Origin of the sequence: Candidatus Methanoperedens sp., from assembly GCA_027460525.1 — an archaeon.
Classification (GTDB): domain Archaea; phylum Halobacteriota; class Methanosarcinia; order Methanosarcinales; family Methanoperedenaceae; genus Methanoperedens.
The window spans coordinates 112729-167758 of record JAPZAS010000015.1 but is presented as its reverse complement, the minus strand read 5'-3'; the positions used below and the strand labels follow the sequence as shown (position 1 = coordinate 167758).

Here is a 55030-nt window from a genome sequence, read left to right as displayed (position 1 = left end):
TGAGGAATCGATAAAGACTATTGAGGGAAAACTTGAGGAAGTCAATAACAGGTATCTGGAAATAATTGAAAAATTTGAAAAAGAAAGGGATAGAGCTTCAAGTCTGGAAAGGGAAATCAGGAAGGAAGAAAGGGTTAATAATGAACTAAAGGAAGAGATTGAAAGAAAAACAGCCTTAATCAGCGAATATGAGGAATCGATACAGACTTTTAAGGGTCAACTCGATGGGATCCATAACAAATATCAGGAGGAAATAGAGAAATTCAAGAATGAGATAAGGGAAATCAGTACCATTCTTGAAAAAGAAAGGAAGAGAGCTTCAAGTCTGGCAAGGGAACTCGGGAAGGAAGAAAGGGTTAATAATGAACTAAAGGAGGAGATTGAAAGAAAAACAGCCTTAATCAGCGAGTACGAGGAATCGATACAGACTTTTAAGGGTCAACTTGAGGAAGTCAATAACAGGTATCAGGAGGAAATAGAGAAATTCAAGAATGAGCTAAGGGAAATCAGTACCATTCTTGAAAAAGAAAGGGATAGAGCTTCAAGTCTGGCAAGGGAACTCAGGAAGGAAGAAAGGATTAATGATGAGCTAAAGGAAGAGATTGAAAGAAAAACATCCTTAATTGATGAGCTAAAGGAAGAGATTGAAAGAAAAACATCCTTAATCAGCCAGTATGAGGAATCGATAAAGACTATTGAGGGAAAACTTGAGGAAGTCAATAACAGGTATCAGGAGGAAATAGACAAATTCAAGAATGAGCTAAGGGAAATCAGTACCATTCTTGAAAAAGAAAGGGATAGAGCTTCAAGTCTGGAGAAGGAAATCAGGCAGGAAGAAAGGGTTAATAATGAGCTAAAGGAGGAGCTTGAAAGAAAAACAGCCTTAATCAGCGAGTACGAGGAATCGATAAAGTCTATCAAGGGAAATCTTGAGGAAGTCAATAACAGGTATCTGGAAGTACTTGAAAAATTTGAAAAAGAAAAGCGAATTGCAATCAATCTTGAAATGCTGATTTTGGACCTGGATAAGGAGCTGGGGTTGATGGATATTGCAAAAAAACTCGAATTGGAAGATGAAACGCCAGAGATTACGATTAAATCTTAGATTGCTTTCATAAATCTCTGTTTAATCTCATTTGCAGAAAAGGGAATCTCACTGCAATTCACATTGAGTGGTTTCACAACAGCGTGAATAAAACTCACTTTGCGAAGCAGCGCCTCTTTCAATTCCTTTTTTGAATGCACTTTTATTGTATTTTTTATTCCGCTAACTTTAGCCAGTAGTTCAAGGTCTATCTGGTTGTACGTGCAAGTTCCCTGATTTCCGGTTGAGCCGTACGCGGCATTGTCCACGGCAATAATACTAAGGTTCTGGGGGTTATATGCTCCTATGCTAATCAACACATTCGGATTCATGAGAAGGCTCCCATCGCCGTCGATCACGTACACACGCTTCTTTTGAACAAGCGCCAGCCCAAGCCCGATAGAGGATGCCAGCCCCATCGAACCCAGCATGTAGAAATTAAGCTCCCTGTCCTTAATCATATATAATTCCTTGGAGGGGAAACCAAGGTTTGAAATTATAATATCGTCACCGCTCAATCCTGCAACTATTCCAATTGCATCGTATCTTGTCATTACAGGTTTTCTTATCTTTGATTTAAAATTCAATTCCGAGATTCGCGGGGTTATCTCCAGAGGTGCGGGGATATCACCGGACGGGTTTTCCCATGCTGCAGGAGAAATCAGGATAATATGCGGGTGGTTATTACTGAAAGAATCCTTGATTGCAAGGTCGATATTATCCAGTTCATCTCTGGACTTGATTATAGTAGTTGCTAAACCAGCCGATTCCAGAATCCCCGGCATTCTCTTTCCAAACTGTATCTGGGCTTCTATTGATTCCTTGTAGATACCCCGCCAGCTTGCCAGTACGGGCAGCGGTATCCCGTAGGTAAGATTAAGGGAAAGAAGAGCATTTATCATATTGCCAAGACCAGTACTCTGGATAACCATAATCGGTCTTCCACCCCCAAGATACGCACCAGCACATATCCCCACGCCGTTTTCCTCGCGGGTGAGGGGAATGGTATTTATGTTCTGGCTTATAAGGGGAAGCAGCACTTTTATCCTGTCGCACGGCAATGTAGCCGCAACATCAATCCTGTTATTTTTAAGAATCTCAACGACCCTGCGCTCCGGACTTTCCATCAAGAAAAACCTTTTTAAATTATTTCAGAAAGTGAGACGGTTGCATTTTCGGCGTGTGCTGCCGGCTCTATCTTATAGAGATGATAATCCTGCTCAAGCCTCTTCACTCCCCCGCCTGTTATATTCAATAAGATATGTTCATCGGCTTCCACTTTCCCGCTCTCCACAGCATGGATTAAGGATGCCACTGCGACTGCAGCAGGCGGGAAGATATCAATTCCTTCTACGCTTTCGAACAATTGCTGTGCGGTTTTAGTTTCGCTGTTGGAAATCCCGTACATGCTACCGTTAGTTGAACATAGCGCATCATACACGCCACCTGTGACGGAATAAGGAGGCTCACGGTTGGACAGGATATCGGCATACATCTCATGTATGAGTTTTTTCGGCTCCGGCATATCGATATCTTTAATGATTTCACGTCTTCCTGCCTTCCAGGCATTGAGCATTGGCGCAAAAGGCAGGTTCTGGGAAAGATGAAGCTCTGGCAATTTCATGCCGAATCTTCCGTCCTCAAGGAGTCGAAGCGAGGCTTCCCATGCTGCAATACCCCCTGTTCCGCTTCCTATAGCCTGGAAATAATGGTCTGGCATTCGTTTCATAAACACCGACGCATCGAGCATTACAGTTCCCATCCCGTCCCTGCGCGCTACATTTCTCGCTCCGCCTTCTGCCCGCATTCCAGACATGGCAGAAAGCCGCTCTGCAAGATGTATGGAATCGGTATAATCGCAATTGGGACCCATCTGTATAATGTTTATGGAATCAGTGGGCTCTTCTGGGAGCCACATCCTCGGAACTCCGCTTGCCGGGATGACAATGTACACTTTTACCCCGGTTAATGCCGATACATGCGCAAATGCACGCGCAGTATTTCCTGCTGAAGCAAGTACGAGCGATGTACCGGAATTTCTGAATTTCTGAAGGGTGGGGAAGGCTTCAAGCTCCTTGAAACTGCATGTTTTAATAAAAGCCCCTCTTTCTGGCCAGTAACCATTAAAACCGATGAACAGATTCTTCAGTCCCAGCTCGGTTGCAAGCTCTGTGCTTTTGTAGGTGACAGGACCGGAATCTGATGTTATTATCTCATGTACGGGCAGCCAGTCATGGAATTTTCCAATTCCGCGGACATTTTTTAAATTGAGCTTTTTATTCCTGTAATTTGTACGCAGCAGCGCATTATCAGAGGGACATTTCAGGCTGTCGTCAAAATAAACGCCTCCGCAGCCTGTGCAGACAAGGGAATATTTTGAATCCGCGGGTATTGAGATAATCGGGTTAAACTGGGAAATGCTTACACTACATGCCGCTTCGCTCTCTGTCATAATTAATGATTTGATTTAGGAGACTATTTATGTCTTTCCATTAAAAGGAGATTTTTTTCCTGATCAGGATACTAAACTTGTATCAAAATACTTTTGTCCACTCGTGCTATCGTGATCTATATTTACTGCAATGTTGTAAAAACTCTTCAAACGAATTCGAGGCTGGATGGGTATGCATGTAGCTTGCCAAGGTATTATGCTCGAGCAGACCATCCTTCCCAGCGATAATCCCTTTTCCTCGCCTCAGTTTATAAACATAATGCGCATCCCTGTCGCTATCTGTTACCGAATAGTGGAACTCATGCCCCCTGATTATTTTGCCTTTCAGTGCAATGGGCGAGTCGGCTGTGGTTTCAGCCTCTGTATAACCGAGCGCAGCAAGCTTATCGGTCATCCTTGAACTTGCCCCAAGAACGCCTGCCATTTTATAACTTCGGTCAGTCTCAAGACTTTCATTCAAATACAGCAGCGCCCCGCATTCTCCGTATATCGGCATTCCGTCATCTGCTGCTTTTTTAATCTGTCGGCGGGCTGGAGAGGCTTCAAGTTCACGCGCATATAGCTCAGGATACCCTCCTCCGAGATAAATGCCGTCCACCTCCGGCAGCTCGTCGCTCATCGGGCTGAAAAAAACAAGCTCTGCTCCCAGACTTTTGAGGGCATCTAACGAATCCTGGTAATAGAAACAAAAGGCGCTGTCCTGGGCAATGCCTATTCTGGCATCGAATCTTTCCTCAGGCTCGTTTAGAGCGACATCTGGCGAGCTGAAGTTGCTTGCTATTGCTTTTACCGATTCCATGTTGATATGCTTTTCAATAAACTCTGACAGCACCACTATATTCTGGCTGCTTTCACCTGCCATGTGAAGACCAAGGTGTCGCGAAGGGATTGATAATTCAGGATTTCTTGGAAGCGCTCCTGTGACGGGAATTTTGATGCCTGCGCTGTGCAGCGAATCCATTATAAGTTTAACATGCCTGCTGCCACCCGTGTTATTGAGGATTATTCCCTGAATATTGACGCTGTCAAATTCGCTAAAACCCTTGACAACAGCGGCAATGCTGCGCGAGACTCCATGTGCATTGACAACCAGCACAACAGGTACATCCAGAATCTTGGCAACATGGGCTGTGCTTGCAACTTCTGTGGAATCAAGCCCGTCAAAAAGACCCATCACCCCTTCTATTATGCAAAAATCAGCGCCCTGCGAGCCTCGTTTGAATATCTCAAGCACTCCACGCTCTCCCATCATGAAGCTGTCGAGATTCCTTGAAGGGCGACCGCATATGCGTGTGTGGTGGGAGGGGTCGATGAAATCGGGTCCGACCTTGAAGGGCTGGACTTTGTACTTTTTGCTGAGCGCTGCCATCAAACCCATTGCGACTGTGGTTTTCCCCACGCCGCTGCCTGTGCCTGCGATGAGGAGTGCGCGAGTTTTGGCGGATGTCATCGCATAGAAATAAGCATGAAGAGATATAAGCTAAACCTTTGAGCAGCCATGAAATTTAACTCTCAAATTTGGCTAATATCATGCTCTCAATCTCGGACAAAACTTCAGCGAGTCCGATCTCTTTTGAAGGTTTGACCCCGGTGCTTACGTGTTTGTGGTGCGGGTAAGTATAGTCTTCCTTATGGTGAGCGGCATTATCGTATCTAAAAATCATATTGCCTTTACCATCAGTGAGATTGAATCTATACTTGAGTCGCTCTTTTCCTGTCTGGATGTACTCCATAAACGTAAGCACGTATCCGCCCAAGAATAATAGCCGCCCTCTTGCCATACCTTCATCGCTGCTGAATTCTTTAAAATCAACTGTTTTATCTACAATGAGCTTGGAGTTGCTCAACAATCGCTCTACTGTTTTAAAATAATCAGCAACTACCAATAAGTGCTCACCGCTTTAGCCTTGTTCAGCCTTTCTTCCAGCGTCTTAAGACCTTTTATCAGTCCCCACCACTCAAAATAATCCTGTGAATCCCCAAGGTCTCCCTTTTCGAACTTCTTCAGGAATTCGGGTGAGGCTAAATGATACTTTTCTTCGAACTGCTTTATTTCATTTTTCACCAAAGTTATCTTAGACTCTAAGAGTAAAATCTCTCTGTGAATCGAGTCCTTTATCACAGGCGCCACATCTTCGGAAATAGCAACATCCATGATTCATTTTATGCCGGCATTCTTATTTAACTTTTGTGACAGGCTTTAAATAGAACGTAAGCCTTCCTGGTGGTGGCGCGCAATCATGCCGAGCGCGACTGTGGTTTTCCCCACGCCGCTGCCTGTGCCTGCGATGAGGAGTGCGCGTGTTTTAGTAACGGGCATCAACCGCGAAGATAGCGACACGAAGATTTCATCGAGAAACAATTCCATTGTATCGATCTTTTAGCCCATATTATCTGCGGTTGTTTCAACATCATGTAATGCATGATGCTTTGCGATAAGTTCCCTGATTTTAGGAACTAATTGAACAGGGATGTCCATCGCAGTCTGGGTTCTGGTCTCATACGCCGCCTCATCCTCTGCTACGGCTTCCTCCTCGGTTTGTTTTTCATAATGAGCTAGAACTTTCCTCACTCTCTCTTCATCCCAACCTTTGGGAAATTTACTTTTCTTCATTTTTTCTTTTGGCTCCTGCGTTTATAAGCCATTAATGGTTTGCCAATTAAATCAAAGGCTGTTATGACAAAAATACTTTTTGGCTCAAGGTCAAGAATGTAGATAACCTTCAGGTACCGTCCAGCGCGGGATTGACCAATGGCAACCCGTGAACTAGCTCTTCCTGAGCGATCTTCCCCAGGCTTTAATAAAACATCCTTTACCTCGTCTTCAGATACATAATGTCTGTAGATATGGGGCAGACCTGTTTCTGAATCGGTATAGTAACGGATGTTCATATAATAACCATTGTCCGCGCTGCGTTACTGAGAGCCCTGTAAAGAATCTGCGTTCATCTGCGGTTAATTATCCCCACCCTTCATCTCCGTAGCAAAGCTCCTTCCGAACTCCACGCACTTCTCAAGCTCATCCATCGTTGGCTGCCACTTGAATTTAATACCTTCCTGCACCACCTTGATCCTGGCTTTCTCAAGGTTCTCCTCTATGAGCTTCACGTTCTCCCCGCTCCAGCCGTATGAACCGAAGGCTGCTCCCACCTTGTTCCTGAACCTCAATCCTTTCAAATCCTCAAGTATGGGCTTAATCGTGGGCAGGAGACCATTGTTCAATGCGGGTGAGCCGATGAGTATTCCCTTAGCTTTGAAAACCTCAGTCAGGACATCATTGCGGTCGCAAACAGCCATGTTGAACAATTTGAACTTCACCCCTTCCTTTTCAAGCCCCTCGGCTATCGCCTGCGCCATTTTTTCCGTGGCGTTCCACATGGTATCGTATATAATGACAGCAGAGCCGTCATTTCCCCCCGATGCCCATTCGTAATATTTATTCACGATCTGCATCGGATTTTTCCTCCACATAATCCCGTGGCTTGGGGCGATGATATCCACAGGAATGTTCAATTTCTTGAACTCGTCTATTTTCTTGATGACAAGCTCGGAAAAAGGCGTAAGTATATTCGCATAGAATTTTATGGCTTCCTGGTACACCTCGATCTCATCTACCTCGTCGTTGAAGCGCCCGGATGATGCGTAGTGCATGCCAAAGGCGTCATTGGGCATCAGGATATTCTTGCCTGTAAGGTATGTGAACATGCTGTCGGGCCAGTGCAGCATGGGAGCCATTACGAATACAAGGCTGTTTTTCCCGAGGCTTATGCTGTCGCCGGTTTTCACAACCTTGAAATTCCAGTGGTGCTGGTAATGTTTGTAGATGCTTTCTTTTCCCTTCTCTGAGACCACGACAGGGGCATCAGGTATCAGTTTCATCAATTCGGGAAGCCCGCCTGAATGATCTGTCTCGGCATGGTTTGCAATCACGTAATCAATTTTCTTGACATCGATGATATTTTCAATGTTCTCTATCATCTGATGGGAATAGGGACCATAAACAGTATCCACGAGAGCTACTTTTTCATCGATAATCAGGTACGCATTATACGTAGTGCCCCTGTGCGTTGAATATTCATGCCCGTGAAACTTCTTGATATTCCAGTCAACTGCGCCGACCCAGTACACGCCTTCTTTTAATTCTACAACCATTTTATTCACACTCCGTTATCTATTGAAATCCACTTTGGTTTTAATTCTATTAAATGCTTCTCACAGCCTCTATCGCCTTTGCCTTTTCAGGCAGACCTAAAAATGCGACCTTATCATCAATCAAGGTGGCAGGCACCGCATGTAAAGCATATTTTTTCACATACTCCATGCCCTGAGGCGAGGTCAGGTTCACCTCTTCATAATCAAACTGGTGTTCCTTCCGAAGCTCATTCCACAGCTTCTTGGTTGCCTGGCAAATGGGACACCAGTCCGCATGAATCAGTGTTACTTTCATAATTTTACCTGTGGTCAAAAACCTGATACCAATACTTTGCGCTCTTAGCGCCTTTGCGGTGTGGGTTTTATTCACCGCAGAGACGCAGAGATCGCAAAGATTAATCTTATTTTTTACTCAATGCATTTCACATCTCTGGAATAGCATTTCGGACAGGTCTGACCTGTGCCTATGCCCTTGAAGGTCTTTCCGCAGTGATTGCACTCATATTCATGCGGTTCCATGCCGCCTTCAAGCTCTACTCCGAACGAATCGCCTACGCTGCACATAGCACCTCCTTACTTCTTGATTTTACACGCTAACAATGAACCAACTCTCCTGCATAACTCAAGCTCTTCATCGCCAGGCATCCTTTTCACATATAAATCCTGTATCATTTCCGAGCCAAACGATTTTAATTTACTGTTAATTTCATCTGTGGCTTCAAAGCTCCAGCCGTATGAACCAAAAGCAAGACCCACTTTTCCCGATAGGTCAATATCCGAAATGTCATTTAGGAATTTTTTAACCGTGGGCATCATGGCATGGTTATAGTTGGGCGATCCTATTGCCACAGCATCGGCATCCCTGAGTTCATTCTTGTCTGCATCATTTACATTTTTCAGCACGGTCTCTATGCCTTCAGCTCTTGCGCCTTCTTCCAATGCAACTGCCATCCGCTCTGTATTATGCGAACCTGTGCCGTAGATGATTACAAGTTTTGGCATGCTCCCACAATTTATAATTATCGTTCGTGTATTTCTACTTTTTCTATGAGAAAAAGCATGCTTAATAATGGATACGGTAATCAATAGAATACGATGATAGACCCTGTTAACAAGTTTCAAATACCTGATGAATGGGTAAAAAGTGCCAAAATACCCATAGAAGAACTCGCTCAAAAAATATCCAGCGGGCGCTACGTACTGTTATCGGACGGCTCGATGCTGCGGCGGGGCTACACCACGGGTACGACCGCTGCGGCTGCGGCAAAGGCGGCTGTTTTATCGTTGAAAAAAGAGGTATCGGAGATTTCAGTCCCCACACCGAGCGGGCTTCGCGCCATACTTCCTGTTCTTGCAAAAAACGGAAGAGCCTCGGCACTGAAGGACTCAGGCGACCATGCCTTTGATGTGACATCAGGACTGGAGCTCATAGCAGAAGCAAGGGAATATGATACCGTTATAATAAAAGCAGGTGAAGGCATAGGTTCAAAAAAAGGCGTGCCAGCCATAACTCCATCCCCCATGCGCCAGATAGAAGAAGCGATAAAAGAAGCGCTTTCGGAAACAGGAGCAAAAGGTGCATACGTTACCATTTCTGCTCCGCATGGCGAAGAAGTTGCAAAACAGACGCTCAATGGAAAAATGGGAATAACACGAGGAATATCCATTCTCGGAACCACTGGTTTTGTGGAACCATGGAACGAACATCTGGGTGAGATGAAGGAAGAACTCATAACGAAAGCAGATAAGCTCGTTCTTACCACAGGGCGTCTTGGTGTTCGGTTTTCGCATATGCTTTTCCCGGATTATGAGGTTATACTTATAGGAAGCGACATTTCCAGGGGATTAAAAGCCGCAAAAACAAATGCAACAGTGATAATCGCCGGGCTTCCCGGGCTGATACTGAAATGGGCATCTCCATATCTTTTAAAAGGCAGCGGATACCTCTCGATTCAGGAACTGGTCGATGATGCTCCTGAAAATCCCCTTATCGACCGTGCACTGGGAGAGGCGGTAAAAAAATCGGGAAAAAGGGTTGTGCTCTTAAACAGGAACGGAACAATACTTCGCGATAGCGGGTGATATGCAGTGAAAATAGTTGGCGTTGGTGCAGCTCCCGATCTCCTGACACAGGAAGCAATATTTGCCATTCGGAATGCAGGGATAATATTCGGCTCAAAAAGGGCGATAGCACTGGCAAAAGAACATATCAGATGCGAGGCGCACGAAATTACGGATTACACCCTTCGTTCACTTCCTGAAAATGCAGTTGTGCTTTCGACAGGAGACCCGATGCTCTCCGGTCTTGGGAAATACGCGAAAGAAGGTGATGAAATCATCCCCGGGATTTCTTCGCTGCAGCTTGCCTGCGCAAGATTATGTCTGGATATTGAGAAGCTTTCTGTAATCACAGCCCATGCGCGTGATACAGGCACTGTAAAGACGAGGCTTATAACGGAATTAAGAAATGGGAGAGATATTTTTCTTCTTCCTGACTCGTCCTTCGGAATAGAGGAGATTGCAGGTCTTCTAAAAGCCCTGGGTCTGTCAAGGCGGATTTTTGTGTGTGAGAAGCTTGGTTATCCAGAGGAGCGGATAGCAACAGGTACTGCCGAAAAGCCCCCGCATGCCGGGTCGGAGATGTACTGTGTGGTAATTATATAAGTCCTATAAATCAAAGAACACGTTCTGGGATCCGCATTTCCTGCATACCGCTGAATCAACGAATCCTCTGTTATCCCCCAACACTCCCACAGCATAGTGCTCTACTCCATATTGCTTTTCCATGAGCCTATCAAGCCACTCTTCCTCCTCGCTGGTTTCCGGGCATCTTGACAGGATAAAGTACCTTTCTTTGAATGCTTCCTCGTTTTCGCAGTCCTGGCAGGCTCTTGGCCCAAAACATTTCCAAGCTTCCTGGATTTCCTTCTGGTTGCCAAGCTCCTGAAGAGATATTTCCCTGACCTCTATTGGTATTGCTTCTATTTTTTCCTCTATCTTCTGCGCTGCCACGAAAGCCGCTCTCGCATCGTCATGGCGTTTTTCAATCAGGCACTTCTCACCGCATGCACGCAGCATCTCCCTGGTCGGGGTCTTATTGGCTATCCTGTAGGCTTCCAGGCCAGGAGACGTCTGTCCCTCATCGAAACACCTCTTACCGCAGATAACCAGTTCTTCCTCTGGCGGGGTCTTATTAGCTATTCTGTATGCTTCCAAGCCCTGATAGAGCTGCCCTTCCTTAAAACACAGGCTGCCGCAGATAATCAGTTCTCCCTCTGGCGGTTTTTCTCCGGCAAGCTTGTAGGCTTCCATGCCCTGTGCGAGTTTCCCTTTCAGCAGACAGTCCCTGCCGATTATGACGATTTTGTCCTTTGGAAGCGGCATCCCGATTATTTTAGAAGCCTCAATGGCAGAGTAGATTCGCCTTTCTTCAAGATATTTATTAACATATGCGGTAAGAACTTCTTCTGGAAGCTCTATTCCGGAAGCTTTGGAACCCGCCTGGGCTTTGGACATCCATCCTTTTTCAAGGTATCTGTAAATGTAAGCTTTGAGTTCCTCTTTTGAAAGTGCCACCCCCGTGACTTTAGCAGCTTCTACAGCTTCAGACATCCGCCCTTCATCAAGGCATTTTTTAATGTATATAATGACTTTTTCTTCACTCATTTTTGTTTAAAGGAAGGCATATTAAACATTCTCGTATTTAAGAAGTATCTTCCTGAACCCATCCAGAGATTTTTCTATGGTTTCCTTCTTTACACAGAAGGCTATTCTGAAGTATCCGCTTCTTCCAAATACCGTTCCTGGAAATACAAAGATTCCTTCCCTGGAAAGTTCTCTGGCAAACACGACATCATCCACAGGACTCTCCGGGAAAATGTAATACGTGCCTTTGGGACGTATAAATGAGTAACCGAAATCATCTAAAGCATCACAGAAAAAGTCCCTTCTTTCCTGGTACTCTGCGATATCGACATGGACTCCCTGCAGATTGGTAATTACCTGCTGCATAAGGGCAGGGGCATTAATGAATCCAAGGATGCGATTTGCAAAAGTCATTGCCTCCATAATATCCCGGGCTTCCTCCATTTCAGGATTGACTGCTGCATATCCTATCCTATCCCCTGGAATCGATAATGGTTTGGAATAAGCGGCTGCAACAATGGTATTTGAATAAATCTTGAAAACATCAGGAAGCTTGATGCCGTCATAAACTATATCCCGGTATGCCTCGTCAAAGATCAAAAAAATATCTTGTCCAAACTCCTGGCTCTTCTCATATAGGAGTTTTGCAACAGATTCCAGAGTTTTCTCAGAATAGATCTCCCCGGTCGGGTTGTTGGGTGAGTTCAGGATGATCGCTTTGGTACTGGAGTTTATCTGAGAATCTAAATTATCAATGTTTATTGTGAAATCCGGGTTCGTTTGCGCTATCCGGCAAACTCCACCGTGGTTATCTATATAATAGGGATACTCCACATAACTGGGCGCCAGAATAATAACCTCCTCGCCAGGGTCCAGGAGCGCTTTTAAAGCAATATTTAATGCACCGGCACAGCCAGCCGTCATTATTACATGCTGTGCACTGAAAGATAATCCATGTTCCTTTGATATTGTCTTAGCTATTGCTTCTCTTGTCTTGGTATAGCCTGCAATGGGTGTGTAACGATGCATACCCGGAAAAGGATTATTTACAATGCGCTTCAACTCTTCAGTAAACTTTGCAGGCGTCTCTATCTGCGGGTTTCCCAGAGTAAAATCGTAAATTTCCTTATCTCCAGCCCTTTCCTCAAACATCCTGGTGACCGAGGATGAAGCAGCCATCTGCTCCCTTAATTTAGTAGATATTGAGATACAAATACCTCCCTTGGGGGAAGTAGGTACTCAGGCTATAAATTCTTTGCGCTCCCTGCTAATACGGAATACGGAAAAATATAGAAAAGTACACAATAGCCTTTTATCGTAATAAACCAAATTAAATCTAGCAGGCTTCGATTTTATCCTAGGGATAAATTATTCACGGGCTGCCATGCGAAGTGGGAACATGATTCTTGTCACGGGAGGAACAGGATTTGTGGGGAGCCATCTGGTGAGAAGGCTTGCTCAGGAAAGGATTCAAACACGATGCCCTGTGCGGAGGATCGCCGACTTGAAGGAAATGCAGGAGGTTTTTAACCTTGAGCTTGTGCCTCTCAGGAAAGCTTAAGGGACATTTTTGTCCCAGAAAAAGGAAGGGGAAATCCATGAGTCAAAATAAGCTATCGGATGAAGACCTCGAAGGGTACCTTGCGGCACGAAACTTTGCGAAGGGGATTTGTAACGAGATTGTGAGCAATATTAAAGCAGGCATGACGGAAAAGGAGGTAGAGGAAGTCGTCTCCGAAGTTTTCCATACCAATGATGTGAAGCAGCACTGGCACATGCCGATAATCGGTGTGGGCGAGGGGAGTACCAAGTTGAGAAGCGCATTTGCCCTTGCATCGAGCTACCTGACCAAAGGAATGCGCATCCTGCAGGAGAATGACCTCGTCTTGATAGATATTGCCCCTGTGTACAACGGCTATCCTGCAGATTATACTACCAGCCATGTAATGGGCAGCAACCCTGAGCTTGAGGCACTGGCAGCCTTTGCGCATGATGTTTCGCACAGGATTGCCGGGCATGTAAGTGAGGGAATGGTCGTGGCAGATGTGTTTTTCTGGGCTAAGGAGCTTATACAGAAAAACCCTGAATATACGCTTGTCTTCCCGCCGCTTGTTTCCATGGGACACCGCCTGTGCAGGATGCCGCCGCTTTGGCAGAGATTTCCGGAAGCAGGGCTTAATTATCTGCTCTTTAAGGCAAGCGGACCTTTCCTGACATCAAGCAATAATACGACGATGAGCGGGCTCTGGGTCATCGAGCCATACCTCTTGTACAAAGAGCGGGCTAGTAAATTCGAAACCCTTGTGTACATCGGGAAAGAAACGCGGATTCTTGATGCAGGCTAATGCCCGTGCGGCGCAGTATGCGTCCCTGCGACAATATATCTGCAGTCGGAAAGTGCAGTGAACGTGAAGGCTTCATCAGGGCTCATATAGACCGCCTGCTCTTTTTCCAATGATATTTTTATGTCTTTATTCTCAAGATTTGCCTCGCCGGATAGTAAGAATAATATTTCGTCATGACCGGCTGGTATCATTTCCCTTTTCTCGCCGCATGAAGCCTCGCCATACACGAGATACACGCTATGTTTTTTAATCTCTTCCGAGCCAACTATGTATTCCTTATATTTTTCCTTATAAAGTTCCCTGATATTGAATAATTTCATGTAAGTTCAGCACGGAAGTAAAGGCTTATAGGGTTTTTGGTGTTGTTTTTTCCAATAAAATCAAGTCTGGGAGAGGATTGGACTTTCCCGAATCCCAGGGAGTTTAACATTCCAGTTATTTCATCAACTGTATATCCCCATACATCGAAATGCTGGATAAAACCGGTATCCAGGAAAATCCCATCCATGCTCATCCTTCCTGTTTTTTCATCTATCTTCCTTTTCCAGATTATTTGAAGTTCGTTCTCCCCGGGATAGATTTCCTCCTGAAAAGGTTTTGAGTTTATAAGGACATCGAACAGCAAGATGCCTTTTTCATCGAGGCATCCGCATATTTTTTGTAAAACCTCAGGCATAAGCTCTTTTCTTACATGGGAAAGCACATTCCCTATGCTGTAAATGAAATCAAATTTCTCAGCGCATGGAAGCTCATCTTTCTCGATGTCCAGAACATGGAATTTTGCGTCTTTATTTCCGCTGCGAGCCCTTTTTTGTGCAAGCTGGATTGCCGAGGGCTCGATATCCAGTCCGGTTACAGAAAAACCCCTGTTTGCCAGCTCAAGGGCATGCAGTCCCCCGCTGCATCCAATATCCAGCACCCTTGTATTCCTGCGCCTGTACCATGCCAGTATCTCTTCCACCTCGGTGATATGCTCCCTATGTGAGTAGTGTGACCTTTCGTATATTTCCAATCCAGAGTCCCTATAGAGTTCGGTCATTCTATTATTGTAATTATCCTTCCGCAAATTAAAAGTAACCTGAATCCATATGTTATAGCTATGGAAGAGTGTAAAATGTTGATTGGCGGAAGGTGGGTACAGGGTGAGAATTATTTTGAGGTCAGGAATCCTTATACAAACGATGTTCTTGCAAGGGTGCCTGAGGCTTCACCTGAGGATGTGAAGAGCGCTGTTGCCGAAGCGAGGCGGGCTTTTGACACCAACCGGGAATTGCCGGCGTACAGGCGCTCGGAGATTCTGGAAAACACCTCCAGGTTAATCGCCGGGGATAAGGAAGATTTTGTCAGGACCATTTCACTGGAGAGCGGAAAACCCATCAAGGCTTCCAGAAAAGAGGTGGAGAGAGCGGTTTTAACCTTCAGGTTTGCCGCCGAAGAGGCAAAACGTATTGCAGGAGAAACTATTCCCATGGATGCAGCTCCAGGTTCAGAGAGGCACTTCGGGTTTTACATCCGCGAGCCGGTTGGCGTGGTTGCAGCGTTAACGCCTTTTAATTTCCCCTTGAACCTGGTGGCCCATAAGGTTGCTCCGGCTATTGCCGCAGGGAATGCGGTGGTTCTTAAACCTGCAAGCGCAGCTCCGCTTTCAGCACTCAAACTGTGCAGAACTATGACAGAAGCCGGGGTACCTGCGGGTCTTTTAAACATCGTAACAGGAAAGGGGTCAACGGTTGGAGAGGCACTTGTTTCAGGTGAAGTTAACATGGTGACTTTTACAGGCAGTCCCGACGTAGGCCGGCGCATCAAGCAGCTCGCAGGCATGGCAAATGTAACGCTTGAGCTTGGCTCCAACTCAGCCACGATTATTGATGAATCCGCCGACCTTGAGACGGCAGTGCCAAGGTGCATTACAGGTGCCTTCAGCTTCTCAGGGCAGGTGTGCATCTCGATACAGCGCCTCTATGTCCACAGGAACATTTATGAGAAGTTTCTGGCTGAGTTTATACCGAAGGTGGAAGAACTTAGAATCGGAGACCCACTTTCAGAAAAGACAGACATCGGTCCAATGATAAGCGAGGAGGCTGCCCGGCGGGCGCTGGCATGGATACAGGAAGCACAGAGAGATGGTGCGAACATTCTAACAGGCGGAAGGAGGAACGGAAGAATCCTTGAGCCCACGGTTCTGGCAAACCTTAAACCTGATATGAAGATAATGTGTCTTGAGGCATTTGCACCCGTGGTCTCTGTTATTGAATTTGAAGAATTTGAAGAGGCAATAGAAATGGTGAACAACAGCATCTTTGGTCTGCAGGCAGGGGTTTACACCCAGAATGTTGCCAATGCTTTTAAGGCAATAAAGAAACTCAACGTCGGCGGGGTTATGATTAACGAGATTCCCACTTTCAGGGCTGAACATATGCCTTACGGAGGCGTCAAGGAGAGCGGCATAGGAAGGGAAGGCGTGAGGTTTGCTGTTGAAGAGATGACAAACATCAAGATGGTGAGCTTCAACCTGGAATAAGGTGCTAACAAGCGAGGAATTGGAATGAAACTTGAAAATAAGACCATCATCGTCACAGGAAGCGGAAGAGGAATCGGGGAATACATTGCGAAAAGGCTGGGGAGAGAGGGAGCAAACATGGTTGTAACTGGAAGGACAGAAGAGGATATAGAAAAAGTCAGCAAAGAAATAAATGATACGGGAGGGAAGGCGATTTTTATTAGAGGCGACGTTACGCGAGAAGAGGATGTAAAAAAAGTTATCAATAAAGCAATCAAGAAATTCGGGAAAGTAGATGTGCTGATAAATAACGCAGGGGTCGGGTTAAGGAAATATCTATGGGAAACTGAGGTGGAAGAATTCGAGGAAGTAATGGATGTAAATGTCAAAGGTGTCTTCCTTTATATGAAAAATATCATTCCTGAAATGGAAAAGCACGGCGGTTTAATAATAAATATCTCCTCAGGCGCCGGAAAAACAGGAATTCCTACCTTGAGCGCCTACTGCGCATCAAAATTTGCTGTCATCGGTCTTACGGAAGCTGCCGCAGCCGAGGTCAAGAACATTAAAATAGTTGCCTTGTGTCCAGCAAGCGTGGATACAGGGATGTTCAAGCGGCTGTTCCCGTATGAAGAGGCAGACCTCAAACCAGAGGACGTTGCGGAAAAGATTGCAGATATCTGTATTCATCCTGGGAAATATCGCTCGGGGCAGTCTGTCGAACTTTATTAATATCAGAGACCAAGTAAATAGGAGTCATCATCTATGCCTCAACACAACGTAACCGAAACCGCAACCCTGGGCGGAGGGTGCTTCTGGTGCCTGGAAGCCATCTTCAATGAACTGCGCGGTGTGGAGAAAGTGGAGTCAGGCTACTCAGGCGGCAGTGTGCCCAACCCATCCTATCGCGAGGTCTGCACAGGTACTACTGGTCATGCCGAGATTATACAGGTAACGTTTGACCCGGTGATTATCTCGTTCAGGGAGATTCTGGAGGTCTTCTTCACCATCCACGACCCAACGACGCTGAATAGTCAGGGCGCTGATGTGGGCACGCAGTATCGCTCGGTGATATTCTATCGCACGCCTGAGCAGGAAAAAGTTGCTCAAGAGGTGATAACTGAGCTTGAGGCGGCAAAGCTCTGGGATTTACCGATTGTAACCGAGATTGTGCAGTTTACGGCGTTCTATCCTGCAGAGGAGTATCACCGGGAGTACTTTGAACACAATCCTGACCAACCGTATTGCCGCATAGTGATTGAGCCAAAGGTAGCCAAGTTTCGCAAGCAATATCTTGCGAAGCTCAAGAAGTGACGGGCTCTTGCGGCTGACTGTGGGTGCGCTTCTTTGTGACGGAGGAAGCTGCTGGACAGGCGCTTGGGTGCGGCGCAGGGGCTTATGGATTTGGGGACGTTTCAATAATAAGTGAGTATCAGTTATTCAGGGGAAATGAAGCATCAATCTCCAAGAATATCCTCCTTCGATTTTATTATTGTCAAATCTTTCTTTTCAATATCTTCAATAAGTTTTTTTAATTTCTCATGTTTCAGGATTTTTCTCAATTTCAAAGCCCTGAGGATTTCCTCCAAATCCAGAAAATCGATGTTGTTTTTGTTGCAATATTTTTTTACAGCTTTATCATTCGTAAGCAGGATACCATTTCTTGATGTACATAATACAATCAACTGGCATTCGCCTTCATGCAGGTCTTTCCTGCTTTCCAGAAGATTTTTGAAACTTTTGTATTCTTCTTCCGTGAGAAGAATAATCTCAACGTTAGTAATAATCTCATATACAAAAGAATACCCAGCATGCTTTGCGCGCACAAGTTCTTCATAAATAGCAGGCGATATTTTCAAATCTGCACATAGTTGTTTCAGGTACTTTATTGCACCAGCTTTTGCAAATGCGCTAAGAATATCGGTGTCGGCAAAGAATATCACGCAATCCCCAGTTTTTTTAACTTTTTATCTATTTCTTTAACAGATTTTCCTTCGGTTTCCCTTATTATTCCCCTTCCTGCCAGAACTTCCTTGAATTCTATTGTGGTCATGCCTGCAAGCTCTGCTGCTTTTGCAAGGGATACTTTTTCTTTCAGGTAGAGTTCGATGGCTAAAGAGATTTTCAACTCAGCTTTTGTGTTCAACAGTGTTCGAAAGGCATCCTTTAATAAATCAGATCTGGATGGATAATATCCCTTTTTTACGAGTATATCTATTTCTTCGCTTATGGTTTCCGATGCCGGCATCTATGTATCACACTGTTACATTTGGATTCGAGACTTTAAATAGCTTCTCAAACAGACAGATTTTGGTACTTGTATCAGGCGTTTCAGTCCGTGTCGGCGCCGTCCTTTGAGTGCGCGTGGGCGGCGCGCTTCCCTGTGGCGGAGACTGCGGGCGGGGCGCATGGAGGGAGTCGGGAGGGCGAATGAGTTCGAATGTTTCTCAGCACGTGAAATAGTTCAGGTTGTTACTACATTTAGTAATCTTTATATGTATTACATATAATAACTACATATATGGATTATACGACTGTTTCAGCCAAGATACCAAGAGAAGTCAAGCATAAAATTGAAGAGTATGGAATAAAACCATCCGAAGTTATAAGAAAAGCGATACAGAATGAAATTAAAAAATTCGAGATTATGAACCTCAAAAAAGAATCAGAATTACTAAAACCAATTATCAATAAAATCAAGAGCGAACAGGTTGCAAAATCAATTCGGGAGGATAGAGAGAGATGATTTATGATGCCAGTTCCATTTATAGAGCTATAGAAATTGGAGCTTTTAATAAGCTGCTGGAAGGAAAAACTCTGGATTTAGCGCATTATGAGCTTGGGAACGTGGTCTGGAAAGAGGTTACAAGAAAGAAAATATCAGAAAGCGAAGGAGCAAAATTGATAAAATTTATCTCGAAGGTCATTTCTTTGATGGAGATTTTAAAAATCGGGATCAAGAATGAAGTTCTCAAGGTAGCGGTGGATAACAATTTGAGCTACTATGATGCATCGTACCTCTATGCATCAATTTCAATGAAGGACGTCCTTGTAACCGAGGATAAAAAGCTGCTTGATCGAGCGATTGAGTGCAGCGCGGGTGCCGGAAGGTTTGAGGATTTTTTAGATAAAAAGTGACCAGAGCTTTCGGTGCCGGTTTATTCCCGAATCGGCGCCGTCCTTTGAGGGTGCATGGGCGGCGCGCTTTCCCTGCGGCGGGGGCTGCGGGGCAGGGTGCTGGGGACGGCGCAGGTGCTTACAGATTTGTGCTACAGAATATCAATTTTTAAAGCAATTCAACGAACTCTTCCACAGTTAGACCTGCGCTTCTTATTATGCTCTTAAGGGTTCCTCTGTCAAGAGTATCGTGAAGAGGAACGGTTATTTTAATCACGACTTCAGATGTAACTTTCTTCATCCTGATGTGGCTTCCCCTCTGCCTGACTATAACAAATCCAGCCCTCTCCAATGCTTTTATTGCTTCTTTTCCAGAAATAACTGGCAACTTCAAACCGTTACCTCAGCTACCTGGCCTGTGCCCATGGAGAGAAAGTCATTTTCAGGCTCAAGGTAGAGTTCTATGGCTTCTTTTATGTTCTCAAGGGCTTCCTTTTTTGTCTTTCCTTGAGAAATGCAGCCCGGAAGCGAAGGAACCACGACCACGTACCAGCCGTCTTCGCCTTCTGTGATAACGACTTTAAATTTCATGGTCATTATTTTGCGTATATGTACTTATTAAGGTTGCTATGAATCGGCGCCGTCCTTTGAGAGCGCATGGGCGGCGCGCCTTCCCTGCGGCGGGGGCTGCGGGATGAGATGGGGGCGGCGCAGAACTTGTGGTATTTGAATTAATCTGGAAGCCCTACTTCGGTTGTAGCATCAGCCAAGAGATGAAATACATAGCCGAGGAAAAAACTAGAAATAATATAAAATATAGAAAAAAGTAAACCAACTAAAGCTGTTATGACCAATATCTTTCCCGTTAATTTTAAAGCTCTTTTGCTATGACCTAAACCTCTGTGCATCCAACTTGTAGGAGCTTCTAAAATATCAGGGATAATAGAACCTAGAACAGCAGATATAAGCGCATATACGATTGCATCCGAAGAAATTTTGATCGCTAAATAAATAAGATAAGTGTACGCCAGAAAGGCGATAACACCTATAGTCAAATGTTGTTGTCTATTCATTTTTGTTTTGCAACCTGTATCGCTCGATACAAGTCTAAAATATCAGACCTATCTCCTTTAATAGTAAGCTCATTTAGTTTAAGGTACATTGTTTTGAAAATCATACCTTCCTCAACAATTCTAAAAGATTTTATTTGGTCGAGTGGAATTTCATGCAAACGATCTGATTTGAAAATAAGTCCTTTGCTTGTATAAAACATAACTCGGTTGCTTGTTACATACCCTTTTAAGCCCGCTTCACCACCCACATACAAGCTGCCGTTTGTTGCATAGGTAGCTATTTCATTCGGTATTAGATATTTTTCTATTCCCAGACCAGACAATCTTGAAGTTTCACTTACAGTTTTCTTAACAATTTCTTCGACCATACTTATCCCTCTGTCTAAATCATTAATTCTATAGTTGATAAATATATCGTAAGTTTTAATTCTCTAATTGTTAATAACAATCCTCAAACCCCACTCCCAGAACCTATTCGTCCTCGCATAATTCCTCTCAACAATCAGCATATTCCAGTAAAACTCCTCCTCATCCTCCCTCAGCTTCCCAATCACACGCAAGGCAGTCTCAATTACTTCAGCAATTTCACGAACTCATCCCTCTTCAAACCCGCCTGCCTGATAATCTCAAGCAGCGTTCCCGGGTCGATTTCCTTATGGTTTGGAACAACAACAGCCCGCTTGGAATCCGAAACCACTCTGACGAGAACAATATGGCAGCCTTTCTGCCTTGCAGGTTCAAAGCCAATTTTTTTAAGAGCCTTGATAACTTCACGCCCTGACAGGACGGGCAGCTTCCCCATGGGACAGCACCTCAAAATGAGCTATGACGGTATCTTCAGGCGCTATCTCTTCAGGAAAGCCCATCTCCTCAATATAGACCTCTACAGCTTCTTTGAGATTTTTAAGCGCCTCTTCAATCGTATAACCTTGGCTTACAACATCTACTTCCGGGCACAGAGCCGCAAACTGCTTATCACCTTTTCTGATGATTGCTGTAAAATCCATATAACTCACTGAAATGTATCGTTCCGATTCGTTAAATAGATTTGCATTTCAATATGCACAGGCAGTCCTCCAAAAGTGTACCATAAGTATTATACTTTACTTACAACTCTCACTTCCCCAGATATACGACATCCTTCACGCATTTAAAATGCGGGGGTCGCCTGTCATGAGCCTTGCAGCTTCGTTTTTTGCAGTCGCGGAAACGATGGATCGTCAGTACGGTCGTCATCTCCCTCGTGCCTGTCAAATTCCTTTAGTCCAGGAAAAGCTCCGAAATATGATTTTTTAAACTTCTTCTTAAATTTTATAAGCTCCATGATAACACTTCATGACCACCGTCCATAAATCACTTACTCCCAGAACCTCTTCGTCTTCGCATAATTCCTCTCGGCAATCAGAATATCCCTGTAAAACTCCTCCTCATCTTCCCTCATCTTCCTTATAACCCTCGACGCAGTCTCAGGCCCAATCCCCCTCGAAGCAAGCGCAATCGCCGCAGTCTTCCCCTGCGAGAGCACGACATTCGCATTACGGTAAAGTCAGGCAGTTCTATCATCAGTATTTTTTTGTTAAGTTTCATATATAATGAAAAGAGATTATAGTATAAAGCGTGCTGCAATATGCAAAGATGACTTGATTTCGGACACGAAATGGTTACGCAAATGAAAAATAATGGAGGAATGTGGTTTTGGAAGCAGTCAAACAAATTGTTAGAATACCTAAAGACCATGAGATAAGGATAAAGGTTCCAAAGGATATTCCTGAAAATGAAACAATAGAAGTGATTTTAATTATGAAAAACAGGCAGGATAGTTTCAAACAAAAAATTAGAGAATTAAAAAATGCTACTAAAGATAAACTCTTTCTCGAAGATATGAAAGAAATATCTGATGACTTCAATTCTGTCGATTTAGAAGGATATTAAACGAAGATGCAGTATAAGTGGCATATATTCTTAGCCAATCTTGACCCAGTGGTTGGCTCTGAACAGGGAAAGACTCGTCCAGTTCTGGTAATAAGTGAGGAAGAAATAAACCAGATTCTACCGGTAGTGAATGTTCTTCCGATAACATCAAGAAAGCCAGAAAGGAGGATTTACCCGAATGAGGTCTTAATGCCTGCCAATACGGGAAGACTTGAGAAGGAATCTATTGTTCTTTGCTATCAAATAAGGACTCTTGATAAAAAACGTCTGATAAAAGAATTGGGTATAATCGAAGATTTTGATTTACAGCAGGAAATAATTGATGCACTGAGTTTTCAATTGGGAATTACCAGATAATAACCCCCTACACATCCCAGAACCTCTTCGTCTTCGCATAATTCCTCTCGGCAATCAGAATATCCCTGTAAAACTCCTCTTCATCCTCCCTCAACTTCCGAATAACCCTCGAAGCAGTCTCAGGCCCAATCCCCCTCGAAGCAAGCGCAATCGCCGCAGTCTTCCCCTGTGAGAGCACAAGGTTGGCATTCCGATAAACCCGCGCCGTCCTTTTTCTCTCCTCCTCTGTCTTTTCCCTATCAGGCTTCCTAACAATCTTAATCTCCTCCTCCTCCCAGGGCTTGAGTGCCGCGATCAGCCTGCTGCTGCACAATGGACATTCCGGAACCTGGGGGACGTTGTTGACAACCCTTTTGGCTTTCCATTTCTTGCAGTTCAGGCAGAAAAGGATAACATGGTCGTTCATTATCCTGCTCTTGAGCGCCATGATAATTGAGCTGTCCGCCCTCTCGGGCGCCATTAGCTCCCTGCCGCCCATGAAACCCGCCTCGCCTATCGGGCTTGTGGGCTGGACAACCAGCTTCATGCTCCCGCTCTGGAGCGCGCCAAGAGCCTCCCTAGCGCGTGCTATATCGAGCTTGTCGTGGAATATCTCCCGCACGGCTTCATCATACATGGGCGTGTGCTCGAACACATCAAGCAGTTTCTTCATGCTTATGCGCCCGTAATCCACATCCCTGCTCAGCGCGCCGAATTTCCGCGCCACATGAACCATCTTCCATTTGAGCAGCGTGGTATTCTTCAAGGTCATCTCGATAATCGGTTCGATGTGGTCAGGGCTTGTAGTCAGGAGCAGCTCTTTTATCTTCTCGGCATTCAGCATCCTTGGGAGCTCAAGCTTAATCCTGTACGGATCAATCTCCATTGCCACGCTTGCACCGAATCGTGCTGCAAGCAGTGAGGTCAGCGTTCTTCCCAGGGTCTCATTCACCTTATGTCCGCCGCAGATGTTGAGCACGATTGTCTTCCCGTCCTGTTCGATAACCGCTGTATCATTAGTCGGCACGGTAAGACCTGCCTTGACCTGCTTCTGGATTAACTCCAGAATCTCATGTGCAGCTTCGCTATCTGCAGGATATTCGTTTCTGAAATCCCCGGTTATTTTTTCTGGTTTCTCACCATGTATAATTTTTTCCAGGATACGCTTCCTTATGCTCCCTACTTCCTGCGCCACCTCGTAAGGCACGGGTATCTCTTCGCCCACCCAGTTGGGGATATCCGCTCCCGGGTCGCTTATCGGCTCCACCTTTATCCTGCTTTTCTCTGTTATTATCTCGATGATGCGCCACATCTCGCCTTTTGCAATGAAAACTGCGCCGGCTTCTGCAAAATCCACAACGAACGCCTCGTCAAGCGCTCCCACTGTCCGCCCGCTCACTATATCGAATATCTCAAATCGTTTCTCATCCGGGATCATGGAGAGGTTTTCGTAAAAATACTGCCATGTCCTCCTCTTCCTGTTGACCGTATCATTCTCAAAGCGTATAAGCCTGGTATCGTTTAACTGCTTGATAACCTCGCGCAGCATCTCGATTTTAAGATTACGATAGGGGTGAGCCCTTTTGACTATCGAATATATGGCAGGAGTTGAAATCTCGCTAAAATCAAGCGCCATCCCGCAGATCTGGTTTGCAAGCGTATCGGTGCTGTTCTCATGGATATCGATAGTTTCAATCTTCCCTGCTTTTGCCCTCCGTGTGATTGCTGAGGATTCAGCCGCATCGTCCGCACTTATAGTGATTATTGTCCCGCTTGACCTCTCCCCTATCCGATGCCCGCCGCGCCCCACCCTCTGTATAAGGCGTGTAACCTCGCGAGGGGACATGTACTGGACTACATGCTCCACGTCGCCGATGTCTATCCCAAGTTCCATCGAAGAGGTGCAGATAAGTCCTGAAAGAACACCTCCTTTAAAATTATTTTCCGCCTCGATTCTTGTTTCCCGTGAAAGTGAACCGTGATGTACGCCGATAGGGATTCCCAGCATCCTGAACCTTGAACCCAGCATTTCAGCCGCTTCTCTTGTATTTACGAAAATCAGGGTGGATTTGTGCTGTGCCACAATATCGGATATTACAAGGAGATGCGAGGCTATCTCTGGAGTGCACATCAGTTTTTTTGAAGACTCAAAATCCGCTGATGCAGGTTTTGGACATACCACATTGAAATCCAGTTTTTTTATAAGGGACACTTCAATCACCCTTGCATTCCTGTTCGTTCCTGCAAGGAAACGCGCTATATCATCGGGTTTCCCCACAGTTGCAGAAAGACCGAGCCTCTGGAACTCGCCGCATACTTCAACCAGTCGTTCAAGGGCGATGGATAACTGCGCGCCCCTCTTTGAAGAAGCAAGCTCGTGCACTTCATCAACAATCACATGCGTAACGGTCTTGAGGTTATTCCTGAGCCTCTTCCCTGTGAGCATCACCTGAAGCGTCTCAGGCGTTGTGACAAGAAAATCCGGGGGCTTGCGCGACTGTTTTTGCCGCTCGTAAGAGGTGGTGTCCCCGTGCCTGACTGCCACTTTTATACCCAGTTCTTTTCCCCACCATTCAAGGCGCGAGAGCATATCGCGATTCAGGGCGCGAAGAGGCGTGATATACAGGACAGATATCCCGCGTCTTTCCTCTTCCTTTTTTTGCATGATGCTGTCAAATACCGGAAGAACGGCAGATTCTGTTTTACCCGAGCCTGTGGGCGCTATAAGCAGCACATGTTCCTTTGCGAGCACCGCCGGGATTCCCTTTATCTGCGGCTCGGTGGGAGCAATAAATCCCTGCTTGGCTAAAGCATCCTGGATTCCGGGATTTAGCAGGCTGAACACGTTCATGGGCATGAAAAGATAATCGCAGTATATATATTATTCTACTATTGGCGAACGATTCTTGGCTTTATTTTTTCTCAAGCAGCATTTCAAGGTATGATTTGCGGATTGTGGCTGTCCTGTCGATGCCCAATTTTTCAATGATTTTTAAAATACTCTCGACCTTTTCCTCATAATTCCTGGAATTTTTTACAGGAATCTCAACCTCAATAAAACTCCCGAGGTCATGTACTTCATCAAGGGAGATAAAAAAATCCCCGAGCCTGTAATTTTTTCTTCTTTTTGTTACAGTTGCAACCGGGATAAATCCGAGCGATGACAATATGTTCCCCATGGTTTCGGTGTCTTTTATCACAATCTGGAATTCCTGTCTTGTTTTGGATACGGTGTCCATTTTCGGGCCCTTGTATGTCAGAAAGGCATCCCCATCCTCTACCCTTATCCTCAATGCCTCATCAGTCATCTCAAAATTGCGATGCGGCGCATTATAATATGTATCTGCCTGGTCCTGTATCCCGATAGGCGTAGCCCCCATTGATATGATTGCCCTTTCCATCTTTCTTGCGTCATCAACGCGTGCCTTTACTTCTATTTCTATCATTGGTGTTTGTTTGTCGTGACGATATATAAAATCGTTTATTTTTTGAGACGGTTTCAATTTGTGTTGGTAGTTATGTCAATGTGCAATATATTACCATAAATACGGTCGATTGAAGTTATGTTTATGCTATCCTTATCAAACTGCAATTTATTATTACGCTATATACCATATCTTTTGAATTATTTCAAAAAGTTTTTATACTTTCGTTCCTTGGGTATTTTGGCAGTTATGTTGTCAATCAAAAAAGAGGGCATCAAAGTATTTGTGTCATGGATAAGTAGTAAAACCACGCTTTAAAATCCGAGATGCACGGGGGATTTGCCATCATGGTGGTGTGGTGAGTGCATCAATTGAGTGCTGAAGAGCGAAATGATACAGGGCAAGCCGTAGGTGAGCCTTGCTGAAAAGTAAATATTCGAAGAAAGGAGGAAAACATATGGAAAATTTAAATGGAAAGAAGAATAGAATAAAGAGACGAAGTTTGCGTTTGTTGATGCCAATGTTGCTTGCTATTCTGGTATCAACTCCAGCTTTGGCAGACCCTGGACAGTTTACCGGATGCCTTAAAGTCCATGATGGCACGTTATATAATATTAATGGCGGAGCGTCACCAATAAAGCCGTGTTCAAAAAGTGACGTTGTTATAGGTTTCTATGATAACAACACAGTCAATGCACTTCAAACGCAGGTAACTACGCTTCAAGGGCAAGTAACCACTCTTCAAAATAATGTAACCACGCTCCAAGGACAAGAAACTACGCTCGAAGGGCAAGTAACCACTCTTCAAAATAATGTAACCACGCTCCAAGGACAAGAAACTGCGCTCGAAGGGCAAGTGACTACTCTTCAAAATAATGTAACCACGCTCCAAGGGCAAGTAACTGCACTCCAAGGACAGGTAACTACTCTTCAAGCGAATGTAACCACGCTCCAAGGGCAAGTAACTGCACTCCAAGGACAAGGGGATATAACTGCACTCCAAGGACAGGTAACTACTCTTCAAGCGAATGTAACCACGCTCCAATCAACGTTTCAAGGGGTCACACGTACCGGAAATGATATACATATTAGAGGCGCCAATCTCCATATAGAAAGTGGAAGCGGCAGTACCGACGGTGCAGTCAATGGTCTTGGCAACCTTATTATCGGCTACAACGAACTTCGGGGAATTGGTGATAGTAGAACAGGCTCCAATAATCTGATTTTAGGCAAATATAATAATTACTTGAGTTATGGTGGTCTCGTTGCTGGTGGGTATAATAATATTTCAGGTCCCTTGGCATCGGTCAGTGGAGGCGTCCAAAATACAGCCAGCGGCCTCGTTGCATCGGTCAGTGGAGGCGGAGGTAATAACGCCAGCGGTTATCTATCATCTGTCAGTGGAGGCGGAGGTAATAACGCCAGCGGTTATCTATCATCTGTCAGTGGAGGCTATACTAATACAGCCAGCGGTGACTATGCATCGGTCAGTGCAGGCCACTCTAATACAGCCAGCGGTGTCTATTCATTGGTCAGTGGAGGCGGAAGTAATAACGCCAGCGGTGACTTTTCCTCGGTCAGTGGAGGCATCTATAATACAGCCAGCAGTTTCTATTCATCGGTCAGTGGAGGCGGAGGTAATAACGCCAGCGGTGACTTTTCCTCGGTCAGTGGAGGCATCTATAATACAGCCAGCGGTTTCTATTCATCGGTCAGTGGAGGCTATCAGAGTAGTGCACCTGGATTCTACAATTGGGCGGCGGGTACTACCGGGACGGTATATACTGGTCAATTTTTCTCAAGTCGATAGAGGAAGCACCAATAAGAGTTCAAAGTGTTCTCTCTAATTTTGAGACCAGTTTGACAGGTTTGATACCTGTCAAATTTTATTTTTTTATTAATCGTTCTGCTTATTAGATATCTAATTATATACTTCATAATAAATATTAAAAACTATGGATTTTGCCGAAGGCTTTTTTGAGGTAAAATATCCATCTCCCCATCTTGACGGTCAGTTATTGTATATGAGCCAAGACGTGAGCGCCCCGAAGCGTGGGGAGGTTGGGCGACCCTGCGAACTGCGCAGCGTCGCTTTTTTCCGTTCACAATAGGTGTTTTAAGTTGCTCAACTAAAACGATTGCCTGGGATTCATTGCGATAACATCCATCAAAACACGCTCCGCCTAAGGGCAACTTATCGCCGTTGCATCACTCACAAATCATTAGGATTGCGCCCCCCCGCCCTAAATGGAGCACGCAAAAGCGAATGTGCGCCTGCCCCACCAAAACATTCATTCAAGGTCATTTCAATTTACCAACACATATTGTAACGGTCTCGTAATATCCAGGATATTCTTTATAGCTTCACAAACCAAACATGTTATAGAAAGTAAATTATGAGCGACAAAAACCAAACATCTTCAAAACACCAGAAATTAAGCGGAGAAAAGAAGAAACAGAAAAGTGGATGGATTTCAAGAAGTTCTGGTTCTGGAAAGAAAGAACATAAAGATACAACGATTGTATTTACAAGAAGACCAAATGAAACATATGAGGAATATTTGGCTTCACTGGCAACTCCGGAAGAAGAAACTCCAGAAGAATAATCTTTTTAATTTGTCCTGACACTCTGCTATTCTTCTTAGATAACATACATGCTTCTGAAAAAAAAGATGCATATAATTTTAGTTAGCTGAAGAGCTGCGGAGTTTGCCTGAACCCGATTTTCACCTCTTTTCATACCCGTGGAAAAGCTCGCTTCCCACACCACGATAGACAATCCTGTCCCCAAGCGGGGTAATGCGTTTGACTTCCGGCCATTTATCCAGCGGCTCCGAACCCTCAAGTGCGGCTTTTGTGGGCTTGATATCCCCCATTCTCGGTTCCCTCCTGACATCAATCCCGCTCACGTTATGGCTGAATTCTATTGGGATATTATTCGGGTCGTAGGCGTAAATGGAATGGATAAAACCATGGTCTATCACTTCCGATACCGGGAATCCTGCGGCTTCAAGTTTTGCTTTCAGGTTCCAGAGGTCTTCTTCCTCCTCAACGCCAAAAGAAACATGGTCAAAACCGAACCTTCCGCTGACAGGTCTGCCGTGTTCCTTTTTTATCATGGGTTCAACCCCTTCCCACTCAAAAAACGCTATCAGGTCACTCGGCGATATCTCAAAAAAGTAATGCCTGTAGCCCGGCTGCCCAAGCCCTGCCACGAGCCTCATGCCAAGCAAATCCCTCCAGAAACGTATTGTCCTATCCATATCTCCGGTTGCCATTGCAAGATGGTTTACGCCATTGAAATTTATCTTAATTGACATAATCTAACCTCAAGTATAATTTGGCTCGAAACCTTGATGTACCTTTCGGGCTTTAATAGTTCCAAATGGCACAATCATCGAATCAGGTATGGGAAGATTTCTTCAAGCGTTATTACTGGGAGAACATACTTGAGCTTGCCAAGGATTACCCGGAAAAACGCACCCTGTTTATCCAGTTTCCTGACCTTGAGAGGTACGATATGGAGCTGGCACGGGAGTTACTTGAGCATCCCGACCCTGTAGTAAAACATGCAAACGAGGCGCTCAATGCAATTGACCTGCCTGCTGATGTCATATTTACCAACACCCATGTCCGGATTATCAAGCTTCCTGAACGCATCCAGATAAGGGAACTCCGAAGCGAAAACATCAACCAGTTCATAGCAGTATCAGGTCTTATCAGGAAAGCCACAGAGGTAAGGCCCAAGATAATCACTGCCGCTTTCAAATGCCAGAGATGCGGGAACGTCACGTCAGTGCCGCAGGCTGAAGGTAAATTCGTTGAGCCTTTTGAATGTGAAAGCGAGGCTTGCGGGAGAAAAGGTCCATTTAAACTCGTACACGAAGAATCAGAATTTATTGATGCACAGAAGCTTCGGGTGCAGGAATCACCCGACGAACTCCGCGGGGGAGAGCAGCCCCAGACGCTGGATGTGGATGTTGACGATGACCTTGCAGGAATCGTATCGCCTGGAGACCGCGTTGTAGTCTCCGGGATATTGCGCTCATACCAGAGAAGTACCCCGCATGGGAAAAGTACATACTTCGATCTTGTGCTTGATGGAATATCAATCGAGATAGAGGACAAGGAGTTTGAGGAGATCGAGTTATCAAATGAGGATATCGAGAAAATTATTGCCCTTGGAAAAGACTCCAAGGTTTACGACAAGATAATATATTCGATAGCCCCTTCGATTTATGGCTATGAGGAAGTCAAGGAAGCCATGGCGCTTCAGCTTTTTTCAGGCCTTCCGAAAAACCTGCCAGACGGTGCCCGCATACGCGGCGATATACATGTCCTTCTTGTGGGCGACCCGGGTGTGGCAAAATCGCAACTGCTGCGCTATGCCGTGAAGCTTGCGCCGCGCGGCATATACACAAGCGGTAAAAGCTCGACCTCGGCAGGTCTCACAGCGACAGCGGTCAAGGACGAGTTCGGAGAAGGGAGATGGACGCTTGAAGCCGGAGCGCTTGTATTAGCAGATATGGGTCTTGCCTGCGTGGACGAACTTGATAAGATGGACCCCGACGACCGCAGTTCCATGCACGAGGCTATGGAGCAGCAGACCATAAGCATTGCAAAAGCAGGCATCATGGCAACATTGAAATCACGATGTGCTCTCCTCGGGGCTGCAAATCCAAAGTTCGGAAGGTTTGACATGTACGAACCTATAGCAAAGCAGATCAATATGCCTCCTTCCCTTCTGTCGCGGTTTGATTTGATTTTCATCCTCACGGATGAACCTCAGGTAAGCAGGGATACTGCAATTGCAGAACATATCCTGAAAGCCCATTATGCAGGCGAGCTTGCTTTGAGAAAGGACAGTATCATTAATTCCGGCATAAGCCAGGAAGAAATAAATATAGCCATGGAGGTCATCCAGCCGGTCATAGATTCGGAGATGCTGCGGAAATACATCGCTTATACAAAGAGGAATATCTTTCCCATCATCCAGGACGATGCAAGAAAGCAGTTGATAGACTTCTATCTCGGCCTGCGAAAACAGGGAGAAGACCCCAATTCCCCGGTGCCTGTGACCGCCCGCCAGCTCGAAGCCCTTGTCCGTCTTGCTGAAGCCAGCGCACGCGTTCGTTTGAGCAGTATCATAACCACTGAGGATACTACAAGGGTCATCCGAATCGTTATGGCAAGCCTGAAACAGGTCATGACAGACCCTGAGACGGGGAAACTGGATTCAGATATCATCAATGTGGGGATGGGTAAGAGCCAGCGCGATAAGGTTAAGATATTGAAAGAGATTATCAGGGAGCTTCAGGAAGAATATAAGAGTGCAGTACCCCTGGAAGAGATTATATCAAAGGCAGAAGAATCAGGCATCAAGAAAGATACTGTTGAAGACATGATACAAAAATTAAAACAGGTTGGAGAAATAATTGAACCGAGCAGCAATGATCGCTACAAGGTTGTTTGAACATGTATATGAAAAAATACGACACGGATGGACAGCTCATCGTGGCAGTCTGCGATAAGAATATTGTCGGAAAAAAGTTCAGGGAAGGCAAGCTTGTACTTCGGCTGGATGAAGGTTTCTATAAAGGTGAAGATGTTTGGGAAGAGGAAGTAAGAGAAGCTCTCTCCTGTGCAACAATCGCAAACATCGCAGGTGAAAAATCAATAGCCTGCGCGGTTGAATGCGGCTGCATCGACCCTGATACTATTATATTTATCGAAGGCATCCCCCATGCCCAGATGGTGAAGCTATGAAAACCTTTAAGGAAGGTTTATCAAAAGAAGGGGGTATGCGCCATACCCCTATACATCATAAAGGGGTGTAACCCTTTATGACAGAAATGATTGAAAGCAATAGATTGATCGAAATGGTTATTGATAAGCATAATCGGTTTCTTGAGGCATTTAATTCTGAGTTTTCAGAGCTTGAAAGTAAGCTAAGTGCTGTTAAACAGCAGGCTGATACGATTAAAAAAGAGGTAGAAGCCACAGAAACCAGAATCGAAGTCTTGAATGAGAAATATTATTTCCTTTTCCACCAGGCGAAAAAACAAAGGGAAGAGATATTCAGCGATGTACTTGGAAAGATGCGAGCTGCTAAGAATGCCGGCGTTGCGGATATAACACGGCTGGGCAGCAGGATAGAAGAGTTTGAGAAAAGGCTTCAAAGTTCAAAAAATATCGAGGATGAAGAAAGAACGATAGCGGAGATAAAAAAACTACTTTATAATTTCGAATCTGCAGCCAAAAGAGCAGGAATGACTGTTACATGCAAAGGGGTTGAAGATAAATTAAATGAAGCCAACGCTTCCCATAAAGAACTGATATCCATTCAGAATAAACCGAAGCAGGATACCAGTTCTGCCAGGGATTATGATAAGCAAAAGGGTGATATTGAGGGCAGGCATAACTGGTTAAAACGAAGGATTGAAAGCCATAACAATGCTCTTGCCTACTGGGAAAAACAAAAAGGTGGGATTAACGTTGGTTGAATCCGAGAATATGCAGGTACAGGCTGCCGAGGAAGTTCATGTTGCGACTCCAGATGAGGCTCCTGTAGAGGCTCCTATTGAGACTCCCGCCGAACCGGTCATTGAACAGGCGCAGGATATCAAGGTCGAGGAGGTCAGGGTATATCCCAAGCTTTCAGAGCGGGAATTAAAGGAAAAAATCAACCTTCTGCGGCAGCGGATAGAGCAGAACGAGAGGGAATTGAAAAGCATATTCCGGGAAATCTCGCTCCATAATACAGGCGGCAGGGAATTAAAAGCCAAGCGCGATGGTCTGAATGCGAAGATCAAGGAAATGTCCCAAAAAGCATCGGAGCTTCGAAAAAAGCGTGATGAAGTCAATTCAAAGATTGCAGAATTGAAAGCCGTGAGGGACGAGCTCAGGAGCAAGGGGAAGGAATTTAGCGGAAAACTCGGCGAACTTAAGAAAACCCGCGACGAGCTGAATCAAACAGCCCGCGGAAGGCTTGAAACCCTCGGGAAAGCGTACGAAGAGGAGCTTAACCTCTTTCTGACAGCCGACCTGCCACTTGAGCATGAAATAAACATTTTTAACCGTTTAAACGAGTTGAACCAGAGGCTTGAAGCCACAAAGAAGGCTAACGAGATCCACAGCGAGATTTCAGTGGAGTATAACAAAGCCAAAGTGATATACACGGATATGGATTCTTTGCATGCGCAGATTCAAACCCTTGCGCAGGAATCCCAGAAATACCATGAGGAACTGATTGCCTTTTATCATGAAATAGACCCGCTCCGGAAGGAAGCCGACTCCTATCATTCCATGTTATCTGAAAAATATAAAGGCATTGCGCCGCTGCGGAAGAAGATAGCAGCTATCAAGGCTGAAGTCCCGAAACTGAGGGATGAACTTGGGATATATCTTGAGCAGATGAAGGAGATCCAGTTAGCAAAAGAGGAGCAGAAGAACGAAGGGAAACGAGAGGAAGCCAAGGAGAGATTCAAGAAAAGCGGGCGCATCAGCCTTGAGGAGTTCAGGATTCTGGTGGAGAACGAGGACATTAAGCTTTAGACCTGCAAGACCGGTGGGGAGTGACCGTTTCAATTCGTGTTGGTAGTTATCCTGAGAGACAATACTAATGGGATCAATCAATTAGAATCATTTTGCCGTAGAGAAATATTCATTATTGCAACCTGATTAAACTAATAAATTCTGGATTATTCCTAATATTATCTAATTCTTTATCATGTCTTGCTCTAAATATATAATACGTAGATAAATTTATAGCTTTTTTTAAAGAATCAACTGCATTATCAACATCTTTATTCATTGAAAATGCGCATGCCATATCAAAATATGCCCAATCCAATTCTGGATTTAACTCAATTGCTTTTTTATAATATTTTATTGCATTATCAAAATCATTAATTTGATAATAAAACCATCCGTTTTCAGCCCAAGCTGTATGAGATTCGGGAAATAATTCTATCGCTTTATCATAGTATTTTTTTGCTTTGTCAAATTCTCGTAGATTCAGAAATATTCTACCTAAATTGATATACACCTCTTCATTTTCAGGGTCAATCTCCAGTGCTTTCGTACATGAAATGATAGCTTCGTCAAATTTGCCTTTATCTAGTGATGAAAAACCTTCTGAATTTAAATTATCTGATAAGATGTATAGACTCATTATAGAAAAACCAATTATGAAAAAAAGAATTGATATAACTTTATAGATTTCCTGATTTGTGAGAAAAGTTTGATCGACTTTTACAAAATTTGTTATTTCATATAAGCCTGTTGATGTCCCTTTAATGCTCTGCGACTGATAAAATGTTACTTTATCTATTGCATAAAGCCCATTTTCCATCGGTTTTTTTGAAAATGCAACGAGTAAAAATTCATTATTTTTTAATAAACCTATATTGGTATTTATCTTAGACTTTAAATCATTAGTAAGTAAAATTGTAGAGTTCTCACCAGTAGTAGTAAATGTAAAATTAGGGAATTCAAGGTACGAATAATCAGGAAATTCATGAATCTTATAATTAATATTTTCGAAATCAGAAATAAAATGTGAATATCCAGAAATATTGCTTGTATAAATTAATGTCGAAATATAAAATGAGGTACTAATAAAGATTATACCAAGACTGATTAATGAAATTTTTTTGAGTCTCATTTAATTATCCTTTTTTATTTTTTCTTGTTGTAATCATGAATGTTACAAATATCGAAAACGCCACCATGATAACAGTTGCCAACCAAGGATGGCTATCAAAAAGCAAAATAATATCTGATTTGTATGTGTAAATGATAATAAATCCTATTGGCAATGAAATTGCTAATAAGATAGATTTTTTATCGAAAACTCTTTTATTCAAAACAATTTTCAATTTTTTACAAACTTCATCAGTCCAATAAATTATAGTAAAATTAATGCCAGTTATCCCTACTAAAAAAAGTAACGTCGCATCTAAACCATAACTGATAGAATCATGAAAGAAAATAATCGCGCTAAATGCTGCTATTGTACTTGAAAAAATCTGATATGATTGAAACAATAAATCAGTTTTCCATATGACCGCAACTATTCTAAATATTATTATTGACGTTATAAAAAAAGCCACTCCAAACATTGAAGAAAAAGTTTTCGCAATTATATTTGATACAAACAAAAGAATAGTTATTAAAAAACCTAATAAAATGAAAATTGCAAATTGATTAATAAATATTTTTGGAAATTGGATTGTCCTCTCACCCTTTTGAATTATTTTCATTAGAAGGGGAACTTCCTCTCGAGTCAAATTAATTTTCTTCAAGAGTTGAATTTCTTCTTGGGTTAAACTTGCATCTTCTAAATTTGGTATTAACTTTCCACTTTCCGTATTTCCTCCATATAATCCAACTGTAAACAGAATATTCAATTCTTTTAGAATCTTCTATTATAAATAATATAGGTTAACCAGAAAGAGGATTGCCCCCCGCGCCTAAATGGAGCGCGCAAAGCGAATGTGCGCCTACTCGCGCGAACAGCCCTTCGGGACAGTTTACCTGATGCGCCAACGGTATATATCAAAACCACCAAAATGGATTGATGAAAGACCACTGAGCGAGGTTAAGTATTAATACAGATAATAGAGTTTATTGAAGGGAGGTTTTTAAATGAAGAAAATGACAGAACAGCATCTTATCAATGCATTTGGAGGAGAAAGCCAGGCACATATGAGGTATTTACATTTTGCAAACCAGGCTGAGAAAGAAAAATTCAATAATGTGGCACGCTTATTTCGCGCAATCGCCCATGCTGAATATATACATGCAGGAGACCATTATCAGGAGTTAAAACACCTGGACGGGGGATTTGTCGCGAACAGCATGGCGGCTTTTGGTCCGGGCGATTCCAGGAAAAACCTTAAACTCGCCATCGCCGGCGAGACATTTGAAATCGAGGAAATGTATCCTGTGTACATGGAAGTGGCAAAATTCCAGGGAGAAAAAGGCGCACAAAAAAGTTTTGAATGGGCGTATGGCACTGAAAAAATGCATAAGCTGCTTTATGAAAAGGCATCAGGCTCGGTTAATTCAGGAAAGGATGCCAAACTCGGTCCGATCCAGGTTTGCGAAGTTTGCGGATATACCCTGGAAGGAGAAGCGCCCGATAAATGTCCCCTGTGCAGTGCGTCTAAAGACAAATTTACTGCATTTAAATAGGTGACCATACGCCCCTTCTGGCCCCTTCTTGGGCAATAATTTATATTCTTATCCAGTAACTCTGGATACATGCGAATCGGAGTCATCGCAATCCAGGGAAATGTCGAAGAACACGTTAATGCCATGATAAGGGCATTGAAAGAGGCAAAACGTGAAGCAGAGGTCATAAAGATAAAACATAAAGGAATAGTCCCGGCGTGCGATGCTTTAATCCTTCCCGGCGGTGAGAGCACCACCCTCGGCAGGCTTTTGGAGCGCGAAGGCATCTCCTCTGAAATAAAAAGCGCTGCTCATGCAGGTATTCCCATAATGGGAACATGCGCTGGGCTTGTATTGCTTGCAAAACACGGTGACAAACAGGTAGAGAAGGCAGGGCAGCCTTTACTCTCACTGATGGATATTCGTGTGAACAGGAACGCCTTCGGGCGGCAGAGAGAATCGTTTGAAGCTCATGTGGACTTTAAAGGTCTCGCCAGGCCTTTTAATGCTGTGTTCATAAGGGCGCCGTGCATCACGCAATTGGGAAGGGATGTGGAAATCCTTTCAACATACAACGGTTCCATAGTTGCGGCAGGACAGAAAAACATGCTTGCTCTGGCATTTCATCCTGAATTGACCGATGATGTGCGAATACACCATTATTTTTTGAAGATGATAGGATAATTATCCGGATCGTTTTATCCTTCCGGTTATCCTTTGAATTTTCTCCTGATATGGTTTGCGAAGCTCCTCGTATTCCTCATCCAGGAGGTTTCCTGATTCATAATCCTTGTCCAGTTCGCCAAGCTTCGAGAGGATTTCGTTTTTGAGGCTCAGAAGTTCGTCTCTGGTTTTTCCTTCAAGTCCGGTATCTTCCTCAACTGCCTCGCCTTCAATGGTCTTCTCAACTGTTTCCAAAGCAGCCTCTTCTTCGCTCTCTTGCGCCTTTTCCCGCTTTAATGAACTTTTTATTTTTCCTTCGAGTGCCTGGAGCTTTTCACTCCTCTTCCTTATGACAGGATATGAAAGTGCAAGTAATATGAGAAGCCCGATAATCACATAACCTGCAAGCTGGGCTGGAGTTATCACCGGTTTTGAGACCACTTGAGTTATCGATTGTTTTGAGATCTCGATATTGAGCTCTTTAAATCGAGGTTCATAAAACCGGTTTGTAACCGTGTTGCCTTGTTCGGTTACGTCTGATGGACTGATATCATTTCCATTTTCATCCGTCAAATTAACTGAACTGCCATTTGGTTTTGTAATTATAAGTACAAGAGGAGGCATATCCTGGCTTGGCACATATTGGTAATTAATTAGGGTTGGATATGTCAACATCTTTGTATATGCAAGGGTCTTATTTAGTGTTACTTCGGGTTTTGCCGTCACCAGATATTCGATAATATAAAAAGAAGCAAGACTATTTGTTTCAATATCATCGTGCCAGCTAACAACATTTCCATTTTGTATGATAGGCAGGTAATCTGTTGTAGTTCCTGTGGTCATTTCGTTTTTTGCTATTTCTCCCGTATCATTCCTTTTAATAATCTCAGCCCCATCAGGAACCCATGTTCTTAAAGAACCGGAGAAATTCTGTGTTCCCGCATTTTTAAATATCAGGGTTTCTCGTACATACGATTTGTTTTCTGATTGGAATTGGACTGCGTCCACCTCGATGAGATGCTGCAGTAATCTAATATCCTGGTCCGATTGCGTGGTGTTTAACAAAACTCTGTTAGCTTGACCAAATTGCGTGATGTTTCCAGGTTGAGCATTTGAATTGTTATTTACCATTACCGGAAACCCATAGGTTGTGTTGATCAAAAAAGTAATTAAAAATATTGAAACAATAAATTGTGTTAGCTTTCTCATGAATCCTCGCCTGTTTAATAGAGTATTTGTGTAGATATATCTTGTTGTTTATGGCGTTCCATCGTTAAATTAATAGATACAACCAACCTTAAGACCTCGATGATTCCTGAAATCATTGAATCCTATCAAAAACACATCACAGAGAGGCAAAGACAGGGAATCCCTCCTCTCCCTCTGAATGCCGAACAGGTAAAAGCCCTGTCCGAACTGGCTCTCAATCCGCCTGAGGGGAGAGAGGAACTCATCCTGAAACTCCTGAAAGAGCATATCCCTCCGGGTGTTGATCATGCAGCGCTCGAAAAGGCAAAGCTCCTTCGCAGCATTGCGCTTCGCGAAAAAAAATCAAGAATAATATCCCCGCATGATGCGGTAGCGCTTCTTGGAATGATGAAAGGCGGCTACAACATCGAAACTCTCATCGAATTGCTCGATGATAAAACGCTTGCTTCTGATGCTGCTTCTGCCCTCTCGGATACCATCCTGATATTTGGTTTCTTTGACAGGATCGAGAAGCTTGCACGCACAAACCATTATGCTTCGAAGGTTCTGGAAAGCTGGGCAAAAGCAGAGTGGTTCTTGCGGTCCCGGGAACTTCCGAAAACGCAGAAAGTTGCGGTGTTCAAAATCCCGGGCGAGGTCAATACGGATGACCTTTCACCTGCATCCCGTGCAGGAAGCCGCGCCGATATCCCGCTCCATGCCTTATCCATGCTGGAATCCCGCTATCCGACTGCAATTAACGACATTGTAGAGTTGAAAAAGAAAGGGTATCAGGTTGCATTCGCCGCAGATGTTGTAGGAACTGGCAGCAGCAGGAAATCCGCCATGAACTCGCTGCTGTGGTGGATAGGCGAGGATATCCCGGGTGTCCCGAACAAACGCAGGGGCGGGGTTATTCTTGGAAGCCAGATTGCACCCATTTTCTTCAATACGGCAAGGGACAGCGGCGCTTTTCCTATTAGATGCAATGTATCGCAACTGGAAACCGGCATGGTTGTAACCATAGATTTCGAAGGCGGAAGGATTCTTGACAGGGACGGGAATGAGGTAACGGCGTTCAATCCCGAACCAGAAACGCTTCCTGATGAATACAGGGCAGGAGGAAGGCTTCTCCTCATAATCGGAAAGGAGCTCACGCGAAAAGCACAGGAAGCGCTGGGAAAGAAATATAATGTATTTATCAAGCCAAAGGAGCCTGAAGCTTCAAAAAAGGGTTACACCCTTGCCCAGAAGATTGTGGGTAGAGCCTGTGGTTTACGGGGCGTTAGACCGGGGCAGGCATGCCTTCCAAGAATCACAACAGTGGGTTCACAGGATACAACTGGTCCCATGACGGCTGAAGAGATAAAAGAATTAGCCTGCATCGAATTCCAGGCGCCTCTGGTGATGCAGTCCTTCTGCCATACGGCAGCCTATCCAACGCCCAAGGACAGGAAAATGCACAGAGAGCTTGCTCAGTTTTTCAGGGAAAGGGGAGGCGTTGTGCTCAAGCCCGGTGACGGCATAATCCATTCATGGCTGAACAGGATGCTCCTGCCCGATACGGTGGGCACAGGCGGGGACAGCCACACCCGGTTCCCCATCGGGATTTCATTCCCTGCGGGAAGCGGACTCGTGGCTTTTGCCGCTTCTCTTGGCGTTATGCCGCTTGATATGCCGCAAAGCATGCTCGTCAGGTTTAAGGGCAAACTCAGGAAAGGCATTTTTTTGCGTGATGTTGTCAATGCCATCCCTTATTTTGCCCTGAAGAACGGCAAGCTCACCCTTGAAAAGAAGGATAAAAAGAACATCTTCAACGGAAGGATAATAGAAATGGATGGTCTTCCCGACATTACTGTGGAGCAGGCTTTTGAACTTACAGACTCCAGTGCAGAGCGCTCTGCCGAGGCTGCGGTTATAGCGCTTTCAAAGCAGCAGGTGATGCAGTATCTTCGAAATAACATATCCATTTTAAAATCGTTACTGGACGAGGGTTACGCATCAGCCGCTCTGGAGAGGCGCATCGAGGCTATGGAGGAATGGCTGGCAAACCCCTCCCTGCTTCAGGCAGATGCCGATGCTGAATATGCCGATGTGCTGGAAATAGACCTTTCAGAGATAACCGAGCCGCTGCTTTCCTGCCCAAATGATCCGGATTACATAAGGCCGCTTTCCCAGGTTGCCGGAGAAAAAATCGATGAGGTATTCATGGGTTCGTGCATGATAGGTTTTGAGCATTTCCAGAGGGCTGCCGGGATACTGGGCAAGGCGGGCAGGATATTGCCAAAACTGTGGATTGCCCCTCCTACCAGGCTGGTTGAAAAGAGCCTGAAGGATACCGGAGGATATTCCAGATTCAAGGAACTCGGAGCAAGGATGGAAATTCCGGGATGCAGCCTGTGCATGGGTAACCAGGCAAGGGTGGCTGATAATGCCGTGGTATTCTCCACATCCACGCGCAATTTCGATAACCGCATGGGTAAAAATGCAAAGGTTTACCTGGGATCGGCAGAACTGGCTGCAATTACCGCAATGCTGGGAAGGATTCCTGCACTTGCGGAGTATTTTGAACTCGTGGAGGAGCGGTGAAATCTTATCTGCTCCTGGTTTTACTTTCGGTTCTTGCAGCAGGATGCATTGCTCCCGAAATAAATAAAGGGAATCCCGCTGAGTATGAACTTCCAGGTCTTATCAATACCACCATCATTTACCTTAATTTATCATCCGTGCAGGTTGTCGATAGTGTTGTAAACACAACATCGGATGGATTTTTTATAGAGAGCAGTGATGAGATGAGTTTCGTGGATCCTGTAGCCGTGGATTATTCGGGCAATAACGTCAGTTTCAATGTTTCAGAAGAGCTTATTTTGGGGAGAAATTTTGCGCGTTTTAACTTCAGTTCACTTTTTTCCGGGTTCGTGGCATTCAGTCAACCAGGTAGCCAGGATTTTACGTACCTTCTGACAAAAAATGGAACTGTAAGGGTGGTTCTGCCTGCAAATTACACTGAACGTTCCTTCATAGGCATCGCAGAGCCAAAACCCGATAATATCACTCTTGATAGCTCGGGAAGGGAAGTGATTATCTGGAATAACCCTTATCCTGAGACAGGTATCAGGGTTAAATACCTCGATAAAAATGCCCCCGCACTATTGTTTTATTTCTTTTTTTCGCTATTTATATTCGCAATTTTGGTTCTGGGATATTATTACATGAGCCTCTCCGCATTAAAGAAAAAACGGGCTATGATGGAGAAGAACATCAGAAAATAGATTCGAGATTTTTTTTTGGATTACACAAAGCAAACAGTACGTCCGAAATTATTATATACTAAATGTAGATATAACATAGTAATGGCAGATATTATTTAATAAAAGGGAGGTGAGAGTCGTGGGAAAAAAGGCTTTAATCAATCTTAAGCGGGTTGAAAAGATCGATGCTGAGTCTCAAAGGATAATTAAAGATTTTGAGAAAGAATCGGGAAAACCGCTGAAAGGTTTTGTGTTAGACTTGCGTGAAGAACCGGGAATGAAACCGATTTTCGAGTGTCAATGCAAGTGTAGTTATACGGATAGTTGTGGCGGCGGTGGAGGCGGCGGCCATAAAAAAGTTGTTGAATAAAAGATGGTTAGAGTTCGGCCGAGAGATACTTTAGCTTTCTGCCGAGCATTTCTATTTGGTGAGAGATTGAAAGCTATGAAACTTAATGGAAATTTAATATTACCACGATATTCTTCTTTCAATGTATATAAAAACAATAGTGATTATTTTATCATTAATCCTGAAGTAAATTTTTGGTTTAAATTATCTAAAGAACAGTTCCTGGCGTTTAAACTGTTAGATGGGGAGTCAACTGTTGATAAATTGCTTAACAAAATAAATGGCCATGTCGCAGAATCTCTACGAGGAGCATGCATTAAATTTATTGAAGAAATTGCATTGAATTACCCCACCAAATGTATCGAGCTTCCTAAAACAACATCATTATCAACAATGTATCTGGCATTAACAAATAAATGCAACTCCAATTGTTTATATTGTTTTCGTGATTTGAATGCTTCCAATAGAATTGACGGGTACAGTACATTAGATAAGAATTTGATAAATAACGCTATCCTATCTTTCAGAAATATTGCAGTCGCTAATCCTGAAATCGTTTATACAGGCGGTGAACCGACTTTGTTTCCGGAGTTGATTGAAATTGCAAATTTTGCTAAAAAAAATAATATTGAAAACGTGCTGCAAACAAATGGTTTGCTTATCAATGAAAACAATGCCTCGTTATATGCCGAAATATTCGACAAAATCCAGATTAGTTTGGATTCTACCAATGAAGAAGTAAACGACTGGTTGAGAGGAAAAAGGGGACATTTCAAAACCATAAAGCGTGCTATAGCAATGTTGTGTAAATATGATGTAAAAATTAAGTTGGCGGCTACTATTACAAAGAAGAATTTTAATGATATCTCAAACATAAAAAAATATTTCCCGGAAATTGATTTTCAATTTACCCCCATGCTCCAAATTGGAAAAGGGAAAGAAATGTCTCATTTGGCGTTCTCACCACATGAATTTCTTGAACATTTAGTTAGTTTGCCCGAAGGTTCGGAAGCTCTCTTTGCTAAAAATATTCCTGAATTCGGAACAAAAAACCAGATGTGCGGCGCCGGAACATCTATTCTGAGTATTTCCCCCAATGGAGATGTATTCCCCTGCCAAATGTTGCATCACCAGGATTTTCACTGCGGAAACATAAAAAATGATTCGTTAGAAAATATATACCATTCTTCGGGAACCATAGAAAGATTCAGAACACTTACAGTTGATAAGATAGATGGTTGTAAGGAATGTGATATACGCTATATTTGTGCAGGGGGCTGTATGGCTAATGGGTTTTGGCTAAATAATGATTTTCCGGTTAAAGATTATTTTTGTGAATTTAACAAAGAACTATCTTTTTATAACCTAATTAGTAAATTTAAGGAGATCAATCTTACAAACAATAATTAACCAATAATACTTTGCATGATGAGGGAATTCCATAAATGAACTCAAAGAATTCTGGCATTAGTTAATCCATCAACTTGAGGAATATCTCCTCAAGCGATGTTTCTGTTGTCTTAATATCAATTATCCTTCCATTATGCTTCGCCACCCAGCCTGTAATCCTGTTAAACTCGTCTATGCTGTCTGTGCGTGCGATAAAATTCCCGTTATTTTTCACAGCCTCAAAATCAATCGCAGCTTCGACACTGAACTCGATTGTGTAAACAATACCCCCGCACATTTTCTTTATCTGCGGCATGGTGCCGATCGCTATTTCCTTTCCCCTGTTCATTATCAGCACGCTGTCGCACAGGCTTTCGACCTGGTAGAGGTTATGCGCGCTGAACACGATGGTTTTCCCCTGTTTTTTAAGTTCTGACACAAAATCCACAAGATATTTTGAAGTTGTGGGGTCAAGACCTGATGTCATTTCATCCAGTATGAGGTATTCCGGGTCGTTTATCAACGCCCGCGCAATGACAACCTTGCGCTGCATCCCTTTTGACATCTCTCCAATCTTTTTACCTGAAGCATCGAGGCGAAGCGCGCTGAGGATATCGCCAATCCGCATGGATGCTGTTTTCTTTTCAACCTTGTAAATTTGTGCGAAAAACATAAGGTAATCGTGAGCTGTCATGCCTTCATACAGCGGGCTTTCCTCAGGCAGGAAACCGAGTTTCTGTTTTATCCTCTGTGCATCCTTTTTTATATCCATTCCCTGGATTTTTATACTTCCCTTCGTAGGAGCAATCAATCCGCTTAACATTTTCAGAGTCGTGGTCTTGCCTGCGCCGTTCGGTCCCACAATGCCGAAAATCTCGCCTTTATTAATTTCAAAACTGAGGGAATCGACAGCAATAGAGCCATCATATTCTTTTCTCAGCCCAACGACTGCAATTTCACTCATAGAAATACTTATTTGGTTACTGAGTATAATAAACATAATGATAAGGGATTTATTGACCATCTCGAGATGGGAATTCAGAAGGACACGATTAAGCTTCAGTAAAAAGACCCTCCTTCTTTCATTCATACTTTTAATTTTAATCGGGGCTGTTTCTTTTTCTGTATCCCAATCCGGTCTTCACATAAACGATAATATCTACAAGGTGGTCGTCACAGACCCAGCTCTGGCTCCAATCCTGCAGACAGACGATAAATTCCAGGTTTACAGTGCAAACGAGCCTGAGGCACGATATCTTTTTGAACAGGGCGGTTTTGACATCCTGATAATAGGGGATAAAGTCATCCATCACAATTCTGAAAAATCCATTTCAGCCCTCGATGCGCTGGATAAAGCCATTAAAAGATACGACGAGGCAAGGCTTTTGAAATATAATGATCTGAACGATACGTTTCCGGTATGGATAACCGTGAAAAATATCGATAGAGAGCAGGTATTCCAGCCCCAGTCCATACAAAAACTGCCTGAAGTGGGGAAAACAGCGGGTTCGACGCCAGCAGCAGAAACACCGGTTTCACAGCCATCCGAAGAAGCACGGGTGCCATCCAAAAAAGAACTGGTTGAAATAAATAGTGTTTCTACCATAAAAGAGCAGGAGCTTGCAACACCATCGCATTTCAATCCTCCAATTCCGTTTAAAGCCGTTGTCCTGAGTTTCCTTTTTATCTTTCCTATATATTTTATAGCGCAGTTTTTCTCATCAAGTATAATGGAAGAAAGAGTGAAGCGAAAAGGGGAGCTTTTGCTTGTATCGCCTGCAAAACCATACGAGATCGTAACAGGAAAATTACTCCCCTATCTTTTAATCACGCTGGTACTGGTGGCTGCTATTACTGTTTATCTCGGAGGGAGCGCATGGATAGTTCTTATGCTGCTGCCTGTTGCTCTAATATTTCTTTCAACCGCCTTCATGGGTGCAATAATAGCGCGCAGTTTCAAGGAACTTACGTTTGTGCTTGTTTTCCTCTCGGTTTTTCTCTCCGGATATATCTTCCTGCCTGCGATGTTTGCAAATATTCATGCCATCAGCATCATTTCCCCCATCACTCTTGTGGTCAAGCTTCTTGAGAACGAGCCTGTTTCCGTAAGCGAATATATCTTTTCAACCACCCCGTTCTATCTTGTCTCCTTTTTGATTTTCATGTTCGGTATTTTCATTTACAGGGAAGAGGATCTTTTCACACAGAAGCCGATAATGAGTAAACTATTGGATTCTGTGCAGGAATTTATAAACCGCGTGCCAGCTCCGATTTTCTTTTTAAGTATTGTTCTGCTCCCGCTTGTATTTTCTCTCCAGTTGATGCTGATAGTATTGATGTTCAATCTTCCAATCCGCTTCGGTATAATAGTTTTTATCCTGATTGCTGCACTGATCGAAGAGGTAGTCAAATCAGTGGGAATATATACGGTTTTTTCAAGGAAATTATCCGATGTTACCACAGGTAATGCCCTGAAATTCGGGATTCTGTCAGGTGCTGCTTTTTTCCTGGGAGAAAAGCTTTTACTGCTGGTGGTTATCGCAGATATAACGGGCTCAGTCTTCGGGTCTGCGATGGGTATCGGTCTTCTCATATATCCATTGATCTTACACGTCAGCTCTACCACCACAGCCTCGTTGAGTTTAAAAGGAACGGGGAACTATCCCATTTCAGTGATTCTCGCCACGGTTATTCATTCCGCATATAATCTTTACCTTGTCTGGGGGGTTGTTTTTGGGTAATACCATGATTATCGCAAAGAAGGAGATGGGTTCTCTTCTCCATGAAAAGACCCTTGTACTTGCGATTATCGTACAGCTGCTGATAGCTTCGTTCTCGTCGCTTCTGGTTATAGGTCTTGCTTCTTTTTTTGACCCCTCGGCTCTCGGTAAATACGATGGTCAGAAAGCAAAGGTGGGAATCGTAGGAGAGGGGGAGCTAAAGCAGTTCATTGAAAAAGGCAGTGTAAAACCTTACTATTACCAGGATATTAACTCTGCACTTTCGGATTTCAACAAGAATAAGATAGATGCGGTGGTTGTAATCCCGTCCCAGGAATCCGGTGGAAATGAGATTATTCAGGTTATAATTTATCTGCCAAAATCTGACATAAAAGGCACGCTTGTTACGCTGCAACTGAAAAAACCCCTGGAAGATTATGAAACATTTGTAAGGGATGTGAGAAGCCCGAGAATAGGTTTCGAGCCTGTAAGACTGCATGTTGAATCTCTTCCCCAAAAAACATCCACATACTTTGAATTCATTTACGGGATACTTATTCCTCTCCTTGTTTTCACGCCGGTTTTTATCTCAGGCGGCTTAATCATAGATATGTTCACAGAGGAATTTGAACGCAAAACAATGGAACTACTGCTGGTTTCACCTGTATCCTTTCAGGAAATACTGAACGGCAAGATGCTTACTGCCGTGCTCATCGTCCCCATGCAGGTGTTGTTATGGCTGATGCTCGTGCGTTTAAACGGCGTTGTCGTCTATAATATCGGGATTATCCTTTTATTGATAAGCATAATCGCAGTTATCATTGTCCTTATAGGAGCCGTGGTTGCCGTCAAGTACAGGGAAAGGGCAATATCCCAGTATATGTATTCCCTTATCCTTATACTGCTGTTCCTACTTGGATATCTCTTTGCAGATTCGCCTTTTAATATTGTGACAAGGCTATCATCCGGCGCTGCCGGCATTGAGGCGCTGGTGAATGTGGCACCTTATGCAGCTCTGGCGCTTCCTTTCTATATTTACACGAGGAGATTTCAATTATCCTGAACTGAGTATAAAGTTCTGATAACTTTTATAGCCAGTAAGACAATAGTAGCAGCCGATACGGTGACCAGAATGGCAGAAAAGCAAACAAAAGAAACGCTAACAGACGAAAAGAAAGCCATACTTCCGGCAAAATCAAATTTCAGCGAATGGTATAATGAACTTCTTCTCACGGGGGAAATCATGGATGTGCGCTACCCCGTGAAAGGGCTTTATGTCTGGTTCCCGTTCGGGTTTGAGGTGCGAAAGCGGACATACGCAATAATGAGAGAACTGCTGGATAAAGACCACAAAGAAGCACTGTTTCCACTCCTTATTCCCGAATCCGAGTTCATGAAGGAAGCAGAGCACATCAAGGGCTTTGAGAACGAGGTTTACTGGGTCACCCACGGCGGAAAAAACGAACTGGATGTCAAGCTGGCGCTTCGCCCCACAAGCGAGACCGCCATTTATCCCATGTATAAAGTGTGGGTGCGTTCGCATGCAGACCTGCCAATTAAAATTTACCAGATTGTGAACACCTTCAGGTATGAGACAAAGCACACACGTCCTCTCATTCGATTGCGGGAGATAACATCCTTCAAGGAAGCCCATACCGTGCATGCCACATGGGATGAGGCGGCGGGGCAGGTTAGGGAAGCTACGCGCATTTATCAGGAATTCTACGCACGACTTGCAATTCCCACCATCGTTTCCAAAAGACCTGAGTGGGATAAATTCCCGGGAGCGGATTACACAATGGCTGTTGATACCCTGATGCCTGACAGCAAAACCCTGCAGGTAGGAACCGCGCACCACCTGGGAAATAACTTCGCAAAGACGTTCGATATACAGTATGAGGACATAAACGGCGAGCAGCAGTATGCCCAGCAGACATGCTACGGGATATCAGAGCGGTGCATAGCAGCGCTTGTTTCTATTCACGGGGACGACAGGGGGCTTGTATTCCCACCTGAGATTGCGCCAGTTCAGGTCGCGGTCATCCCGGTTCTGTTCGGGAAGAGCGAGGAGATAATAAAGGCTTGCCGGGATGCGGCAGACCGATTAAAAGAAAAAGGCATGCGGGTGGCTCTTGATGAGAGCGACGAGCGCCCAGGAGCCAAGTATTACAAATGGGAGATGAAAGGCGTACCTTTAAGGGTGGAGATAGGTCCGCGCGACCTAAAGAATAATGCAGCTACCATCGTAAGAAGGGACAGCGGAAGCAAGGAAAACGTTCCACTGGATAATATCGCAGAAGAAATCAAAAAGCGATTTGAAGGTATTCATAAAAATCTGCTTGAAAAAGCCAAAAAATCAATGGAAGAGCGCATCTTCGACTGCAATACGATAGAAGAAGTTAAGGAAAAAATTTCAGAGGGTATAGCACGGATATCCTGGTGCGGCGGGCGAGAATGCGGGCTTGCCATGGAGGAAGCTGTCGGCGCAGGGATACTCGGGATACCAGAGGGCGAGCTTGGAAAGGGTGGCGGGAATTGCCCGATATGTAAAAAGGTGACGGCAAGTATCGCAATAATGGCTAAAACTTATTAGAGCACGCGAGAACCCAAAAATTGAAGTACTAAAGGAAATAAATGAAGAGAAAATAAAAGGTAGCCGAGGAAAAATCTTGTTTCCAACTAAAAAAGTTCAGTCATTGATAGGTTCAGTGGTACGGGTTGAGATGAAAGGAGATAAACATACCCTTGAGGGCAGGCTTGAGAGCGCGGATGAGTATTTGAACCTGCATCTTGTGGACACGTATGAGATAGCAGACGGCGTCAAAGCGCGTTCTCTGGGTTCTGTAATCTTAAGAGGCAATAACATAATCATATTATGTCCGGTAGGGGAATAGAATGGACATCGAAGAAAAGCTCCTTAAATTGATAAAATCCAAAAAAAAAGGAATTTTACAGAACGAACTCTGGAAAAAGGCTAAAATAGACAGCAGCAAATGTTCCAGGATCCTTGCCAGACTGGAAAAAGAAGGGAAAATAAGCAGGGAGCCTTCCGATAGAACTTTCATTATTAAATACCTTCAGGAGAAAAAGGAAAAAATTAAAAATTTCAAATTATTGCTGATTGATGATATGTTCTCCCCATGCACAGGCTGCGCTCTTGAATGCATACCTGAACAATGTATCAGGCTTTCGGAATGGGTTTGCCGCCTTGAACAGTAGGGTCAGGCTCTTATCTTCCTTTTTGCCCGATATAAAGCTGCTCGACCCGCTCGATGGAATCCGCATCCAGCGATGATTTATCGCTTCTCACATTAACAAGCCTTGGAAAACGGAGCGCATATCCCGAATCATAGTTAGGGCTTTTCTGTATTTCCTCGAAGGCTACCTCGAATACTATTTTCGGCTCAAATTCGACCTCGGTACCGCTTTCAGAAATCACCAGTTCCTTGAATATTTTGGTCAGCTCTTCAAGCTGGTCATCCGTTATGCCGGTTGCCACCCTGCCGATGGAAAGAAATCTGTCAGTATCAGGGTCACGGCATGCCAGCAAATAGGAACCGATAAGGTTGGCTCTTCTCCCCTCGCCCCAATTCCCTCCGATAACCACGAGGTCAAGCGTTTCCATAACTGGTTTAAATTTAAGCCAGTTCTTTCCCCGCTTTCCTGGGGTATAAAGAGATTCTGGATTTTTCAGCATTACCCCCTCGTGCCCTGCAGCAAGCGCCTCTTTGTAAATCGCCTCCACACGTGCAACATCACCCGTTACGGTCTGTTTTGCTACAATACTCTTATCGCATACCTCTTCAAGCCTTTTCCTGCGCTGGATTAACGGCATATCAATAAGGCTTTCGCCATTCAAATACAGTATATCAAAAAGGTTTAAGAATAAGGGAATTTCAAGGGCTGTGATAGAAATATCGTATTTTCGCCGAAAACGCCTGAGTATCTCCTGAAATGCCATCGGTCTATTATTCTTTCCGAGAGCTACCGCTTCACCGTCAAGAATGACGCTTTTTGCAGAAACAAATGATTTCACAGCTTTCACAATATCAGGTAATGAGGATGTAACGTCCTCAAGCCTGCGTGAGTATACCGTTATGTCGTCGTTATTCTTGTGTATCTGGACGCGCGCCCCATCAAATTTCCATTCAGCAGCTACAGTTCCCATTTCTTCAACTGCTTCATTAATACCCGAAGCAACCTGGGCAAGCATCATCTTCAATGGTCTGTTAAGCACCACGCCGAGCTTTAGAAGTCCCTGCTCGCCTTCTTTTTTTGCCGTATGTGCAACAAGCCCGAAATCATTCGTAAGCATATACCCGCGCTCGACCAGTTCCGAAGGTACGTCAAAAGCCTGGGATATCGCATCTCTTACGATTCCCTCACCAACGCCGATGCGCATCTCTTCAATCGATAAGCGTGCAATATACACTGATTCAAGAGGTTTCGCTGCACCAAAGAGGTACTGGAGATTCTTTATTTTTGCACCCTGTGACCCCTTTCCTGTCATTTTTGCAATCGTTTGAAATCGTATATATACATCTTTAATGGTGAGCTCTTCCTGCGAAAAAAAGCTCAATTGGGTTCTGCCTGATGCGAATGCTTTTTCTGCTGCAAGACCTACGTCCCCGGTTTCCTTGACCAATTCTTCTATCCGCTTAACAGGAAGCGAAGATGTTTTAGAGATGGCAGAATACAGCATGCTTGGTCCGATACCAAGCTCCTCTTTGCTCCAGACAGGGAACACATGCCCCATAATAAACCGGGTTGCAATCTCAAGTTCCCCATCACTCACTTCTTTAAGAAATCCGGCAACAACAGAGGTCATTTCAAGCGAACCTGAAATGCCTTCGATCCTGCTGCAGACTTTTGCAAACTCCTCAAAAAAAGTCATGTAAGGGTGTTGACCCTTTTACTTATTTTTTAGTCATATTGGCAAGTGCTGCTGCATGAATGGCGGCGATATCGGTTCCATGGCAGTTTGTACAGTATTTGCCTCTTGACAGATGCACCACGATCAGGTTACCATTGCTTGGTTTAAGTGAGTCCGGCGGCGGAGCATGGCACTTCTCACAAACTGAATAATGGCCAGGCCCTGTTCCATTCTCCACGGTCGGGATTGTTGGCGGGAAGCCGTGGCAGGTGTCGCATTGCAGACCTACGGTGCCGGGTCCGATGTGAATATTATGCACCTGGCTTCCATGGCAGTTAATGCAGAGTTTTCCACCGTTAACGTGCGGCGGGAGATTTTGCGGGTCTGTATGACATAATTCGCACTTGATAGTTGCAACCTGTGTCGGTGCGGTTGCAACAGATGTGGTTGCCGCAGGAGCAGTGGCTGTTGTTGTTGTGGTAGTGGCTGTCACAGTAGCTGTTGATGTTTTTTCAGGTGCCGGAGCTGGCGTTCCTTTGGATGGTTTTGAAGGCCCGCCCAGAACAAAGTAACCGCCTGCTGCAATAAGTATGACTGCAACCAGAATTGCAATATAAATAGGAACTTTTGAATCTTTAGCGTCCATTACGTAATCACCAGACTAAATAGGGTTCTGTATCGCTTTAAATGTTTTGGTTTTTATTTTGCATTGCAGTATCCTGAATACCGGGATTTTTAGGGGATTTCCGCAAATAAACAGGCGTGTCGTCATAATCTATCCTGACTATCCTGTGGTAGGGGATATTCACATCCTGCACAGCACCCTCAAGGATCAAAAATGACCTGTCGATATTCTTGATGGCTCTCCCCTCTACTATCTTGATGTCACCTGGGGCGCCCCTGTGGATGTAGTACACCCTGCACCTGCTGAGATCGAACCTCCATTTAATCTCGTTGAGTATGTCCCTCGGACGTTTCGACCTGAACATGGAATAATGTCTTACTGCATGATATTTAAAGGAAGGAGTCACTTAAAGTTTGCACCTAAAGTCTATTGTTAGCACCTAAAGTTGCTCAAAAATAGAAATTAAGTGCAAAGCTTGATAACCAATATTTATAAATGCCATTAAGGTTAATTATACAAAATTGAGAGCGAGCGGAACATGCGAAAATTCGCCATCTCAACCTTTAGAAACTAAGAAAAACCAAACAGAGGAGATTAACAAATGAGCGACGAAAGAAGAGGCGGCTTTAGACCGCGCGGTCCGAGAGAGATGCACAAAGCAACTTGCGCAGATTGCGGTAAGGAAACCGAAGTACCCTTCCAGCCATCTGGCGACAGACCTGTATACTGCCAGGAATGCTACCCGAAACACAAACCAAAGAGATACTAGATTTATATCGTGCTATAAATTTAAACTGCAAAATTATAGATATTAAGAATATCACCGCCCGCAAACCTTTTTTTGCGTGCGATTGCCTTATTTTTAAATTTCTTGACCAAATTTAGCCCAACATGGATAAATTGGTGTCAGGAAGACCAAAAAGCATGCGGAGGATGGGATTCGAACCCATGAACTCCTGCGAGAACAGCCCCTAAAGCTGTCGCCTTTGACCTGTCTGGGCGACCTCCGCACCTGCGCCAATACATTCTTAAAGCATAAAGCTTTGATGTTGTAATTTCCTATACAGCAACCTGTGAAAGGAGTATATGTTCTGGTTCTCAGGCTGGATGAGACCAGGGATATTCGCGTAGGAAAACTCGGTAAGTTTAATTTCAAAAGAGGATACTACGCTTACGTGGGTTCAGCCCAGGGCGGCGGAGGAATCAAGAGAGTAACGAGGCATTTCAGCGTGGCGCAGCGCAAAAACACCACGAGAAAATGGCATATCGATTATCTTCTCCCTCATTCTGAAGTTATATGCGCGGTATTTTCGCCCACCGATGAGGCGCTCGAATGCGTCATTGCGAAAATCCTCGGTGAAAACTCAATAGCTTTGCAGGGCTTCGGGTGCAGCGACTGCTCGTGTGAATCGCATCTTTTCTTTACAGGCGGAAATATAACTGACGTGGCATCAGGCGCCTGCCATGGCGTTTCGGGAAACGAAAGTATCATTATTTACCCGAACATGTAGGGACTATATGGACATCGGCATCATCGGAGGTTCAGGATACACCGGAGGCGAGCTTCTCCGCTTGCTTGCATCGCACCCTGAGGCAAAGATCACGGCAGTCACTTCGCGCAGCAGGAAAGGGCAGAAAGTTAGCGATACGCACACCCACCTTCGGAAAATATGCGACCTGGAATTCGAAGACCCAAGTGCCAAAGAAGTGGCATCCCGCTCCGATATCGTCTTCACAGCGGTTCCACACGGCACTGCAATGGCGGTTGTCCCCGCACTTCTTGACGTAGGCGTGAAAGTTATTGACCTGAGCGCAGATTATCGTTTAAAGAGTGAAGTATTTGAAAAAATTTACAAAATAAAACATACAGACCCGCGCAAAGCCGTATACGGCATACCCGAACTCCATCCAGAGGTTACAGAGCAGAACCTGGTGGCAAATCCCGGGTGCTATCCTACCGGAGCGTCTCTTGCTGCTGCGCCTCTTGCTGCTGCAGGCGTTATCGAGCGGGTGGTTTTTGATTCAAAAAGCGGAATTTCAGGCGCAGGTGCAGAGCCGACTGCCACGTCCCATTATCCCAACATGGCTGAGAACATACAGGCTTATAAACTTACGTCCCACCGCCACCGCGCCGAGATTGTGCAGGAGCTTTCACTGCTCGACGGCGGTTTAAAAAGCATCAGCTTTACTCCGCATGTCATTCCTTCGGTGCGCGGAATACTGACCACGGCGCATATTTTTGTGAAAAAGGAATTGAGCGAAGAGGAAGTTAGCGATATATACCGGAATTTTTATCAGGATAAGCCATTTATAAGGCTTATAAAAGGAATCCCGATGCTGACCAGTGTACGCGGCTCTAATTTCTGCGATATAGGTTTTGAGATTGAAAAAGACAGCGACAGGATAGTTGTAATATCAGCGATAGACAACCTTGTGAAAGGGGCGTCAGGGCAGGCAATCCAGAACATGAACCTGATGTTCGGGCTTCCCGAGACGACCGGTCTCTGGACGCCCGGTACCGCTCCGTGAGGTAAATATGAAAATAAAAGATGTGATGAATAAAGATGTAATTACATGCAAGCCTGATGACCCTGTAAGTATTCTTGCGAAACTATTAAAAGAGTACCATATAAGCGGCTTGCCTGTAGTTGAAAAAGGGAAAGTAGTGGGAATCGTATCTGAAACAGATCTCCTCAAGTTATTTGAAATACCGCAATTCTCAGGCGAATTATGGCTTCCCAGCCCGTTTGAGGTAATTGAGGTTCCTATACGAAACCTTGTCAGGCTTGAAGAGTTTAAAAAAGCCCTTGAAGATTTGAAGATGAAGCCTGTGAGGGACATTATGAATAAAACAGTTCATGCCATTTCTCCCGATGACAGTCTGGAAGAAGCATCGAGCATTATGGTTAAACACAAGGTAAACAGGCTGCCTGTCATCGAAAAGTCAAAGCTGGTGGGAATCGTAGCGCGAAGCGATATAATAAGGGGCCTTTCCGCAACGGAATAATTATGAAGCACATCGAGGGCGGTATCTGTGCAGTACGAGGGGTGAAGGCAAACGGCATCAAGCAGGGAAAGAACGGTCTTGCGGTAATCATCTCCGAAGCGCGAAAGCGAACGTCTGCCGGCGCTTTCACGCGGAACAAAGTGATAGCAGCTCCCCTTGTTATCACGCAGGAAGCACTGGTGAGCGGGGAATTAAAAGCGGTAATTGCGAACAGCGGATGTGCAAATGCGTTTACAGGTGAAAAAGGCAAACTCGATGCCAGGTGGATGGCAGGAATACTGGCAGAAAAACTGAATTGCGCCCAGAATGAAATAGGTGTTGCCTCTACAGGCGTAATCGGGCGCTACCTTGATAAAGATTGGATAAAGGAGCACCTTGATGAGGTATTAAACGGGCTGTCAGATTCTAAAGAAGCCAGCAAAGCCTGCGCCCGTGCTATCATGACGACCGACACTTTTGTGAAAGAAGCGGCAGTGGAGCTTGATAATGGCGTGCGGATAGGCGGGATTTCCAAGGGTTCGGGAATGATTGCACCCGATATGGGTACGATGCTTGCTTTTTTATATACCGATGCGGCTTTATCCAGGGAAACTCTCAACTCCTGCCTGAAAAAGGCTGTTGACAGAAGTTTTAACATGGTAGTGGTGGATGGGGACACGAGTACCAGTGACATGGCGCTCCTTACAGCCACGGGGTATGGGGAATGCGAAGAAGATGTATTCCAGGAA

General features: G+C 44.4%; 71 protein-coding genes and 1 tRNA gene (2 of these 72 running past the window's edge). 34 read left to right on the top strand and 38 right to left on the bottom strand.

Going from position 1 to position 55030, the window contains the following annotated elements; translation table 11 throughout:
* Positions 1 to 1105 carry the 3' portion of a hypothetical protein gene (locus O8C68_05435; GenBank protein MCZ7395246.1) on the top strand. The gene continues 296 nt to the left of window position 1, outside the view, so 1105 of the gene's 1401 nt are visible here — the last part of the coding sequence; its start codon lies off the left edge, out of view; it ends in the stop codon at positions 1103 to 1105.
* On the opposite strand, the gene comE is transcribed toward O8C68_05435, so the two are convergent.
* From comE to O8C68_05375, 12 genes are all read right to left on the bottom strand, one after another.
* Positions 1102 to 2211 (bottom strand): sulfopyruvate decarboxylase subunit beta, encoded by a 1110-nt coding sequence (gene comE / locus O8C68_05430; GenBank protein ID MCZ7395245.1) that lies wholly within the window; start codon positions 2209 to 2211, stop codon positions 1102 to 1104. The two genes, O8C68_05435 and comE, sit on opposite strands and share 4 nt — an antisense overlap.
* A 14-nt stretch (positions 2212 to 2225) precedes the next feature.
* Positions 2226 to 3536, bottom strand: coding sequence for a cysteate synthase (locus O8C68_05425; GenBank protein ID MCZ7395244.1), 1311 nt, complete (start codon positions 3534 to 3536; stop codon positions 2226 to 2228).
* A gap of 106 nt (positions 3537 to 3642) precedes the next feature.
* Positions 3643 to 4986, bottom strand: a complete 1344-nt coding sequence (gene cobB, locus O8C68_05420) for a hydrogenobyrinic acid a,c-diamide synthase (glutamine-hydrolyzing) (protein MCZ7395243.1) — start codon at positions 4984 to 4986, stop codon at positions 3643 to 3645.
* A gap of 55 nt (positions 4987 to 5041) precedes the next feature.
* The gene (locus O8C68_05415; protein ID MCZ7395242.1) at positions 5042 to 5422 is read right to left on the bottom strand and encodes a DUF6516 family protein; all 381 of its coding nucleotides are present in this window, start codon (positions 5420 to 5422) and stop codon (positions 5042 to 5044) included.
* Positions 5416 to 5691, bottom strand: a complete 276-nt coding sequence (locus tag O8C68_05410) for a hypothetical protein (protein ID MCZ7395241.1) — start codon at positions 5689 to 5691, stop codon at positions 5416 to 5418. The genes O8C68_05415 and O8C68_05410 overlap by 7 nt, the downstream gene beginning before the upstream one ends.
* 45 nt (positions 5692 to 5736) lie before the next feature.
* Positions 5737 to 5904, bottom strand: coding sequence for a hypothetical protein (locus tag O8C68_05405; protein MCZ7395240.1), 168 nt, complete (start codon positions 5902 to 5904; stop codon positions 5737 to 5739).
* Between the two features lie 12 nt (positions 5905 to 5916).
* Positions 5917 to 6150, bottom strand: coding sequence for a hypothetical protein (locus tag O8C68_05400; protein MCZ7395239.1), 234 nt, complete (start codon positions 6148 to 6150; stop codon positions 5917 to 5919).
* Entirely contained in the window at positions 6147 to 6428 is a 282-nt protein-coding gene (locus O8C68_05395; protein ID MCZ7395238.1) for a hypothetical protein, read from the bottom strand. Before O8C68_05395 ends, O8C68_05400 begins: the two co-directional genes overlap by 4 nt.
* A gap of 63 nt (positions 6429 to 6491) precedes the next feature.
* A complete protein-coding gene (locus O8C68_05390) occupies positions 6492 to 7688 on the bottom strand; it encodes a flavodoxin domain-containing protein (protein MCZ7395237.1) in 1197 nt (398 codons plus the stop codon).
* Between the two features lie 49 nt (positions 7689 to 7737).
* On the bottom strand, positions 7738 to 8058 hold the full coding sequence (locus O8C68_05385) for a thioredoxin family protein (GenBank protein ID MCZ7395236.1): 321 nt from the start codon (positions 8056 to 8058) through the stop codon (positions 7738 to 7740).
* 38 nt (positions 8059 to 8096) lie between these two features.
* Complete coding sequence (locus tag O8C68_05380) at positions 8097 to 8252, bottom strand: hypothetical protein (protein MCZ7395235.1); 156 nt, start codon at positions 8250 to 8252, stop codon at positions 8097 to 8099.
* 9 nt (positions 8253 to 8261) lie between these two features.
* The gene (locus tag O8C68_05375) at positions 8262 to 8690 is read right to left on the bottom strand and encodes a flavodoxin domain-containing protein (protein MCZ7395234.1); all 429 of its coding nucleotides are present in this window, start codon (positions 8688 to 8690) and stop codon (positions 8262 to 8264) included.
* Between the two features lie 93 nt (positions 8691 to 8783).
* On the opposite strand from O8C68_05375, the gene O8C68_05370 reads away from it, so the two are divergent.
* A complete protein-coding gene (locus O8C68_05370) occupies positions 8784 to 9770 on the top strand; it encodes a cobalt-precorrin-5B (C(1))-methyltransferase (protein MCZ7395233.1) in 987 nt (328 codons plus the stop codon).
* Between the two features lie 6 nt (positions 9771 to 9776).
* Positions 9777 to 10352 (top strand): cobalt-precorrin-7 (C(5))-methyltransferase, encoded by a 576-nt coding sequence (locus O8C68_05365; GenBank protein MCZ7395232.1) that lies wholly within the window; start codon positions 9777 to 9779, stop codon positions 10350 to 10352.
* Positions 10353 to 10355: 3 nt separating this feature from the next.
* On the opposite strand, the gene O8C68_05360 is transcribed toward O8C68_05365, so the two are convergent.
* Together O8C68_05360 and O8C68_05355 are read right to left on the bottom strand one after the other, a co-directional pair.
* Positions 10356 to 11354 (bottom strand): hypothetical protein, encoded by a 999-nt coding sequence (locus O8C68_05360; protein ID MCZ7395231.1) that lies wholly within the window; start codon positions 11352 to 11354, stop codon positions 10356 to 10358.
* Between the two features lie 21 nt (positions 11355 to 11375).
* A complete protein-coding gene (locus tag O8C68_05355; GenBank protein ID MCZ7395230.1) occupies positions 11376 to 12536 on the bottom strand; it encodes a pyridoxal phosphate-dependent aminotransferase in 1161 nt (386 codons plus the stop codon).
* Positions 12537 to 12732: 196 nt separating this feature from the next.
* On the opposite strand from O8C68_05355, the gene O8C68_05350 reads away from it, so the two are divergent.
* A complete protein-coding gene (locus tag O8C68_05350) occupies positions 12733 to 12894 on the top strand; it encodes an NAD-dependent epimerase/dehydratase family protein (GenBank protein ID MCZ7395229.1) in 162 nt (53 codons plus the stop codon).
* A 37-nt stretch (positions 12895 to 12931) separates the two neighbouring features.
* Positions 12932 to 13678 (top strand): M24 family metallopeptidase, encoded by a 747-nt coding sequence (locus O8C68_05345; protein ID MCZ7395228.1) that lies wholly within the window; start codon positions 12932 to 12934, stop codon positions 13676 to 13678.
* Here the strand turns inward: O8C68_05345 and O8C68_05340 are convergent.
* Together O8C68_05340 and O8C68_05335 are read right to left on the bottom strand one after the other, a co-directional pair.
* Positions 13675 to 13998: a hypothetical protein gene (locus tag O8C68_05340; GenBank protein MCZ7395227.1), complete on the bottom strand. Its 324-nt coding sequence runs from the start codon at positions 13996 to 13998 to the stop codon at positions 13675 to 13677. The genes O8C68_05345 and O8C68_05340 overlap by 4 nt on opposite strands.
* Positions 13995 to 14717 carry a class I SAM-dependent methyltransferase gene (locus O8C68_05335; protein ID MCZ7395226.1) on the bottom strand — a complete coding sequence of 241 codons (723 nt, stop codon included), beginning with the start codon at positions 14715 to 14717 and terminating at the stop codon, positions 13995 to 13997. The genes O8C68_05340 and O8C68_05335 overlap by 4 nt, the downstream gene beginning before the upstream one ends.
* A gap of 60 nt (positions 14718 to 14777) precedes the next feature.
* Here O8C68_05335 and O8C68_05330 point away from each other — a divergent pair, with 60 nt between their 5' ends.
* From O8C68_05330 to msrA, 3 genes are read left to right on the top strand one after another with little or no spacing between them, the layout of a single operon-like run.
* A complete protein-coding gene (locus tag O8C68_05330) occupies positions 14778 to 16199 on the top strand; it encodes an aldehyde dehydrogenase family protein (GenBank protein MCZ7395225.1) in 1422 nt (473 codons plus the stop codon).
* 24 nt (positions 16200 to 16223) lie between these two features.
* Positions 16224 to 16910 (top strand): SDR family oxidoreductase, encoded by a 687-nt coding sequence (locus O8C68_05325; GenBank protein ID MCZ7395224.1) that lies wholly within the window; start codon positions 16224 to 16226, stop codon positions 16908 to 16910.
* 33 nt (positions 16911 to 16943) lie between these two features.
* Entirely contained in the window at positions 16944 to 17492 is a 549-nt protein-coding gene (msrA, locus tag O8C68_05320) for a peptide-methionine (S)-S-oxide reductase MsrA (GenBank protein MCZ7395223.1), read from the top strand.
* A gap of 143 nt (positions 17493 to 17635) precedes the next feature.
* Here the strand turns inward: msrA and O8C68_05315 are convergent, their stop codons facing one another.
* On the bottom strand, positions 17636 to 18121 hold the full coding sequence (locus O8C68_05315; GenBank protein ID MCZ7395222.1) for a hypothetical protein: 486 nt from the start codon (positions 18119 to 18121) through the stop codon (positions 17636 to 17638).
* Entirely contained in the window at positions 18118 to 18426 is a 309-nt protein-coding gene (locus O8C68_05310) for a UPF0175 family protein (GenBank protein MCZ7395221.1), read from the bottom strand. Before O8C68_05310 ends, O8C68_05315 begins: the two co-directional genes overlap by 4 nt.
* 273 nt (positions 18427 to 18699) lie before the next feature.
* Between O8C68_05310 and O8C68_05305 the strand changes: the two genes are divergently transcribed.
* Positions 18700 to 18924, top strand: coding sequence for a hypothetical protein (locus O8C68_05305; GenBank protein MCZ7395220.1), 225 nt, complete (start codon positions 18700 to 18702; stop codon positions 18922 to 18924).
* Entirely contained in the window at positions 18921 to 19316 is a 396-nt protein-coding gene (locus O8C68_05300) for a type II toxin-antitoxin system VapC family toxin (protein MCZ7395219.1), read from the top strand. The genes O8C68_05305 and O8C68_05300 overlap by 4 nt, the downstream gene beginning before the upstream one ends.
* 148 nt (positions 19317 to 19464) lie before the next feature.
* Here O8C68_05300 and O8C68_05295 read toward each other — a convergent pair whose 3' ends face one another.
* The 9 genes from O8C68_05295 to O8C68_05255 all read right to left on the bottom strand — a co-directional run bounded on the left by O8C68_05295 (position 19465) and on the right by O8C68_05255 (position 21893).
* Positions 19465 to 19689, bottom strand: a complete 225-nt coding sequence (locus O8C68_05295; GenBank protein MCZ7395218.1) for a type II toxin-antitoxin system HicA family toxin — start codon at positions 19687 to 19689, stop codon at positions 19465 to 19467.
* On the bottom strand, positions 19686 to 19886 hold the full coding sequence (locus O8C68_05290; GenBank protein MCZ7395217.1) for a type II toxin-antitoxin system HicB family antitoxin: 201 nt from the start codon (positions 19884 to 19886) through the stop codon (positions 19686 to 19688). Before O8C68_05290 ends, O8C68_05295 begins: the two co-directional genes overlap by 4 nt.
* A gap of 140 nt (positions 19887 to 20026) precedes the next feature.
* Positions 20027 to 20368, bottom strand: a complete 342-nt coding sequence (locus O8C68_05285) for a metal-dependent hydrolase (protein ID MCZ7395216.1) — start codon at positions 20366 to 20368, stop codon at positions 20027 to 20029.
* Entirely contained in the window at positions 20365 to 20736 is a 372-nt protein-coding gene (locus tag O8C68_05280; protein MCZ7395215.1) for a hypothetical protein, read from the bottom strand. The genes O8C68_05285 and O8C68_05280 overlap by 4 nt, the downstream gene beginning before the upstream one ends.
* Positions 20737 to 20799: 63 nt before the next feature.
* Positions 20800 to 20922: a hypothetical protein gene (locus tag O8C68_05275; protein MCZ7395214.1), complete on the bottom strand. Its 123-nt coding sequence runs from the start codon at positions 20920 to 20922 to the stop codon at positions 20800 to 20802.
* Positions 20923 to 20939: 17 nt separating this feature from the next.
* A complete protein-coding gene (locus O8C68_05270; protein MCZ7395213.1) occupies positions 20940 to 21170 on the bottom strand; it encodes a type II toxin-antitoxin system HicA family toxin in 231 nt (76 codons plus the stop codon).
* Positions 21139 to 21384: a type II toxin-antitoxin system HicB family antitoxin gene (locus O8C68_05265; GenBank protein MCZ7395212.1), complete on the bottom strand. Its 246-nt coding sequence runs from the start codon at positions 21382 to 21384 to the stop codon at positions 21139 to 21141. Before O8C68_05265 ends, O8C68_05270 begins: the two co-directional genes overlap by 32 nt.
* A gap of 100 nt (positions 21385 to 21484) precedes the next feature.
* Entirely contained in the window at positions 21485 to 21622 is a 138-nt protein-coding gene (locus tag O8C68_05260; GenBank protein MCZ7395211.1) for a hypothetical protein, read from the bottom strand.
* Between the two features lie 103 nt (positions 21623 to 21725).
* Positions 21726 to 21893, bottom strand: coding sequence for a hypothetical protein (locus O8C68_05255; GenBank protein ID MCZ7395210.1), 168 nt, complete (start codon positions 21891 to 21893; stop codon positions 21726 to 21728).
* 170 nt (positions 21894 to 22063) lie between these two features.
* On the opposite strand from O8C68_05255, the gene O8C68_05250 reads away from it, so the two are divergent.
* Positions 22064 to 22300, top strand: a complete 237-nt coding sequence (locus tag O8C68_05250; protein MCZ7395209.1) for a hypothetical protein — start codon at positions 22064 to 22066, stop codon at positions 22298 to 22300.
* A gap of 6 nt (positions 22301 to 22306) precedes the next feature.
* Entirely contained in the window at positions 22307 to 22657 is a 351-nt protein-coding gene (locus tag O8C68_05245; GenBank protein ID MCZ7395208.1) for a type II toxin-antitoxin system PemK/MazF family toxin, read from the top strand.
* Positions 22658 to 22664: 7 nt separating this feature from the next.
* Here the strand turns inward: O8C68_05245 and O8C68_05240 are convergent, their stop codons facing one another.
* Together O8C68_05240 and cyaB are read right to left on the bottom strand one after the other, a co-directional pair.
* A complete protein-coding gene (locus O8C68_05240; protein MCZ7395207.1) occupies positions 22665 to 25487 on the bottom strand; it encodes a DEAD/DEAH box helicase in 2823 nt (940 codons plus the stop codon).
* A 61-nt stretch (positions 25488 to 25548) separates the two neighbouring features.
* Positions 25549 to 26082 (bottom strand): class IV adenylate cyclase, encoded by a 534-nt coding sequence (cyaB, locus tag O8C68_05235; protein MCZ7395206.1) that lies wholly within the window; start codon positions 26080 to 26082, stop codon positions 25549 to 25551.
* A 493-nt stretch (positions 26083 to 26575) separates the two neighbouring features.
* On the opposite strand from cyaB, the gene O8C68_05230 reads away from it, so the two are divergent.
* Positions 26576 to 27871, top strand: coding sequence for a hypothetical protein (locus O8C68_05230; protein MCZ7395205.1), 1296 nt, complete (start codon positions 26576 to 26578; stop codon positions 27869 to 27871).
* Between the two features lie 586 nt (positions 27872 to 28457).
* Positions 28458 to 28667, top strand: a complete 210-nt coding sequence (locus O8C68_05225; GenBank protein ID MCZ7395204.1) for a hypothetical protein — start codon at positions 28458 to 28460, stop codon at positions 28665 to 28667.
* 120 nt (positions 28668 to 28787) lie between these two features.
* Here O8C68_05225 and O8C68_05220 read toward each other — a convergent pair whose 3' ends face one another.
* Positions 28788 to 29381 (bottom strand): VOC family protein, encoded by a 594-nt coding sequence (locus O8C68_05220; protein MCZ7395203.1) that lies wholly within the window; start codon positions 29379 to 29381, stop codon positions 28788 to 28790.
* Positions 29382 to 29446: 65 nt separating this feature from the next.
* On the opposite strand from O8C68_05220, the gene O8C68_05215 reads away from it, so the two are divergent.
* The 4 genes from O8C68_05215 (at position 29447) to O8C68_05200 (ending at position 33615) form a co-directional block, all read left to right on the top strand.
* Positions 29447 to 31534 carry a minichromosome maintenance protein MCM gene (locus O8C68_05215; protein ID MCZ7395202.1) on the top strand — a complete coding sequence of 696 codons (2088 nt, stop codon included), beginning with the start codon at positions 29447 to 29449 and terminating at the stop codon, positions 31532 to 31534.
* 8 nt (positions 31535 to 31542) lie between these two features.
* Entirely contained in the window at positions 31543 to 31827 is a 285-nt protein-coding gene (locus O8C68_05210) for a DUF424 family protein (protein ID MCZ7395201.1), read from the top strand.
* A 77-nt stretch (positions 31828 to 31904) separates the two neighbouring features.
* Positions 31905 to 32564 (top strand): hypothetical protein, encoded by a 660-nt coding sequence (locus O8C68_05205; protein ID MCZ7395200.1) that lies wholly within the window; start codon positions 31905 to 31907, stop codon positions 32562 to 32564.
* Positions 32515 to 33615, top strand: coding sequence for a phosphoserine phosphatase (locus O8C68_05200; protein MCZ7395199.1), 1101 nt, complete (start codon positions 32515 to 32517; stop codon positions 33613 to 33615). Before O8C68_05205 ends, O8C68_05200 begins: the two co-directional genes overlap by 50 nt.
* 112 nt (positions 33616 to 33727) lie before the next feature.
* Here O8C68_05200 and O8C68_05195 read toward each other — a convergent pair whose 3' ends face one another.
* Entirely contained in the window at positions 33728 to 34726 is a 999-nt protein-coding gene (locus O8C68_05195) for a tetratricopeptide repeat protein (protein ID MCZ7395198.1), read from the bottom strand.
* A gap of 4 nt (positions 34727 to 34730) precedes the next feature.
* Positions 34731 to 35471, bottom strand: coding sequence for a hypothetical protein (locus O8C68_05190; GenBank protein ID MCZ7395197.1), 741 nt, complete (start codon positions 35469 to 35471; stop codon positions 34731 to 34733).
* Between the two features lie 238 nt (positions 35472 to 35709).
* Between O8C68_05190 and O8C68_05185 the strand changes: the two genes are divergently transcribed.
* Positions 35710 to 36258 (top strand): rubrerythrin family protein, encoded by a 549-nt coding sequence (locus O8C68_05185; GenBank protein ID MCZ7395196.1) that lies wholly within the window; start codon positions 35710 to 35712, stop codon positions 36256 to 36258.
* Positions 36259 to 36327: 69 nt separating this feature from the next.
* Positions 36328 to 36921: a pyridoxal 5'-phosphate synthase glutaminase subunit PdxT gene (gene pdxT, locus O8C68_05180; protein MCZ7395195.1), complete on the top strand. Its 594-nt coding sequence runs from the start codon at positions 36328 to 36330 to the stop codon at positions 36919 to 36921.
* Here the strand turns inward: pdxT and O8C68_05175 are convergent, their stop codons facing one another.
* Entirely contained in the window at positions 36922 to 38109 is a 1188-nt protein-coding gene (locus O8C68_05175) for a hypothetical protein (protein ID MCZ7395194.1), read from the bottom strand.
* A 99-nt stretch (positions 38110 to 38208) separates the two neighbouring features.
* On the opposite strand from O8C68_05175, the gene O8C68_05170 reads away from it, so the two are divergent.
* The 4 genes from O8C68_05170 (at position 38209) to O8C68_05155 (ending at position 43098) form a co-directional block, all read left to right on the top strand.
* Complete coding sequence (locus O8C68_05170) at positions 38209 to 40677, top strand: bifunctional aconitate hydratase 2/2-methylisocitrate dehydratase (GenBank protein MCZ7395193.1); 2469 nt, start codon at positions 38209 to 38211, stop codon at positions 40675 to 40677.
* A complete protein-coding gene (locus tag O8C68_05165; protein ID MCZ7395192.1) occupies positions 40674 to 41360 on the top strand; it encodes a DUF5803 family protein in 687 nt (228 codons plus the stop codon). The genes O8C68_05170 and O8C68_05165 overlap by 4 nt, the downstream gene beginning before the upstream one ends.
* A gap of 118 nt (positions 41361 to 41478) precedes the next feature.
* On the top strand, positions 41479 to 41709 hold the full coding sequence (locus O8C68_05160; GenBank protein ID MCZ7395191.1) for a hypothetical protein: 231 nt from the start codon (positions 41479 to 41481) through the stop codon (positions 41707 to 41709).
* 75 nt (positions 41710 to 41784) lie between these two features.
* The gene (locus O8C68_05155) at positions 41785 to 43098 is read left to right on the top strand and encodes a radical SAM protein (protein MCZ7395190.1); all 1314 of its coding nucleotides are present in this window, start codon (positions 41785 to 41787) and stop codon (positions 43096 to 43098) included.
* A 61-nt stretch (positions 43099 to 43159) separates the two neighbouring features.
* On the opposite strand, the gene O8C68_05150 is transcribed toward O8C68_05155, so the two are convergent.
* A complete protein-coding gene (locus O8C68_05150) occupies positions 43160 to 44041 on the bottom strand; it encodes an ABC transporter ATP-binding protein (GenBank protein MCZ7395189.1) in 882 nt (293 codons plus the stop codon).
* Positions 44042 to 44078: 37 nt separating this feature from the next.
* On the opposite strand from O8C68_05150, the gene O8C68_05145 reads away from it, so the two are divergent.
* From O8C68_05145 to O8C68_05125, 5 genes are all read left to right on the top strand, one after another.
* Positions 44079 to 45818 (top strand): ABC transporter permease, encoded by a 1740-nt coding sequence (locus O8C68_05145; GenBank protein MCZ7395188.1) that lies wholly within the window; start codon positions 44079 to 44081, stop codon positions 45816 to 45818.
* Positions 45811 to 46860, top strand: a complete 1050-nt coding sequence (locus O8C68_05140) for an ABC transporter permease (GenBank protein ID MCZ7395187.1) — start codon at positions 45811 to 45813, stop codon at positions 46858 to 46860. The genes O8C68_05145 and O8C68_05140 overlap by 8 nt, the downstream gene beginning before the upstream one ends.
* Positions 46861 to 46929: 69 nt before the next feature.
* Entirely contained in the window at positions 46930 to 48390 is a 1461-nt protein-coding gene (proS, locus tag O8C68_05135; GenBank protein ID MCZ7395186.1) for a proline--tRNA ligase, read from the top strand.
* Positions 48391 to 48466: 76 nt separating this feature from the next.
* On the top strand, positions 48467 to 48691 hold the full coding sequence (locus tag O8C68_05130) for an LSM domain-containing protein (protein ID MCZ7395185.1): 225 nt from the start codon (positions 48467 to 48469) through the stop codon (positions 48689 to 48691).
* A 1-nt stretch (position 48692) separates the two neighbouring features.
* Positions 48693 to 49016 (top strand): MarR family transcriptional regulator, encoded by a 324-nt coding sequence (locus tag O8C68_05125; protein ID MCZ7395184.1) that lies wholly within the window; start codon positions 48693 to 48695, stop codon positions 49014 to 49016.
* A gap of 10 nt (positions 49017 to 49026) precedes the next feature.
* Here the strand turns inward: O8C68_05125 and O8C68_05120 are convergent, their stop codons facing one another.
* Genes O8C68_05120 through O8C68_05110 form a run of 3 tightly spaced genes read right to left on the bottom strand, consistent with a single transcriptional unit; the run spans position 49027 to position 51659 of the window.
* Positions 49027 to 50691 carry an ATP-dependent DNA ligase gene (locus tag O8C68_05120; GenBank protein MCZ7395183.1) on the bottom strand — a complete coding sequence of 555 codons (1665 nt, stop codon included), beginning with the start codon at positions 50689 to 50691 and terminating at the stop codon, positions 49027 to 49029.
* Positions 50692 to 50713: 22 nt separating this feature from the next.
* Entirely contained in the window at positions 50714 to 51316 is a 603-nt protein-coding gene (locus O8C68_05115; protein MCZ7395182.1) for a hypothetical protein, read from the bottom strand.
* Between the two features lie 37 nt (positions 51317 to 51353).
* Positions 51354 to 51659, bottom strand: a complete 306-nt coding sequence (locus O8C68_05110) for an RNA repair domain-containing protein (protein MCZ7395181.1) — start codon at positions 51657 to 51659, stop codon at positions 51354 to 51356.
* A 237-nt stretch (positions 51660 to 51896) separates the two neighbouring features.
* On the opposite strand from O8C68_05110, the gene O8C68_05105 reads away from it, so the two are divergent.
* Entirely contained in the window at positions 51897 to 52064 is a 168-nt protein-coding gene (locus O8C68_05105; protein MCZ7395180.1) for a hypothetical protein, read from the top strand.
* 156 nt (positions 52065 to 52220) lie between these two features.
* Here O8C68_05105 and O8C68_05100 read toward each other — a convergent pair.
* Positions 52221 to 52305: transfer RNA gene (locus O8C68_05100), tRNA-Leu, on the bottom strand.
* Positions 52306 to 52368: 63 nt separating this feature from the next.
* On the opposite strand from O8C68_05100, the gene O8C68_05095 reads away from it, so the two are divergent.
* The 4 genes in view from O8C68_05095 to argJ are tightly spaced (at most 7 nt apart) and all read left to right on the top strand, a layout consistent with a single transcriptional unit that may run on beyond the window.
* Positions 52369 to 52806 carry a GIY-YIG nuclease family protein gene (locus tag O8C68_05095; protein ID MCZ7395179.1) on the top strand — a complete coding sequence of 146 codons (438 nt, stop codon included), beginning with the start codon at positions 52369 to 52371 and terminating at the stop codon, positions 52804 to 52806.
* 7 nt (positions 52807 to 52813) lie between these two features.
* Positions 52814 to 53824, top strand: a complete 1011-nt coding sequence (gene argC, locus O8C68_05090) for an N-acetyl-gamma-glutamyl-phosphate reductase (GenBank protein MCZ7395178.1) — start codon at positions 52814 to 52816, stop codon at positions 53822 to 53824.
* Between the two features lie 7 nt (positions 53825 to 53831).
* On the top strand, positions 53832 to 54302 hold the full coding sequence (locus tag O8C68_05085; protein ID MCZ7395177.1) for a CBS domain-containing protein: 471 nt from the start codon (positions 53832 to 53834) through the stop codon (positions 54300 to 54302).
* A gap of 2 nt (positions 54303 to 54304) precedes the next feature.
* On the top strand, positions 54305 to 55030 hold the 5' portion of the coding sequence (gene argJ / locus O8C68_05080; protein ID MCZ7395176.1) for a bifunctional ornithine acetyltransferase/N-acetylglutamate synthase. It continues 450 nt past the right edge of the window; 726 of the gene's 1176 nt are visible here — the first part of the coding sequence; the start codon lies at positions 54305 to 54307; its stop codon lies off the right edge, out of view.

Excerpts from the sequence above, each read along its gene's own strand:
- comE (MCZ7395245.1), bottom strand. The coding sequence starts at position 2,211 with ATGGAAAGTCCGGAGCGCAGGGTCGTTGAGATTCTTAAAAATAACAGG.
- O8C68_05425 (MCZ7395244.1), bottom strand. The coding sequence starts at position 3,536 with ATGACAGAGAGCGAAGCGGCATGTAGTGTAAGCATTTCCCAGTTTAAC.
- cobB (MCZ7395243.1), bottom strand. The coding sequence starts at position 4,986 with ATGACATCCGCCAAAACTCGCGCACTCCTCATCGCAGGCACAGGCAGC.
- O8C68_05410 (MCZ7395241.1), bottom strand. The coding sequence starts at position 5,691 with ATGGATGTTGCTATTTCCGAAGATGTGGCGCCTGTGATAAAGGACTCG.
- O8C68_05405 (MCZ7395240.1), bottom strand. The coding sequence starts at position 5,904 with ATGGAATTGTTTCTCGATGAAATCTTCGTGTCGCTATCTTCGCGGTTG.
- O8C68_05400 (MCZ7395239.1), bottom strand. The coding sequence starts at position 6,150 with ATGAAGAAAAGTAAATTTCCCAAAGGTTGGGATGAAGAGAGAGTGAGG.
- O8C68_05395 (MCZ7395238.1), bottom strand. The coding sequence starts at position 6,428 with ATGAACATCCGTTACTATACCGATTCAGAAACAGGTCTGCCCCATATC.
- O8C68_05390 (MCZ7395237.1), bottom strand. The coding sequence starts at position 7,688 with ATGGTTGTAGAATTAAAAGAAGGCGTGTACTGGGTCGGCGCAGTTGAC.
- O8C68_05380 (MCZ7395235.1), bottom strand. The coding sequence starts at position 8,252 with ATGTGCAGCGTAGGCGATTCGTTCGGAGTAGAGCTTGAAGGCGGCATG.
- O8C68_05375 (MCZ7395234.1), bottom strand. The coding sequence starts at position 8,690 with ATGCCAAAACTTGTAATCATCTACGGCACAGGTTCGCATAATACAGAG.
- O8C68_05370 (MCZ7395233.1), top strand. The coding sequence starts at position 8,784 with ATGATAGACCCTGTTAACAAGTTTCAAATACCTGATGAATGGGTAAAA.
- O8C68_05360 (MCZ7395231.1), bottom strand. The coding sequence starts at position 11,354 with ATGAGTGAAGAAAAAGTCATTATATACATTAAAAAATGCCTTGATGAA.
- O8C68_05350 (MCZ7395229.1), top strand. The coding sequence starts at position 12,733 with ATGATTCTTGTCACGGGAGGAACAGGATTTGTGGGGAGCCATCTGGTG.
- O8C68_05345 (MCZ7395228.1), top strand. The coding sequence starts at position 12,932 with ATGAGTCAAAATAAGCTATCGGATGAAGACCTCGAAGGGTACCTTGCG.
- O8C68_05340 (MCZ7395227.1), bottom strand. The coding sequence starts at position 13,998 with ATGAAATTATTCAATATCAGGGAACTTTATAAGGAAAAATATAAGGAA.
- O8C68_05335 (MCZ7395226.1), bottom strand. The coding sequence starts at position 14,717 with ATGACCGAACTCTATAGGGACTCTGGATTGGAAATATACGAAAGGTCA.
- O8C68_05330 (MCZ7395225.1), top strand. The coding sequence starts at position 14,778 with ATGGAAGAGTGTAAAATGTTGATTGGCGGAAGGTGGGTACAGGGTGAG.
- O8C68_05325 (MCZ7395224.1), top strand. The coding sequence starts at position 16,224 with ATGAAACTTGAAAATAAGACCATCATCGTCACAGGAAGCGGAAGAGGA.
- msrA (MCZ7395223.1), top strand. The coding sequence starts at position 16,944 with ATGCCTCAACACAACGTAACCGAAACCGCAACCCTGGGCGGAGGGTGC.
- O8C68_05310 (MCZ7395221.1), bottom strand. The coding sequence starts at position 18,426 with ATGCCGGCATCGGAAACCATAAGCGAAGAAATAGATATACTCGTAAAA.
- O8C68_05305 (MCZ7395220.1), top strand. The coding sequence starts at position 18,700 with ATGGATTATACGACTGTTTCAGCCAAGATACCAAGAGAAGTCAAGCAT.
- O8C68_05300 (MCZ7395219.1), top strand. The coding sequence starts at position 18,921 with ATGATTTATGATGCCAGTTCCATTTATAGAGCTATAGAAATTGGAGCT.
- O8C68_05290 (MCZ7395217.1), bottom strand. The coding sequence starts at position 19,886 with ATGAAATTTAAAGTCGTTATCACAGAAGGCGAAGACGGCTGGTACGTG.
- O8C68_05285 (MCZ7395216.1), bottom strand. The coding sequence starts at position 20,368 with ATGAATAGACAACAACATTTGACTATAGGTGTTATCGCCTTTCTGGCG.
- O8C68_05280 (MCZ7395215.1), bottom strand. The coding sequence starts at position 20,736 with ATGGTCGAAGAAATTGTTAAGAAAACTGTAAGTGAAACTTCAAGATTG.
- O8C68_05270 (MCZ7395213.1), bottom strand. The coding sequence starts at position 21,170 with ATGGGGAAGCTGCCCGTCCTGTCAGGGCGTGAAGTTATCAAGGCTCTT.
- O8C68_05245 (MCZ7395208.1), top strand. The coding sequence starts at position 22,307 with ATGCAGTATAAGTGGCATATATTCTTAGCCAATCTTGACCCAGTGGTT.
- O8C68_05240 (MCZ7395207.1), bottom strand. The coding sequence starts at position 25,487 with ATGAACGTGTTCAGCCTGCTAAATCCCGGAATCCAGGATGCTTTAGCC.
- cyaB (MCZ7395206.1), bottom strand. The coding sequence starts at position 26,082 with ATGATAGAAATAGAAGTAAAGGCACGCGTTGATGACGCAAGAAAGATG.
- O8C68_05230 (MCZ7395205.1), top strand. The coding sequence starts at position 26,576 with ATGCCAATGTTGCTTGCTATTCTGGTATCAACTCCAGCTTTGGCAGAC.
- O8C68_05225 (MCZ7395204.1), top strand. The coding sequence starts at position 28,458 with ATGAGCGACAAAAACCAAACATCTTCAAAACACCAGAAATTAAGCGGA.
- O8C68_05220 (MCZ7395203.1), bottom strand. The coding sequence starts at position 29,381 with ATGTCAATTAAGATAAATTTCAATGGCGTAAACCATCTTGCAATGGCA.
- O8C68_05215 (MCZ7395202.1), top strand. The coding sequence starts at position 29,447 with ATGGCACAATCATCGAATCAGGTATGGGAAGATTTCTTCAAGCGTTAT.
- O8C68_05210 (MCZ7395201.1), top strand. The coding sequence starts at position 31,543 with ATGAAAAAATACGACACGGATGGACAGCTCATCGTGGCAGTCTGCGAT.
- O8C68_05205 (MCZ7395200.1), top strand. The coding sequence starts at position 31,905 with ATGACAGAAATGATTGAAAGCAATAGATTGATCGAAATGGTTATTGAT.
- O8C68_05200 (MCZ7395199.1), top strand. The coding sequence starts at position 32,515 with ATGCTCTTGCCTACTGGGAAAAACAAAAAGGTGGGATTAACGTTGGTT.
- O8C68_05195 (MCZ7395198.1), bottom strand. The coding sequence starts at position 34,726 with ATGAGACTCAAAAAAATTTCATTAATCAGTCTTGGTATAATCTTTATT.
- O8C68_05185 (MCZ7395196.1), top strand. The coding sequence starts at position 35,710 with ATGAAGAAAATGACAGAACAGCATCTTATCAATGCATTTGGAGGAGAA.
- pdxT (MCZ7395195.1), top strand. The coding sequence starts at position 36,328 with ATGCGAATCGGAGTCATCGCAATCCAGGGAAATGTCGAAGAACACGTT.
- O8C68_05175 (MCZ7395194.1), bottom strand. The coding sequence starts at position 38,109 with ATGAGAAAGCTAACACAATTTATTGTTTCAATATTTTTAATTACTTTT.
- O8C68_05170 (MCZ7395193.1), top strand. The coding sequence starts at position 38,209 with ATGATTCCTGAAATCATTGAATCCTATCAAAAACACATCACAGAGAGG.
- O8C68_05155 (MCZ7395190.1), top strand. The coding sequence starts at position 41,785 with ATGAAACTTAATGGAAATTTAATATTACCACGATATTCTTCTTTCAAT.
- O8C68_05150 (MCZ7395189.1), bottom strand. The coding sequence starts at position 44,041 with ATGAGTGAAATTGCAGTCGTTGGGCTGAGAAAAGAATATGATGGCTCT.
- O8C68_05145 (MCZ7395188.1), top strand. The coding sequence starts at position 44,079 with ATGATAAGGGATTTATTGACCATCTCGAGATGGGAATTCAGAAGGACA.
- proS (MCZ7395186.1), top strand. The coding sequence starts at position 46,930 with ATGGCAGAAAAGCAAACAAAAGAAACGCTAACAGACGAAAAGAAAGCC.
- O8C68_05125 (MCZ7395184.1), top strand. The coding sequence starts at position 48,693 with ATGGACATCGAAGAAAAGCTCCTTAAATTGATAAAATCCAAAAAAAAA.
- O8C68_05120 (MCZ7395183.1), bottom strand. The coding sequence starts at position 50,691 with ATGACTTTTTTTGAGGAGTTTGCAAAAGTCTGCAGCAGGATCGAAGGC.
- O8C68_05115 (MCZ7395182.1), bottom strand. The coding sequence starts at position 51,316 with ATGGACGCTAAAGATTCAAAAGTTCCTATTTATATTGCAATTCTGGTT.
- O8C68_05110 (MCZ7395181.1), bottom strand. The coding sequence starts at position 51,659 with ATGTTCAGGTCGAAACGTCCGAGGGACATACTCAACGAGATTAAATGG.
- O8C68_05105 (MCZ7395180.1), top strand. The coding sequence starts at position 51,897 with ATGAGCGACGAAAGAAGAGGCGGCTTTAGACCGCGCGGTCCGAGAGAG.
- argC (MCZ7395178.1), top strand. The coding sequence starts at position 52,814 with ATGGACATCGGCATCATCGGAGGTTCAGGATACACCGGAGGCGAGCTT.
- O8C68_05085 (MCZ7395177.1), top strand. The coding sequence starts at position 53,832 with ATGAAAATAAAAGATGTGATGAATAAAGATGTAATTACATGCAAGCCT.